We start from the raw sequence: 57671 nt of genomic DNA, 5'->3' as shown, positions 1-57671 counted from the left end.
CCTCACGCCAGTTCCTTCCGGGCCCCAGGCCCACCAGGTGTCGCGCCGTGTTGTCGGTGTCGTCACGGGCGCTCGACTTCCTCGTGACGAGCGCTTGCGAGTGTCCCCAGGAGATTCCGTCATGCAGACCGAGCACCCCTCCACTTCGCTGGCATCCGCTCCGTGGGGCGTGGACCCGCTCGTGGGCGGGGTGCTGCACGGCCGCTTCCAGGTGCTGGAGGCGGTGAGCGAGAGCGACTCCACGCCGCTGTACCGGGCCCTCCAGCTCCCCTTGGAGCGGGAAGTGGCCCTCCGGGTGCTGACGTCGCCGCCCGAGGACCTGGAGGCGCGGCAGCGCTTCTTCCAGGAGGCCCGTGACGCCGCCAGTCTGGGCCACCCCAACACCGTCACCGTGCTCGACGCGGGCAGGACGGACGCGGGCACGCCCTACGTCGCCCTGGAGTGGCTGGAGGGGCGCACGCTGGCCCAGGTGCTCGCCTCCTCGGGGCCGCTGCCGTGGGCACGCGCGGTGGAGCTGGCCCGGGGCCTGGGGCGCTCGCTGCGTCAGGCGCACCAGCGGGGCGTGGTGCACGGGGACGTGACGCCGGCCCACGTCACGCTGGTGACGGATGCGTCCGGGCGCGAGTCCTCGCTCGTGAAGGTGCGCGGGTTCGGTCGGCTGCGGCCCGTCTCCGCGGAGTCGAAGCGGCTGTCGGTGCCGGAAATCACCGTGAGCGGCTCGTTCCACGGCGCGCACGCGTACATGGCACCGGAGCGGGCCCGAGGCGTCGCCGACGCGCGCGGGGACATCTACTCGCTGGGCGTCGTCCTCTTCCAGATGCTGGTGGGGCGCCCGCCCTTCGAGTCGGAGGACCCGCTGGAGCTGGTCTTCGCGCACCACAAGGAGCCGGTGCCGGCCTTCCGCGAGGTGCGGCCGGAGCTGTCCATCCCCCATGCTCTTGAGGCGGTGGTGCGCCGCTGTCTGGAGAAGCAGCCCGAAGAGCGCTTCGCCTCCATGGACGCGGTGCTGGAGGCGCTGCGGGACGTCGGAGGGGAAGAGGAAGCAGCGGAGCCGGTGCGCGCCCCCGTGAGCGCGCACCGGACGCGGACGGCTCAGTTCGTCGGGGCGTTGGCGGGCTTCTTCAAGTATTGGTCCAGGAACGCGCGGGTGCGGGAGTAGGCCTCCGCTTCGTTCTTCTTCTTGGTGAAGCCGTGGCCCTCGTCGGGGAAGAGGACGTACTCGACGGGGACCTTGCTCTTCTGCACGGCCTGGACGATTTCGTCCGACTCCGCCTTCAGCACGCGCGGGTCATTGGCGCCCTGGATGACGAGCAGGGGCTTGCGAATCTTCTCCGCGTGAAACAGCGGGGACACCTCGCGCAGCATCGCCTCCTGCGTCTCCGGGTTGCCGACCTCCTGGTAGAGCGCCTGACGCCGTGACTCCCAGTGGGCCGGCATGCTCTTGAGCGTGCGCAGCCAGTTGGACACGCCGAAGATGTCCACGCCCACGTTGAAGACGTCCGGCTGGAAGGCGAGGGCGGCCAGCGTCATGTAGCCGCCGTAGCTGCCGCCGATGATGCCCACGCGCGAGCCGTCCACGTAGGGGAGGGTGGCCAGGTACTTCTTCGCCTCGACGCAGTCCTGGAGCGGCTCCTTGCCGTGCTTCTGGTCATCCGCGGTGAAGAACGTCTTGCCGTAGCCGGAGCTGCCCCGGTTGTTGATGGCGAGCACCACGTAGCCGTGGTTGACCAGGTACTGAATCATCGGGTTGTAGCCCTTGCGGGACTGGCCACCCGGGCCGCCGTGGACCCACACGAGCGCGGGCGCCTGCTGCTTCGCGGTGGCCTGGTGCGGCTTGAAGAGGATGTTCGGAATCACCATCCCGTCGAAGGACTTGAAGCGCACCACCTCCGCGTCCACCAGGTCCTTGGCGTCGATCTCCGGGTTGAGGTTGTCCGTCAGCCGCGTGACTTTCTTCGTGGCGAGGTCGAAGACGTACAGGTTGCTGGGCGAGCGGTCCCCGTTGTGGTGGAAGGCCATGCGCTTCTCGCTGCGGCCAATGGACACGCCGGTGATGTCGCCCTCGGGGAGCGTGGGCAAGTCGAGCTGCTTGCCGGCCTTCACGTCATGCAGGCGGATGGCGGTGCGGCCGTCCGCGTTGATGCCGGTGACGCGCAGCGCGCCGTTCTTGGAGAAGTACGTGTACATGACGTCCCAGTCCGTCTTCTCCACCTCCTCCATCTTCCCGGTGGCGAGCACGTAGCGCACCGCGCGGGAGAACTCGGTGCCCTCGTCGGTGATGAGGTACAGCGCGGAGGACGTCGGGTCGAAGGTCGCCGAGGACCAGGAGGCGATTCCCTTGTGCGCGGAGAGGTGCTTGCGCTCCTTCGTGGCGAGGTTGAGGAGGTACACGTCGCTGTCGGCCGTGGTGTTGGTCTGGTCCAGGGCGAGCCACTTCTCGTCCGGGGACACGTCGCCCACGTCCAGGCCGCTCTCGTTCTGGTACAGCAGCTTGCGCTCGAAGCTCTTGGCGTCGTAGCGGTAGAGGTCCATGAAGCGCTCGTCGCGCTCGTTGGTGAGGACGTAGAAGGCGGACTCGTCGTGGCTCCAGCCGAAGAAGGACGCGCGGTGCTTGTCGCCCGGCGTGAGGTCCTTCTCCTGTCCGTCCGGCGTGCGCACGTAGAGGTGGTGCAGCTCGTTGCCGCCCTGGTCCTTGGTGAAGAGGATGCGCTCGTCCTTGGGGAAGTAGCCCACGGCGAAGGTGCTGTCCGTGGTGGAGCGGGTGAGCTGGGTGGGCTTGCCGCCCTTCGCCGGCGCGGAGAAGACGTTGTAGATGCCCGTCTGGTTGGACGAGTACAGCACCCGCTGCTCATCCGGGGAGAAGGACGCGCCCCGAATCAGGGTCGTCTTCATGAACTGCTCGATGGCGTAGTGCTTGGACGGGCGCGCCGTCTCACGCGCGGCGCCCGGCTTCTTCTCCGTCGCGGTCGGCTCCGGCTTGGGCGCGGCCAGCGCGAGGGTGGGGACGAGGGCCACGGCGGTGAGCGCTCGTGACAGGGAAGACCAGGTCGGCATGACGGCTCCGGGGGAAGTGGGGTGCGCAGGAGAGACACTCGCGCGGCGGCGCTGGCGCGGTGTCCCGTGCTTTCTACACGAATGGCCCGGGGCGCCATTGCCTGGACGCCTGCCGCCGCGAGTCGGCCTGGGGCTGTCTCCCGTGAGAGCGAGTCCAGGAGGGCTCCAGGGGCGCGCTCGGATGCCTGCCTCCAGGACCGGGCTGGCGAGATTGTCCCGAGGCGGGAAGTGCATACATGGCCCTCCCGGGTTGTGTTGGACGATGCACGACCCCCAGACGATGCCCCGCCCGCCGAGGCCAACGCCTGTCCCCTCCGTCCAGCGCAACCAACTGGTCCTTCCCGTCCCGGAGCGGCCAGCCCACGAAGCGCTCGCGGAAGCCCGGGGGTGGCTCGATGGCATCCACGAGCGGATGATGGCCGCCGAGGACGAGGTGCTGCACCAGGACATGCACTCGCTTCACCTGGGCCTGCTCACCTTGCGGCGCCGCTGGAGCGAGGAGGATTGGAAGTCCTTCTGCATGGACACCGCGCGAAAGCACCCGCTCCGCTCGTTCGTCCACCAGTGTCCCTTCACCCGAAGGGCCTTCGAACGCCCCCGGGGTTATGCGGGAGACGCGGCCCTCATCGACTACCTGTACATGGACCGGGCCGCGGACGAGCTTCACGCCGGCCGTGAGGTCTACCGGTACATGCATCAGCAACCCAGCGCGGTCAGCGTGCGCGAGCGCCGTGAAATGCTGGCGCGCGCCCTCGACGCGACGGCCGAGCGCGTTCCCCAGGGCGCGCGCATCCTCTCCGTCGCGTGTGGCCACCTGCGCGAGGCCGAGTCCTCCGCGGCGGTGCGCGAGCGCCGCGTTCAAGAACTCATCGCGTTCGACCAGGACCCACTGAGCCTCGCGGAGATATCGCACCACCAGCCGCTCGACGTGGTGCGCCCCCACTGCGGCTCGGTGCGCGCGCTGCTCGCCGGCAAGGTGGCCTTCAGCGAGTTGGACTTCGTCTACTCCGCGGGCCTCTACGACTACCTCTCCGCCTCCGTCGCCACGCGGCTCACGGGGCTGCTCTTCGGCATGCTGCGCTCGGGGGGCCGGCTGCTGGTGGCCAACTTCGCGCGCTTTCCTCCAGAGACGGGCTACATGGAGGCCTTCATGGACTGGTGGCTCACCTACCGGGAGGAGGACGACATGCGCGCCCTGCTCGCCGAGGTGCCGCTGGAGTTGATCGACTCCGTGCGGCTGTTTCGCGACAGCCAGGACAACGTCATCTATCTGGAGCTGACCCGCCGCTGAGCCTGGGGCTCGGGGGTGCGCTTTCAGTGCACGGGCGGCCCGGGTGGCTCCAGCTGCGAGGGTGGCCCGGAGCAGGGCAGGGTGACGGTGAAGGTGGAGCCTTCGCCCGGCGTGCTCTCCACGTCGATGGTGCCGCCCAGGGCCTGGACGATTTCCCGCACAATCCACAGGCCCAGGCCGAAGCCGCCGTAGTGGCGCACGGACACCGCGCGCTCGAAGCGCCCGAAGATGCGCGAGAGGTCCTCGTCGGCGATGCCGATGCCGAAGTCCCTGACCCGCAGTCGCGCGTGGCCGCCCCGCTGCTCCAGGGTGATTTCAATCGGCTGGCCGGCGCCGTACTTCATCGCGTTGGACAGGAGGTTTCCCACCACCTGCTCCAGACGCATGACGTCCCAGTAGCCCGCGAGGCGGTGCTCGGGAGCGAGCAGGCGCACCGGACACTCGGCACGAGCGAGCGCCTCGCGGCTGCGCTCCAGCTGGCCGTGGACCAGGGCCACCAGGTCCACCTCGGAGAGCTTGATGTGGAGCTGCCCCTGGGCGAGCCGGGAGATGTCCAGCAAGTCGCTCACCAGCCGCCCCAGGCGCTGCGTCTGGGCGGAGGCGGACTCCAGCTTGGTGGTGAGCTTCTCCGGCGGCAGGTGGCCCCCCGTCGCGCGGGTCTGGGCCTGGAGGCCCTGAATGTGGAGCTGGAGCGAGGTGAGCGGCGTCTTGAGCTCGTGCGCGGCGATGGAGAGGAAGTCATCGCGGCGGCGCACCGCCTCCTGCTCGGCGCGGTACAGGCGGCCCTGCTCCTCGGAGAGCGCGGCGATGCGCGCGAAGTTCTCCGCGTTCTCCAGCGCGGCGCCGGCCAGCACCGTGACGAACTCCGCCAGGTGCTCCTCCAGCTCACCGAACAGCGCGCCCACCTGTCGGTGCGTGGCGACGACGCACGCCACCGTCTTGCCGCGCACCTGGATGGGGGCGCAGAGCAGCGAGCGCACGCCGAGTAGCTCCATGCTCTCGCTCACGCCTCCGGGCAGTCCCTGCCCCAGCGTGGTGATTCGGCCCGTCTCCATCGCGCGGGCGAGGGCGGTGCGGCTGATGCCCACCGCGTCCGCGTCCTCGTCGTGGGGCAAGTCCCGGGGGTCCACCACCGCGCAGTGCTCGGCGCGCAGCAGCTCCAGCATGGACTGTCGCGCGGCCTCGAACACGGCTTCGCGCGACAGGGCGGACGCCAGCCTGCGGCCCGCCTCCAGCACGCGTGGAAAGCGGTCCACCAGGGAGAGGGTGCGGGTGCCTCCCCGCGCGGCGACCTCCGGTGACAGGCCCTCCTCCATCTCCTCCAGCGCCCGGGTGGCCGTGGCGAGGTCCGCCGCCGCGTCGGCCTGACCCAGCGCGCGGCCCAGCTCTCCCCGGGCCTTGAGGCTCTGGGCGTGCTCGTGCCGCATCTGCAGGGCCTCGGCCACTTGCAGTGACTGCTCCAGGAAGCGCCGGGCCGCGCGGGGCTGTCCTCGCAGGGCGGCCACCAGTCCCCGCTCGCGCAGCGCATGGGGGAGGTTGTTGCGGTAGGTGCGCGCCAGCGCGTGGGCGCGCCGTGCCGTGTCGTCGGCGCGCTTGAGCAGGGCCTCGCGGCGCGCGGCAGCCAGGGGCGACGTGCCCTCCGCGAGCAGCCGCAGCGCCGTCGCCAGCAGGGGGGCGATGGGGGCCACGTACTCCTGACGCAGGTGGGCCTCGTCCACCAGACGCGTGGCGCGCTCCAGTACCTCCACCGCGCCCGCGGCGTCGCCCTGACGCATCCGGCGCAGCGCCTCCGCCTGAAGCACGCCCGCGTAGCTCTGCGGGTCCGGCTGGTCGGAGTTGGTCAGCTCACCGTCCAGCAGCGCGCCCGGAAGCCTCCCGCCGGACGCCTTGGCCCACGCCTCCAGGCCCAGGCGCACCGAGTAGCGGTCTCCCAACGCGAGGGCCGCCGCGTGCAGTCGCTGGCTCGTCTCCAGCGATTCGCGCAGCCGGCCCAGCCGATAGAGCGCCATGGCCACCTGGAACGTGGCGTTGTTCACCTCCCACGGGTCGCCCGTGCGCTCCAGCAGCCGAATCGCCTCGTTGCACTTCTCGATGCAGTCGTGGAAGCGCGAGGCCGCGTAGCAGGCCAACCCGTAGAAGTGCAGCGTCTGGCCCTGGCCCCACACGTCACTCTGCTCCTGGCGCATCGCCAGGGACTTCTCCGCGTACGCGAAGGCGCGCTGGAACCAGGGCAGCGTGGTGAGCGCGGGCGAGTGCTCCGAGTACGCCTGCGCCAGCTCCGGCGTCGGTGGGTAGCGCTCCGCGAGGTTCAGGTCCCGCAGGTGCGCCCACAACACCGCCATGCGTCCGCGCCGGTACCAGTAGCCATAGGCGAGCCGGCTGTAGAGGCGCACCGCCTGGAGGTCGCTCTCCCCGCCCGCGAGCGGTCTGCGGGAGAGGAACCTGCGCGGCGCCACCGTATGCGCCGCCTGCGCCAGGATTTCCCAGACGGCGCTCGCGCCGGTGAGCACGCCCCCGGGAGGCACCCACCGGCCCATCAGCTTCAGGCCCTGCTCCAGCGCGAGCGTCGCCTCACCGAAGTCGCCGCGCTTGAAGGCCAGCTCTCCCAGGTGGCCCAGGACACGCGCCTGCTCCTGTTTGTCCCGCGCCAGGGCCTGGGCGCGCTCCAGTTGCTGGCGCGACTCCTCGTAGCGTCCGCGCAGCATGAGGACGTTGCCCAGGCCGGAGGCGACGCGGAAGCGCGTGCCCGCGTCCGCGCCCGCCGCGCCCCGTTCGGCGATGCGATAGTTCAGCTCCGCCATCTCCAGCGCGAAGCGCCTGCGCGCCAGCTCCGCGGCCACCAGCGCGTGGGGCAGCGCCTGTGCGTACTCACCCGCCGCGTCGAAGTGATAGGCCAGCTCGAACGAGTCCTGTGGCAACTGGCTCGCCGCCGAGCGCGCCGCCAGCCGGTGCAGCTCCCGACGCCGCTGCGGCGTCAGCATGTCCAGCAGCACCTCGCGCAGCTTGTCGTGCACGAAGGTGTAGCGCGTGCCTTCTCCCCACAGCATGTGCCGGCGGCGAGGCTCCTCCAGCGCGGCGCCAAGCTCCTCTGGCGAGGTGCCCGACAGCGCCGCCACCCGCGCCAGCTCGAAGGACTTGCCCAACACCGCGCCCACCGACAGGAGCCGCCGCGCCACCAGGGGAAGCAAACGCAAGCGGCGCACGAGGAAGGTGGCGGCCTGCCGCGACGAGCGCGCGTGCGCCATGGCCTCCGGCTGCACCTGCCACCCGGAGGCGCCGGACACGAGCACGCCATCCTCCACGAGCCCGTGCAGCACCGCGCTGGCCATGAAGGGGTTGCCCTCGGACAACCGCGCCACCAACTCTGTCGCCTCTGGTGGCAGCGCGCCGGCCATGGACTCCGCCAGCCGCGTCACCTCCGCGGCGCCGAAGGAGGCCAGCTTCAGGTGCGCGGTGGGCGCGAGTCTGCGCAGCAGGTGCGTGGGGCCGATGTCCTCGCCGCGAAACGCGAGGACGACGAGCACGCGTCCCTTGCCCTGTCGCCGCGCCTGAGACCAGGCCTCCAACGCCCGCAGCGTCAGCTCATCCGCCCACTGGCAATCATCCAGCACCACGACGGTGGGCTCATCCCGCGTGCCCAGCGCCGACAAGAGCGCGGTGAGCGCCCAGATGCTCCGGCTCTCGCCCAGGGACTCCGGCCCCAGGCCTCGCGCGGGCTCGGGAGAGGTCGGGCACAACACGGGCTCCAGTTGCGGCAGCACCGTGCACAGGCTGACCTCCTGTCCCGCGAGCCTCTCGCGCAGGGGCTCGGTGAGGGTCGGCTTCGACTGGAGGACCTGGGCGATGCCCGTGGCCACGCCGGCGAAGAGCTGGAACGGACGGCGCGCGGCCTGGTCCTGCGCCTGGCCCTGCAACACCCACGCATGGTGGCGGGCCGCCCTGGCCGCGAGCTCGTCGAGCAGCCGGCTCTTGCCTCCCCCCGACTCGGCCTCGACGAGGACGAGTCGTCCCGGCTCCGTCAGCGTCTGCTCCAGTTCCCGCTCCAGTGTGGCCACCTCCTCGTGACGGCCCACGAAGGACGGCTCGGCCAGGCTGCGTCGCGCATCCCTGGCGCCCGTGACGAGCGCGGGCTCCACCTGGCCCCGCGCGAGCGCCTCCTCCAGCTCCATCAGGTCCGCGAGCGCGGAGCTGGCCGACTGGTAGCGGTCCGACGGGTCCGTCTGCAACAGGCGGGAGATGACCTCCTCGAGCGCGCGCGGCGCCTCCACGCCCACGGCGCGCAGCCGGGGCCGGGCCGCCAGATGCTGGCGCAGCACCTCGCCCACGGAGTCGCCCGCGAAGACGGGCCCGCCGGAGAGGGCCTCGAACAGGACGACGCCCGCCGAGTACAGGTCCGACGTGGCCTCCACCGGTCGATGCAGCAGGCCGGCCTGCTCCGGCGACAGATAGCGCGCGGTGCCCACCGGCAAATCCCTCAGCGAAGGGTCCAACCGCTCGCTGCGCGCGAGCCCGAAATCAATCAGCGTGGCGCTGGAGAGCGGCTGGCCGGAGACGATGAGGTTGGTGGGCTTCACGTCCCGGTGCAGGACGCCATGGCGGTGGGCTTCGGCCAGCGCGGACAGCAAGTCCCGGCCCAGCGCGAGCGCCTCCGGGACGCTCAGGACACCGTGCGACAGGCGGGCCTCCAGCGTCTCGCCCTGGAGCCAGGGCGTCACCAGATAGAGCCACTCCCCGGAGGTGCCCAGGTGTCGCACCGGGACGATGAAGGGGCTGTCCAGATGGGCGAGGACGGCGGCCTCGTGCTCCAGCCGGTGCCGCGCCGCCGGGACGAGCGCCGTGGACGACGTCACCTTGATGGCGACGCGCTCTCCGGTGCGGAGGTCCACCCCATCCCAGGTGGAGATTCCACGTCCGGCCTTCAGGCGTTGGGCCAGCTCGAACCGGTTGTCCAGTCGGCGGCCGGACTGTGGCTCTCCTGGAACGGCGCCGGCGTATTGGAAGCCTTCAGCCATTCAGTGTCCTCGAGCTCCACCTCCGCAGCGCCCCTGCGATGCGGTTGGCCGCGCGTTCCGTCCTTCCGGCAAGGTTGGGTGTCGGACGGGACGCCGCCAAGGGGAGGGGCCGACGCACGTCCCCTGTGTGCCGACTCAGCCTTCAACAGCCGCGCGCGCTCCGTTTCCCTCCTGCCCCTCGAGCGTGCGGGGAAGCCTGCCCGTCCAGCGGCCGACGAGGCGGGCGCCCCGTCTTCCGACACGTGGGCGGCACATGCTAGGCCGGTGCGTGAACTCCGTGCGCTCTTCGCACCTGCTCAAGGTCCCATCCATGAAGCTCTCGCAGACATTCCTGGCCGTGCTGGCGCTGTCCCTGCTGCTCCCCGTCTCTTCCGCGCGCGCCTCCGACTATCCGCCGGACTACCCCATCTGCAGCGTGTACGACTCCGCGACGACGGGGCCCTTCGAGGTCATCCGCCACACGCGCCGGCTGCCCGGTCGCCTGGCGACGCTCACCGTCGCGTACCGGGGCTATCTGCGCGGCCTGTACCCGGACAATCAAATCTCCATCTACATCCAGCTCAACGGCCGTCAGCAGACGCTGGCCGCCAGCGCGGGCACGAACAACGATGCCTATGTCTTCCTGAACGCGGGGCCGCGCGCCTGCATCAAGTGCATGCAGTACCAGAACCTGCCCCAGTGCGCCGAGCACTTCGCCAACGGAGGCCAGGATGGCGTCTGGGTGTGCCAGCAGCCCTCGGCGGTGGAGAACGACCTCTTCTTCTACGCCTTCAACTCCAACGGGAATCAGAACGCGTGGGACATCTCCCTGGCCGCGACGTCCCATGGCCAGTGGGACAGCAACATGGGCAACAACTATTTCGCGCAGCTGCCGGCACGCTCCAGCTGCTGGTAGATTTCCGTCGCGAGCGGTCCGCATTTTCTGAGCGGCCTGGACATGCCGTCGCTTCAGGGGCTGCCATGGGGACACTTTTTTCGCGCCGTGACGATTGCCGCGGCGCATTCGCGCCCTGTGCTTGACACCCTGGGGGCCCCGGCGGAAAAGCCGAGCACATGAGGCGGCCCCCGCTTTTTCCACCGGGCCGCGGGGAGCCCGGGATTGAAGCTCGCGACGCTCAAGGATGGAACCCGTGATGGGCGGCTCATCGTCGTCAAGCGGGACAACTCGGCCTATGCGCTGGCCACCAATGTCGCCCTGACGCTGCAGGCGGCGCTGGATGACTGGGACACGAAGGAGCCGCTCCTGCGCGCGCTCGCCGCGCAGCTGGAGGCCGGCGCGGTGCAGAGTCGCCCGTTGGAGCAGTCGGCCCTGCATGCGCCGCTGCCGCGCGCCTACGAGTGGATTGATGGCAGCGCCTACATCAACCACGTCCTGCTGGTGCGCAAGGCGCGCAACGCGGAGCCGCCGGCCACGCTGAAGACGGACCCGCTGGTGTACCAGGGCGGCTCCGGCGAGTTCCTGGCGCCCACCGCCGACATCCCCCTGCCGGACGAGGCGTGGGGTCTGGATTTCGAGAGCGAGGTCTGCGTCATCCTCGGCGACACGCCTCGGGGCACCAAGGCCGCGGACGCGGAGAAGCACGTCAAGCTGCTGATGCTGGCCAACGACGTGTCGCTGCGCAACCTCATCCCGGACGAGCTGGCCAAGGGCTTCGGCTTCTTCCAGAGCAAGCCCGCCACGGCCTTCAGTCCGTTCGCGGTGACGCCGGACGAGATTGGCCCGGCCTGGCGCGAGGGCCGCATCCACCTGCGGCTGCGCTCGGTGCTCAACGGCGTGCAGGTGGGTGACACCGACGCGGGCCCGGAGATGCACTTCTCCTTCTTCGAGCTCATCCAGCACCTGTGCAAGACGCGCGGCTACACGGCGGGCACCATCCTGGGCAGCGGCACCGTGTCCAACGTGGACCGCGCCCGGGGCATCTCCTGCCTCGCCGAGCAGCGCATGATTGAGACGATTGAAGAGGGCAAGCCGAAGACGCCCTTCATGAAGCCCGGCGACACCATCGACATCGAGATGACGGGCGAGGACGGGCAGAGCGTCTTCGGTCGCATCTCCCAGAAGGTGGTGAAGACGTCATGAAGGCCCCGAGGCTGCACAACTACTGGCGCTCCTCCGCCTCGTGGCGGGTGCGGCTGGGCCTGCGCCTCAAGGGCGTGGACTTCGAGTACGTGCCGGTGCACCTGCTCCAGGACGGCGGCCAGCAGCACTCGGACGCGTACCGCGCGCTCAACCCCATGCGGACGGTGCCCACGCTGGAGTGGACGGAGGCCGACGGCACCGTGCGCCGGCTGTCCCAGTCGCTGGCCATCCTCGACTACTTGCAGGAGCGCTTCCCGTCGCCGTCGTTCTTCCCGGAGGACGCGTACCTGCGCGCCCGAGCGCGGATGCTGGCCGAGTACGTCAACTCCGGCATCCAGCCCCTGCACAACCTGGGCGTGCTCCAGCGCGTCAAGAACGAGCTCAAGGGCGACGACAAGGCGTGGGGAGCGCACTGGTGCACCCGAGGCCTGGAGGCGCTGGAGCAGATGGTGCAGCCCACCGCCGGGCGTTACTGCGTGGGCGACACGGTGACGCTGGCGGACGTGTGCCTCGTTCCGCAGCTGTACGGCGCGCGCCGGTTCGCGCTGGACATGACGCCGTACCCCACGCTGCTGAGAATCGAAGCGGCCTGTGCGGAGCTTCCCGCGTTCCAGGCGTCCCACCCGGACCGGCAGCCCGACGCGGCGCCGGCCTGAGCTTCGCCCGGCTCCTCCGGGCCCGTGAGCCTGGGGGCACGTCGTCAATGAGTGGCGGAGTAACCGTCCTTCATTGACGACGTGAAACGGACGACGTGAAGCGCGGGCCTACTCGTCGCGCAGGGCGATGATGGGGTCCACGCGGATGGCGTGACGGACGGGAATCAGCGTGGCGAGCAGTGCCACGATGACGAGGAAGAGGGCCATGCCCGCGAAGAGCACGGGCTCGAAGGAGCTCACGCCGTAGAGGAGCCCGGACATGGCCCTCGCCGCGCCGATGGCGCCGACCAGTCCCAGCCCCACGCCGATGAGCGTGGGTTGCAGGCCCTGCCGCAGCACCAGCCACACCACGTCCGACTGCTTGGCGCCCAGCGCCATCCGGACGCCAATCTCGTGCGTGCGCTGGGTGACGCTGTAGGAGATGACGCCGTAGACGCCCACCGCGCTGAGCACGAGCGCCACGCCCGCGAAGACGAGCAGCAGCACCACCGCGAGGCGGGGGGCCAGCAGCGTCTCGCTGACGACCTGGGTCATCGGCTTCACGTTGGTCATCGGCAGCTCCCCGTCCAGCTCGGACAGCAGGCGCCGCACCGCGGGGGTGAGCGCCGTGGGGTCTCCCGCCGTGCGCACGGCCAGGTACATGTCCCGCGTCGTCTCCTGACGCTGCGGCAGGTACACCGCCGCGAAGTCACCCGCGCCGCTGCCGAACGTCGCCACCTGCACGTCGCCCACCACGCCCGTCACCGTGCGCCAGACAGGCTTGCCGTCCACGTCGTTCATGGAGATGCGCCGGCCCACCGCGCTCCCGTCCGGGAAGTGGCGCTGTGCCAGGGCCTGGCTGAGCAGGACGACGGGGGGCGCGTCCGGCCCATCCTGCGGCGTGAAGAAGTTGCCCTCGCGCAGGGGAATGGACATGACGCGGAAGTAGTCCTCCGTCACCACCTGGAAGAAGACGTAGCGCACGTTGCCCTGGGCCAGCGGCGCCTCGCCCTCCACCTGCAGCGTGCCCCGGCTCCAGCTGGGGCCCAGGGGGAGATTGTTCGTCGCGGCCACGCCCTGCACGCCGGGGAGGGTGGCGACCTTCGCCAGCGCCTCGTCCTGGAAGCGCACCACCGACGCGAGGTCCGTGTAGCGCTGCTCATTCATTCCGAACTTCAGGGTGAGCAGCCGCTCACGGTCGAAGCCCGCGGGCGCCTCCATCATCGCGCCGAAGCTGCGCGCGTTGAGCGCCGCGCACACGGTGAGCACCAGGGCGAACGCCAGCTGCGCGGCCACCAGCATCTGCCGCAGCCGCTGCCGGCCCGCGCCACCACCGCGTCCCTCGCGTCTCAGCGCATCCGCGGGCTGCACCTTGGAGGCGCGCAGCGCGGGGGCCAGTCCGAAGGCCAGCGTGGCGACGACGGCCGCCGCCAGCGTGAAGGCGAGCACCCGTCCATCCAGGCCCACCTTGTGCCAGCCGGGCACGAAGCGCCCCACGTCCGCGGGAACACCCGCCCGCATCAGGCCGATGCCCCACAGCGCCAGCAGCAGGCCACCTCCGGCCCCGAGCAGCGCCAGCAGCAGGCTCTCCGTGAGCAACTGCCTGGTGAGCCGGGCCTGCCCCGCGCCGAGCGCGCCACGGATGGCCATCTCCTGGGCCCTGCGCGCCGCCCGGGCCAGCAGCATGCCCGCCACGTTGGCGCACGCGACGCCCAGCACCAGCGCGGTGGCCGCCATCAGCACCCAGAGCATCAATCGAATCGGCCCATCGCCGTACTCCCGCAGGGGAATCGCGGACACCCGATGGCCCGGGTCCAGCTCCGCCATGCGCGGCTCCAGCAGCGCCAGCTGCGAGCGCGCCGACTGCACCGACAGGCCCTCCTTGAGTCGGCCCACGGCCTGGTAGGAGTGCTCGCTCCACATCGTCTGCGCGTTGGCGGGCAGCGCGGTGGGCACCCAGAGCTGCGCGGCCTTGGGGAAGCGGAAGTCGGAGGGCATCACCCCCACCACCATGTAGGGCTCACCATCCAGCGTCACCGAGCGGCCCACCATGCCGGGGTCCGCGCCGAAGCGCCGCTCCCACAGCGCGTGGCTCAGCACCACCACCCGCTCGTGGCCGGGCTCACCTTCATCCGGTTGCAGCGTGCGGCCCTGGGCGGCACCCACGCCCAGCACGCCGAAGAAATCGGACGTGACGCGGTAGCCGACGAGCCGCTCGGGCTCATTCGTCCCGGTGAGGTTCAAGTCCCACGTCTGGAAGGCGGACACGCGCTCCAGGGACTGGGGATTGCGGTGCAGTTCATCCACCACCGCGGCGGAGAGCTGGTTGCGCGCATACCCCGGCGTGGCCTCGACGAGGAAGATGAGCCTGTCGAGCTGCGGGAAGTCGAAGGGCCGCAGCATCAGCGCGTCGAGGAAGCTGAAGATGACCGTGTTGGCGCCGATGCCCAGGGCCAGCGTCAACACCGCCACCAGCGTGAAGGCCCTGTCGCGCACGAGCCCGCGCACCGCGTACCGCATGTCCTGAAGGAAGGTGTCCATGGTCAGTGTCTTGGGCGTGTCGCGCCGTCAGGAGGGAGCTGACGGGCACCGGAGTCCGGCGGGCGGACGCCTTCCGGGGATGCGTGGGTTGCGGAGAACTTGAGGATAACAGTGGTGCACGGTGAAGTCGTCGGAGCCCGTCGCACGTCAGCGCCGCTCGTCGAGGGTGACCTTGCCGTCGAAGAGGCTCACCGTGCGCGTGGCGACTCGCGCGTGCGCCGGGTCGTGCGTCACCATGCAGATGGTGGCTCCGCCCTTGTGCAGCTCGGACAGCAACTGCATCACCGCCTCGCCATTCTTGGAGTCGAGGTTACCGGTGGGCTCGTCCGCCAGGAGGATGAGCGGGTCTCCCGCGACGGCGCGCGCCACGGCGACACGCTGCTGCTGACCGCCGGAGAGCTGCCCCGGCATGTGCCGCGCACGGTGCGCCATGCCGACCTTGTCCAGCGCGCGCTCGACCCGCTGCTTGCGCTCGGCGGCGGGCATGCCCCGGTACGTCAGGGGCAGCTCCACGTTCTCGAACACCGTCAAATCGCCGATGAGGTTGAAGCTCTGGAAGATGAAGCCGATGTGCCGGTTGCGCACCAGCGCGCGGTCCGACGCGGACAAGTCGAGCACGCTCTTGCCGTCGAGCAGGTACGTGCCGCGCGTCGTCGTGTCGAGCAACCCCAGCACGGCGAGCAGCGTGGACTTGCCGGAGCCCGAGGGCCCGACAATCGCCACCCACTCACCCTGGCGGATGTCGAGGTGGATGTTGGAGAGCGCGTGCGTCTCCACCTCCTCCGTCTCGAACACCTTCGTCAGCCCTTCCAGCGTGATGAGGGCCTTGCCCGTGTCCACGCCGGGGGTGCCCGCCAGGAAACCTGCTTCCGGGGCACTGGGGGGCTGCGTACCGCTCGCCGTCGTCGTCATTCCATCCTCCGAAAACTCTCGCGGGTCGCCTCGAGCGACTCCGCCGCCCACGCTCACCGTCGCGCGCCCTGTCGCGGCGCTTCCATCACCAGCACCGAGGGTACTCGATGGGGCTCGGCCAGGCGCAGCAGCGCGTAGCCGGTTCCAGAAAGCCCCACCATGAAGCCAGGTGTCTCCACACCCAGGGGGACGCCGGAGAGCCAGCCATGCTTCCTGGCGCTCGCCAGCAGTGTGGCGCCCCAGCGCCCCAGCTCGTCGTCCGTCGCCACGTCCCCGCCGGCCGCCTCGCGCGAGGCCAGCAGCAGCTCCAGGCTGCCCGGGTCGCCATGGCACAGCGAGTGGTCGCGTCCCAGGCCCAGTGCCCGGGTATCCCGGAGCGCCGCGGCGAGCTCCTCGCGAGCCACGCCGTCCTCCAGGTGTCGCAGGGACGCGAGCCGTCCCAGGCCGATGCCCGTGGAGCCGTGGCACCAGGACGTCTTGAAGCGCGGCGTCTCGGGCCGGCCTCGCAAGTCGAGCCAGTTGTCCTTCTCGGGCACGAAGCACGAGCGCTCGTAGGCCAGCGCCTGTCGTGCCGTCTCCAGAAAGCGCGCCTCGCCGGTGAGCGCATGCAGCTCCACCAGCGCCAGGGCGATGCCCGCGGTGCCATGGGCGAAGCCCGTCAGCGCCGCGTCAGGCTCCAGCCGCGAGTGCCAGCCCACGCCTACCTTCTGCGCGCGGGCGCTCGCCAGCAGGTGCTCACCGCAGCGTCGGGCCACCGCGAGCACATGCTCGGAGGGCGCCGTGCGGTGCAGCGCCGCGAGCGCCAGGATGCATCCGGCCGCGCCATCCAGGATGTCGAAGTTCGCGTCCTGCTCGATGAGCGGCTCCAGCCGCGCCACGCACGTCGCCGCATGGTCCAGCAGGTCCGGCCGCCGCCACAGCGTGCCGAGCTGCGTGTACGTGTAGAGCAGCCCGCCCCACCCGAGGAAGCCTCCCACCGACGCCGGCTGATGGCGGGGCTCGCCGTGCTTGCGCACCATGGTGTGGACGGCGCCCCAGGCCAGCTCCGTGTAGCGGGCCTCGCCCGTCACCTCGCCCAATGTCGCCAGGAAGAGCGCCACGCCGGGCAGTCCACCGTAGAGGTCCAGTCCCAGGGGACTCAGCCTCCACTGCCGGTTCCAGCCCAGCGTCAGGCCGAACCAGGAGCACTCCTCACGGCCGCCCACCGCCAGAATCTCCAGCCGGTCTCCCAGCGCGCGGGCCGCGTCGAGCAGCTGCTCGCGGGTGAGCGGGGTGGTGCCCGGGACGGGCTCATGGCGCGCGAGCCGGAGCGGGTCCGCTTCGATGCCCAGCGTGGCGAAGGAGGCGCGGATGGCCCAGACCTGCTTCTCGAAGTCCTGCTCGCCCAGCCGGTCCACCTGCTTCTTCAGGCGCTCCAGTCCCCGCTCGTCGAAGACGCCGGGAATCTCCTCGCCGGGCTCGCCCCAGACGCTCGTGCTGTCGGGCACCGTGGTGAAGAGCGGCACGTCACCGCGCTCCAGCGACTGGCGCTCCGCCTGGTTGACCTGCGCGAGGAACGGGAAGCGGTCCGTGTCGAGCCACAGCCGCTCGAAGAAGCGGTCCCGGTCCAGCGCGTTGCGCAGGAGGTCCGGGTGGTGGCTCTCCATGAGCATCGTCTTGTAGACGAACGTGGGCCGCAGCAGCGTGCGCACCTCCACGTGGGCGAAGCGCGTCAGCAGGCCCCACTCGCCCAGCAGCGAGTCCCGGTGCTGGCGCAGCAGCGTGTAGACCTCCGAGAAGCCGCGCACGACGCTGTCCTGGTAGTGGAACAGGTCCACGTCCTCGCCGTTGAGCGTGGGGCGGTTGAGGCCTCGACGGAAGGCGCGGGGCTTGCGCGTGTAGTGCAGCTCGTCCGTGCCGGCGCCCTCCATCATCGGGGCGTTGCGGTTGCCCGCGTGGCCCTCCGGGTTGCCCATGCCGCTGATGTCCACGCCCGCCGTGCGCGCGTCCTCCCACGCCCGGCCCGGCAGGAGCCCCACGCGCAGCACGGAGGCGAACACCTCCTGCTCGCGAAGCAACAGGTCCGCCTGCTCCATCAGCCGCAGGGGTGGATGCAGCAGCGACTCCAGGTCGATGAGCACCGGGTGCTCACCGGCGGCGATGACGTTCTCGAAGTGGAAGTCCGTGCCGTCCAGCAGGTACAGCAGCGCCAGGTAGCCGCCGTGGCGCTGGTAGAAGCGGTGGACCTGCGCCTCGTCGGTGCACGTCTCGGCCTCCACGCACTGGACCCAGCCGTAGCCACCGCGCTCGACGCGAGGGGTGAGCGGGAAGGGCGTGGAGACACCGCGCGCGTTCACCCACTCCAGCAGCGCATGGAAGTGGTGGTCTGTCGCCAGCGAGCGAGGCTTGTAGATGACGGTGAGCCCGGAGGAGAACGTGACGCGCGCCACCGAGTGGCCGCCCCGGTGGATGTCTCCCAGCCCCGCCTTCAGCTCGGTGAGCTGCCCCAGCGCCTTGCCGGCATGCAGCACCTGGCGCAGCGCCTCCTGGTCCGCGCTCAGCCGCTGGAGGAACTCCAGGCTCGTGTCGACCCACAGGGTGACACGTGTCACCAGGTTGCGAGCCAACACCGGGTACTCGCGGTACAGCGCGGCGAGGACGTCGGGCTGTCGCAGCCGCTTCACGAAGGACTGGAAGCGCTCCGGCGGCGTCTGGCCATCGAGCAGCTCCGACAGGCGAGCCACGTGCAGCTCCAACACGAGCGTGCGGCTCAGCAAGTCCAGCACGGTGGGAGGCAGCGAGGCGAAGAGCACCGCGCCCACCGTCTCCGGGTCGAAGGGCAGCGGCGCTCCCGAGGCGGCGAGCGCCGAGATTCCGGCCTGGAGTCGCTCGAAGCCCTGACGCAGGAAGGGCTCCGCGGCGACGATGAGCGCCGCGTTCGGGCTGTTCACATACGACGCGGGGTAGGGCAGGCGCGTGGTGGGAGCGGGCCGCGCCAGGGCCTCTTCCACGTCGTGCATCCACGCGGGCGCGACGGGGATGCGGGCGCGCACGGCCTCGATGGGCTCACCGAGCAGCCGTCGCAGCGTGTCCTCGGAGATGCCCGCGGAGGCCAGCCGCTGCGCGAAGAGGGCGTCGTCGGAGAGCGGGGGCTTCTCACGCCAGCGCTTGAGCCGGCGCTCCGCCAGGGCCGCATCCACCGAGCCGCCCGGCGTGTCCGGGTGGGCGCGCAGGGAGGCGATGCGCTCGGTGAGCGTGAGGGCGTGGTACCAGGCGAGGTCGGGCGGCGGCTGGGACATGGTGGAGGTCGAGGAGTGCCGCGTTCGGAGGGGACCACCTGGGTGGCACCGCGCCGGTCGTCAGGTGGCCAGCGGGCGGGAGGGGTTGCGCAACCAGTAGTGCCGGAAGGCGAGATAGGCCTTCACCTGGAGCGGCTGTCCGGGTTGGTGGATGAGCTTCACGTGGTTGATGCGGCGAGCGAAGCCGCTGTGCTGACCGGGCATCCGCTCGCTGGCGCGCACCAGGTTCTCCGGCCACTGTCCGGGATGGGTGAGCGAGCTCTGCACGCCCGCCCAGGTCATCAGCGCATCGCGCTTGAGCGGCGTGCACAGCCCCTGCGCCACCAGCGTGTCCAACCACCGCTGCCAGCGGGCCGGGCTGGGGTCCTGGTCCAGGATGCACTCCAGGCCGAGCTTGGGGTGGATGCCATCACCCACGTCGATGTCGAGCGTGAAGTCGTCCACGAAGGGCCGCGTCTCCTCCAGGAGCGCGTCGAGAACATCGGCCTCGCCCGGCCAACCCGCGTCGCGCAGCGCGGTGCCCAGGCCCTGATGGGGCAGCCCGCGGATGCACAGCCGCAGCGCGTCCGTGTGCCGGGAGAACATCATCCCCACCTGCTCGATGCGGGGCGGGCCCGGCAGCAGCTCCAGACAGCGCAGCATCGCGGGGGGAATGTCCGCGCGCCCGGGGCCGCGCAGCAGCTCCAGGCTGCCGCGCACCGTGTCGAGCAGGTCCTCCGGAGGCTGCTCCGGCCCGAAGAAGACGCCGGGGATGGGAACCTCGCCCTCCAGTTCCTGAAGGTCGAACTCCAGCCACATGTCCCTCACCCGCCGGTGCAGGGGCGAGGTGGGACTGGCCCACGTGCGGCAGTAGTCGCGCACCCGCTGCCAGACGGGGCTGTGCAGGAACGCGTCGGGCGGGTGGTAGTCGGGGTGGTGCCCCGCGAAGGCGGCGCGGGTGCCATCGGCGGCGAGCAGGTTGATGAGGAAGTCGCCCACCGGTGCGTCGTCACCCAGCCTGCACTCGAAGCCGCTGCTCGCGCACGGGGGCAGCTGCCGGGCGATGCCGAGGATGGGCCGCAGCGCTTCGGGCGAGACGAGCGCTGGCGGGACGAACGGCACGGCGAGCCGCAGATAGTCTTCCATGGACAGACGCAGGGGGAGCCTCTCTTCGTTGCGTGTCGGGGATGGAGCTCAGCCGCTGAGCCGCTGGGAGTGAGGGGGGAGCTCGGCGGCCACCTTGCCGGGGGCGTCTTCCGAGAGCTGCTTGCGCACCAGCTCCACGTAGTGGCCCTCACGGCCCATCAGCTCCACGTGGGTGCCGCGCTCGACGAGCTTGCCGCCGTCCAGCACGAGGATGAGGTCCGCGTCGCGCACGGTGCTGAGCCGGTGGGCGATGAGGATGCGCGTGCAGGACAGCGCCCCCAGGTTCTCGTCCAACGTGCTCTCGGTGAGCACGTCGAGCTGGCTGGTGGCCTCGTCCAACAGCAGCAGCGCGGGCTTGCGCACCAGCGCCCGGGCCACCGCGAGCCGCTGCCGCTGTCCACCTGAGAGCCCGGAGCCGCCCGAGCCGGAGATGACCGTCTCGTAGCCCATGGGCATCTTCTCGATGTCGTCATGGATGACGGCCAGCTTCGCGGCCTCCATCACCTGCTCCAATGGGAGGGACGGGTCGCTGAAGGTGATGTTCTCCCGGAGCGAGCCGCTGAAGAGGAACGGCTCCTGGAGCACTGCGCCGAACTGCCCACGCAGCATGACGTAGTCCAGCGACTGCATCGGCTGGCCGTCGTAGAGGATTTCGCCCGTGGAGGGCTCGTGCAGGCCGAGCAGCAGCATGGCCAGCGTCGTCTTGCCGGAGCCGCTGCGTCCCACCAGCGCCACCTTCTGCCCAGGCTGGATGCTCAGCGAAATCCCGTCGAGGACGACGGGCCCCTCGGGCGAGTAGCGGAAGCTGACGTCCTTGAGCTCCACCTGGCCGGACAGCTTGTCGATGGGCTTCACGTCCGGCAGCGACTGCTCCGGCGTGGCCTCCAGGATGTCGATGAGGCGGTTGAGGTGCGCGCCCACCATCTGGAGTTGCTGGCCGGTGGCGGTGAGGGACGCGAGCGGCTGGATGCAGGAGACGGCCAGCGCGTTGAGCGCGAGCATGGTGCCCAGCGACATCTCCCCCGCGAGCACCTGGCGCGCGCCCAGCCACAAGAGCAGCAGCGGGGCCAGCGTGCGCAAGGTCAGCAGCGCCGAGTCCAGCACCGACGACAGGTGGTTGCGGCGCACCGTCACGTTCAGGTGCTTCATGAGCAGGTTGGACCAGTGGTCCAGCACCCGCTGCTCTGCGCCCGAGGCCTTGAGGGTGGCCACGCCAATCAGCGCCTCGGTGAGGTAGTTCTGCGACTCCGACTGCGCCGTCAGGCTCTCCTGGGTGAGTCCATGGATGCGCTGGTTGGTGCTCAGCAGCAGGGCCACTTGGATGGCGCCGATGATGATGGAGACGATGCCGAACAGCGGCGCCTGGAACAGCAGGATGGTGAAGTAGACGAGCACCAACAGGCCGTCGAGCACCACGGACAGCGTGCGACTGGTGAGCGCCTCGCGGATGGCCACGTTGCTGCCCAGCCGCGTGAGCAAATCGCCGGTGGTGCGCTGCTGGAAGAAGCGCAGCGGCAGGGTGAGCAGGTGGCCGAACAGCCCCAGCATCATCCGCGAGTCCAGGCGGGCGTACAGGTAGATGATGACCGCGGAGCGCAGGTAGCTCGTCAGCCCCTGCGCCACCACGAGCACCCCCATCCCCAGCCCGAGCACCGTCATCAAATCCACGGCGCGATACGGCAGGACGCGGTCCACGACGACTTGAGTGAGCAGCGGCAGCGACAGGCCGATGCCCTGCATCATCAGCGAGGCGGCGAAAATCTGTCCCAGGAACGCGCCGAAGCGCGGCACGCCCACCACGTAGGACAGCACCGTGCGCCAGGACGACTCGCCCGAGTGCTTGCGACGCTGGAACTGGAGGCTCGGCTCGAACGACAGGGCCAGGCCCGTGAAGCCCGCGTCGAACTCGGCGGCCGTCAGCCGGCGACGTCCGCGCGCCGGGTCGACGACATCCACGTGGGTCGGCGTCCAGCGCTCCACCACGAGGAAGTGGTTGAACTCCCAGAAGACGATGGCGGGCAGGGGGATGCGGTGGAAGTTGGCCAGCGTGACGGAGTAGCGCCGCGCGATGAGGCCATGCGTCCGTGCGGCGCGGACGATGGCGAGCGCGGAGGCGCCGTCACGGCCGGTGTCCAGGCACTCGCGACAGTCGGCCGCGGCGGTGCGGCGTCCGTAGTACGAGAGCACCATGGCCAGACACGCGCCACCGCACTCCCGTGTGCTGAGCTGGAGGATGACGGGCACGCGCCGACGGCGGAACCACAGCACCAGCGGCCACAGCAGGCGCATCACCCGGTCCAACAGCCGGGGCGACGGCGCGGGGGATGCCGAGGGCGGCGCGGTGGGCTCCGGTGGCTGCGCGGTGGAAGACGAGGGCTGTGTGGCAGAAGCCGAGGGCGGCACGGAGGGCTGTGTGGCAGAAGCCGAGGGCTCCGTGGGCTGCGCGGTGGAAGCCGAGGGCGGCGTGGCAGAAGCCGACGGAGGTGTGGTGGGCTCCGTGGCCGAAGCCGAGGGAGGCGCGGTGGGCTCCGTGGCCGAAGCCGAGGACTGTGCGGTGGACTCCGAGGGCGGCGCGGCGGGCCTGGTCGGAAGGCTCATCGACCGTGGCTCCGCGCGGCGTCACGGTTGAACGCAAGCAGCTCGATGAGTCGCTGCGAGCCCACACGGACGCTCACCGGGAAGGTTCCGCCCAGGAAGTCGGACGGCGACGGGCCCTCGGGCGATGTGCTCAGCCGCGCGACGAGGACGGCGGAGGGAGCCGCGTCGAGCCGCGACGGCACCAGGTCCACGCCGAAGCGCTCCCGCGCGGCCTGGGGGCTCAGCAGTCGCGGCTCCACGGCGAGCACCTCCGCGCGCAGGCGTGCGGCGGGGGACGAGGGCTCCACGACGAGCGGCTGCTGGGGCCGGAGCGCGGGGAGCGACTGGTGCGACAGGAAGACGAGCAGCAGCGGCTCACCCGGCCGGGCCAGGGAACTGACGCGCGTGCCCTCCACGACGATGGCCACGCCGGACTCGAAGCGGGGGACCTGGGCGCTCCATGCAAGGGCACCGCAGCCCAACACCAGCACGAGCGCCAACCACATCAGGGCCTGGGCGCGCGGTGCGACGAACGCGGGGAGCACCAACTGGGAGCGTCCCTGGACGAAGCGCTCCAAGGCGCCCGTGCGGAAGATGGAGGAGGGGGGCGCGCTCATGAATGGCCCTTCGCCAAGGTGGCTCCCGCCAGGGGTGTGGGCACTGGAGGCACTGTGAGAACGCGAGACATCTCAGGCGGCTCCACTGCCTTGTGGGCAGTGAAGCACGGTCCTGATTGAGACTAGCAGCTGCACCAGTCGCAGCTGGCCGCGGCCAGACCGCCCGAGGCAACGCCGAGGACTTCGTCGGTCAGCTCCAGGATGCCGGCCGGGTTGGCGGGGATGAGGTCCCGCTCGGACTCGGACAGGTTGTTGCGGAACTCCTCGTCCTTCCACGCACGGATGATCTCAGACTTGACGGAATCAGACATGGGCTTCTCCTTTACAACGGGAGTACAGCGAGGGACCTGCGGCAACGCACCCGGGAATCGCCTGCCAGCTCGCCTCCCGAGAAAGCCCAGTATGAGTTGACTAACGAACCGCCGGCAAGGCAGGGGTATCATTTTTCACTGATACTTGAATGTATTGCCGGAATTCAGGGAGTTCTCGTCACAAAACTTCATGAACCGGGGGTTGCGTCCGCGTGCGAAGGAGGGGGCGCCTTTCGACGGCGAGCCGCTCCAGCAGGGACGCTGCGCCAGCGCTTCCCGGGGCCTGGGCGAAGGCGTGTTGGAGCCTCCGCGCATGGTGTCTCAAGGAGGCGTTGTCTCGCAGCGCGTCCACCTGCTCCGCGAGACGGGCGACGGAGACATCCTCGGGACGCAGGTGCACGGCGACGCCCGCGGCCAGACAGCGGAGGGTCAAATCAGACTGCTCTCCGCCGCCGCCGCCTGGGATGAGAAACAGGGGCAGTCCATGGGTGAGCGCGCCGAGCACGGCGGCCGTGGTGCTGCTGGAGATGATGCCCTGGGCAAAGGGCAGCACCGCGGCCTGGGGGACATGGGGCCGCACGAAGAAGTTGGCGGGCACGTGTCCCACCTCGCGGTCCAACCGGCCGGTGGAGGCCGCCACCCGGATGGGTTTGTCTCCGAGCGCGTCGCGCAATTCCTCCCAGAAGCCGGGGGAGTTGAACACGCGTCCGGGCTGCGCATAGAGGAGGGGCTCTCCCGAGTCGCGCGCCTCCGCCAGCCATTGCTCCAGCTCCAGGTTCGGCTCGATGAAATCCCAGCCGAGGCTGCCCACCAGGTGCGTGACTTCGGGCAGCACGTCCAGCGGGCCCTCGAGCTCCTCGACAGTCTGGAGCAGGTGCAGGTCTCCCAGCAGCGGTGACTGGCTGGAGGGGACGTCCCGCTTGGGCAGCCAGAACATCTCACGGCCCAAATCGTAGGACTCCATCAGCCGCGCGTAGCGGTCCTTGAGGAACTCGTCATAGGGGAGCGTGCCGGCCAGCCGGTGGACCTGGTAGGCGCGGAACTCGGGGGACATCCGCTCCAGCATGGCGTCGGTGGGCAGGATGCTGGCGGCCAGGCCGATGACCGCCGAGGGAATCTGGTGTCGGGCGCCCGCGAGCACCGCGCCGAAGGCCATGGCCTGTCCCACGAGCACGTCGGCGGAGAACTCGGTGAGGGCGTATTCGATGTGTTTCACCTGCCGGGCCTGCTCCAGCGGGTTGGCGGTGCGCTCGACGACGAAGCTGGGGCCGTCCTCCTTGCCGCGAGGAATGCGTCGCAGGCCCACTCGTTCCAAAAGCGGGCTCATGGTGGGGCCGGTGGCGAAGGCCACCTCGTGGCCGCGCTGGCGCAGCTCCAGTGCCACGGAGATGGCGGGACCGAGGGAGCCGTAGCTGGTGAGGGACGTGAAGAGGAAGCGCATCGCCTGTCCTTCGGGGCGCCCATGGCGCTCAGGTGCACTGCCAGCGACTGTAACAGCTTCTTGTTTCGCTGCTTTCACGGTGGCCTGTCTGTCTCGGGCCATCCTGGGTCATGCTACGGCCGAGCGCCGTGGCGGCGGGTGCGCGACGCGGGGTTCTTCCGGAGTGTGAAGCATGGAGATGTCGGCGGTAGAGAAAGACGCACTCGTGAAGGCGCTCGGCGCCGGCGTCAGACAACCCATCCTGTCTTCACCGTTGGAGCTGCGGCCCTACAGCCACGACTTCGGCGGCATCCAGCAGCGGCATCCGGCCGTGGTGGTGCGTGCCTGGAGCGAGCAGGACCTGGTCCACACGCTGCGGGTGGCGCGCGAGCGCGGTGTCCCCGTCACGGTCCGAGGCTCCGGCCACTCGCTGCGAGCGCAGTCGCTCAGTGACGGCGGCATCGTGGTGGAGAACGTGGGGGGCGAGCCCGACATCCTGGTGAACGAGGATGGCACGGTGGAAGTCACCACGCGCACGCGCTGGGGCGAGCTGGAGGCGGCGCTCAACATGGTGGGCCGCACCGCGCCCGTGCTCACGGACCACATGGCCACGGCGCTGGGCGGCACGCTGTCCGTCGCGGGTTATGGCGCGCGCTCGCTGCAGTACGGCGCGCACCTGGACCAGGTGGAGCGGCTGCGCCTCATCCTGCCGGATGGCTCCGCGCGTTGGTGCTCGCGGACGGAGGACGGTGAGCTGTTCCAGTACGCGCTCGGGGGTTTCGGACAGGTGGGCGTCATCGAGCGCGTCGTCATGCGGACGCATGCGTATCGTCCGGCGGTGCGGGTGCAACTCAACGAGTTCGACTCGCTGGGCGCGCTGGTGGAGTCCCTGGCGTGGACGGCGGACTTCGACGGGGGCTCACCGGACCACTTCTTCGGACAGCAGAAGCGCGGGCAGGTGCAGAGTGTCTTCGGTGCCAGTCACGAGGACGAGGCGAAGGCCGCGTCCACCCCCATCCCCGGGCCGCTGGAGAAGCAGGCGCAGCGGCGCACACACCTGCTCGTCCGCCCCGGCTACTTCATCCAGGCGCGGACGCGGGCCGATGGGCCCCTGGACACGCTGCCTCGCCAGTACTGGAGCGACTACTGCTTCGACTACGAGGGGCTGAAGGCCTTCGTGCAATACCTGGAGGCCGGTCCGCGCGAGCGCATCTGGGACGACAACTGTCTGGTGCGGATGCTGGCGTTGAAGCGGGGCGAGGTGCGCTGGCCGTTCGACATCCGCTCGATTGGGACGACGGCTTCGAGGCTCTACGGCATCGGCGTCTACTACCGCATCGAACCCGGAGAGGACGCGAAGGCGGAGCTGGCCCGACAGGCGCACCGTGACTTCCTGGCGCGCTGTCTGGAATTGGGAGGGCGGCCCTACCTCTATGGCTGCAACGAACTGACGCCGGAGTTGATGCAGCGCTTCTACGGTGATGCGTATGCGCGGCTGAAGGCGCTGCGACGGGAGCTGGACCCGGACGGCTTGCTCAATCCGGGCGGGCTTCCGTAGCGCCTACTCGGGACGGAGCAGGCCCCGGGCCACGAGCACCTTGAGGACCTCGTGGGCCTGCTCGAGCCGGAGGCCGCCCGTCCACATCTCCACCTCGGCCAGGGAGAAGCGCTGTCGCTCGGAGAGGGCGCGTATCAGGGGCAGCGCGTCTCCACCGAGGGCGACCTCCGTGTTCGCGCCATAGACATACACCATGGACATCGTGGTGCCCGGCGTGGCGGGGCGCGCGGCGTAGACGAGGGGATAGGGCTCGGTGCGCACCAGGACGACGTCGGGCTGGAGCGGTGTCTCCGCCGTCTGGCGCGCCGGGGCGGGTTGAGGACTGGTGGTGGTGGCGCGTCGCCACAGGCGCTCCAGCTCCGTGTCATCCGCCGCCAGCTTGCCGAGCAGTGACTGCAGCTCCTCCAGCCGGGTGGAGATGAACCGCCGCACCTCGGGGGGCATGGCGCCGCCCATGGTGGGCGAGGCAAGCGAGGCGGGGACGAGGGCGCGCCACTCCACGCGCCCCTGGAGCACGCGCTCCAGCTCCGGGCCGAGGATGCCGAAGAAGCCCACCGTCTCGCAGGCCATGTTCATCGCGAGGGAGGACTCGGTGTTGGCCTTCGCGTCGTGCCAGCAGCCCGGCGGCAGGTAGAGCAGGTCGCCAGGCTCCAGGAGCACCTCCTCGAACTGGCTCGTATCCGGGGAGGCCACGTCCTTGATGGGCTTGCCGTCGCTCTGTCGGACTCGGCCGTCCTGCTCGACGATGGCGTTGCGCAGCGGGTAGTTCGCGGCGGGCAGGCGCGAGTACCGCCACTGCTTGCGGCCCTCAATCTGGATGACCATCGCGTGGCGCGCGTCGTAGTGCGTGTCCAGGCCCTCGCCCGGCGGGGACAGGTAGCAGTTGAAGCGGACGGGGCTCGTGAGCTGGAGCTGGCGCTTGATGTCGGCCGCGAAGCGCGCGAGCCCCGCGTCCCCCGCGCCGATGTCGTTGACGCAGACGGTGGTGCGCGAGGTGAGCGCCTCGCGGACCTGCTGTGGCTCAATCTGGATGGCGGCGTACTGGTCGTGACGGTTGCGCCAGAAGGCGTGGATGCCGAACGACGCGGGCGCTCGCTTGTCGAAGCCCGCGTGGAGGATGGCCCGGTCGAACCGCTCGCGGTCGAACAGCCCCTTGAACTTCCCGGGCGTGCCCCGGACGAAGAGCGCCTTCTTCTCCCAGTACTCGGCGAGGAACTCCTCCGGAGTGATGGGATGCAGCAGCTCCGCGAGTTCACGGCCGGTACCACCGAGCATCGGAAGACCCCTTGCACGAGTTGGCGATGTCTCAACGCTAGTCGCGAGACATGGCGCACGTCGAGGCACCCTCCGTTTCGCCCGGACGGGCCGGCTCAGGGTGCTGGCGCGAAGCTCGTGTGGATGGCCAGGGCTCGGGACAGCGTGAGCGTCACGGGCGTCTTCGCGGCGATTTCGAGCAGGCGGGCACGCTGCTCCTCGCTCACGGCGGGGCCCGCCGAGAGCACGCGCTCCACGCGCTCGGTGCCGTTCTCCCGGAAGAGCTTGAGCTTCACGGTGAGGGGGCCAAGGTCCCAGCCCTTGCGCGCGGCATACATCTTCAAGGTGATGGCGGTGCACGCGCCCAGCGAGCCCATCAGCAGTTGATAGGGTGCGGGGCCCTGGTCCGCGCCACCGAGGGCCGCGGGCTCGTCCGCCTGGAAGTGGTGCTTGCCGGTGCGAATCGACTGCGTGTAGCCGGTCTGGCTCTCGACGACGGCCGCCGCGAGCAGCGTGGTGTCTGGGGTGGTCATACCGGGCATGAATCCAGGACGGGGCCCGCGTGACAAGGCCCGTGCGCGGGTGGGAAGTCGCCCGGTTGTTTCAACGGCGCATCCCTCTTCCTGGGGTAGCTTTTCGTGACGATGCCTTCCCTGGAGCCCGCGAGCCCCGCGCCGTCCACCCCGCCAGACCGAGCCACGGTGCTGCGGGAGCTGGCGTTGCTGTTCCTCCGGTTGGGCACCACGGCCTTCGGTGGCCCGGCCGCGCACATCGCGCTCATGGAGGACGAGGTGGTGCGCCGTCGGCGCTGGCTCACGCGCGAGGAGTTCGTGGACCTGCTCGGCGCGGCCAACCTCATCCCCGGTCCCAACTCCACGGAGCTGGCCATCCACATCGGCCACCGGCGCGGCGGCTGGGCAGGACTGGTGGTCGCCGGGGTCTGCTTCATCCTCCCGGCGTTCCTCATCGTCACCGGCTTCGCCTGGGCCTATGCGCGCTTCGGCACCCTGCCGGACGTGGGCGCGCTCTTGGCCGGCGTGAAGGCCGTCATCATCGCCGTGGTGCTGCAAGCGCTGTGGGGGCTGTCGCGCACCGTGGTGAAGACGAAGCTCGCCGCCGCCGTGGCCCTGGGCGCTGTCTCGGCGGCGTTCCTGGGCGTCAACGAGCTGGTGCTCCTGTTGCTGTCGGGGCTCGGGGTCCTCGCGTGGCGCGCGGTGGAGCGCGGACGGGAGCAGGGGACTTCGTCGAACTCCGTGGTGTCGCCGTGGGCGCTGATGCTTCCCCTGGGCGCCGCCACCTCGGCCGTGCCCTTCACGCAGCAGGGCCTGTTCCTCTTCTTCCTGAAGGTGGGCTCGGTGCTGTACGGCAGCGGCTACGTGCTGCTGGCCTTCCTGCGCGCCGACCTGGTGGAGCGGCTGGGCTGGCTGTCGGAGGCGCAGCTGTTGGACGCGGTGGCGGTGGGGCAGGTGACGCCTGGGCCTGTCTTCACCACGGCCACGTTCATCGGCTACGTGCTCGGGGGAATGACGGGGGCGGTGGTGGCCACGGTGGGCATCTTCCTGCCCGCGTTCTTCTTCGTCGCGCTCAGCGGGCCGCTGGTGCCTCGACTGCGTTCCTCCTGGGCGGCGGGAGCGTTCCTGGATGGCGTCAACGTGGCGTCGCTGGCGCTGATGGCCGTGGTGACGTGGCAGCTTGGCCGGGCGGCGCTGGTGGACGCGTGGACGGTGGGGCTCGCCGTTGTCTCCGCCGTGTTGCTCCTCCGCTTCCGCGTCAACTCCGCCTGGCTGGTGCTGGGCGGAGGCGCGGTGGGGTGGCTGGTGAAGAGCCTCAGCGTGGGGTGAGCGTCGCCTCGCAGCGGGCCACTTCGTCTCCGGACAGGTCGCTGCGCCGGTCGATGCACGTCAGGCGCAGCGTCTCGCCCTCGAGCGTGTTCTCGCAGTGGCGGTTGGCTGCGACGGTCGTCGTGGAGCCCGCGTCCGCGCGCACGACTCCGCCATCCGGGCCCAGGTGCACGGTGTGGTTGCGGTCATGCAGCGACCATTCGCCCTCGGGAATGTTCAGGGAGTCTTGGGTCGAATTGCCGAAGGCGGGGAAGCCCAGCGCCTCCGCGCCCTGCGTGGTGATTTCGCACGAGTCCTCGTCCGAGAGGACTCGGAAGGTGCCATTGGTGCCGCAGGTGTTGCCGCTGACGTCGAAGGCGACGTTGAGCGCGCCGTGCTCGCAGCGTTGCGCCGAGTCGGCGACGAGCAGCAGCCCGGTGGTGGCCAGGGCAGCGACGGTGGCGAGGTTTCTCAGCAAGGGCTTCATGGCAAGGCTCCGGGGGGAGTGAGGGACGTGGCCGATGTCCGGGAGAGCAGCGTGGCGCGGCCGTACAGCATCGCCACCGCGATGAAGGGCAGGGTGAGCAGGTCCGTGGGGTCGGCCACCGCGCGGAAGCCGGTAAGTCCGAACGGAGCGCCAAGGGGACGCAGCCACTGACAGAAGAGGTCCGCGAGGGGCTGCGACACCTTGAGCGCGGTGAACAGCACGGCGGTCAGCGCCGCTCCCACGAACAGACGGACACCGCGTGGCCAGCGTGTCGCGAGGGAGAGCAGCGCGGACACGTAGAGCGGCAGGAAGAAGCAGATGGCCACGTCCGACAGCTTGCCGGTGAGTGTGTTGTGGAAGGTGGGCTTGAGCCAACGGTCATTCACCGCCATCAACGCCACGGCCGCCAGGGGCAGCGGGGAGAGGAACTCCGGCATGCGAGGCAGCACCTTCACCGAAGCCCCTCCGGACGAACCAGGGCGCGCAGGAGGATGGCGTCGGTGAGCAGCTCCACCGGGGCCCGGTCATCCGTGAGGGGCTCCCCCGAGGCCACCGCACGCAGCTCTCCGACGACACGTGTCGCCAGCGGGCGCAGCGAGAGCGGGAGCCGCTCCGTCCTCGCGGCCAGTCGCTCCGCCATGCCCTCCTCGCCCGCGAAGAAGAGCGTGTTGCTGTGGTTGCGCGCATCCGCCGCGAGCACTCGGGGGAACACGGACGCCAGCGTGCCTCCCACCGCGTCCACCACCCCACGCTCCTCGCGGAAGCGGCCCACGTTGAAACACGCCACGCCCCCGGGAACGAGGTGCTCCGCCACGCTCCGTGCGAACTCGCGCGTCGTCAGATGGAAGGGCACATACGGAAAGCGGAACGCATCGACGATGATGACGTCGTAGCGCCGCGAGTCCGACTCCAGGAACGCGCGCGCATCCCCGACGTGCACCTCCACCTCGGCCCCCAGTCCGAAGTGCGTCCGAGCCAGCCGCACCACCGCCGCGTCCAACTCCACGCCCACCACCCGAGCCCCCAGATACGTCTCGCGCAGCCCACGCGCGCTGGTGCCCGCCCCCAGCCCCAACAGCAACACGCGAGGCGCCCGAGGCTCCGTGCGCCCCATCGCCGGCGTCAGCAGGTAGTGCGCGAAGACCTCTTCCCGCACCGGCTGCCCAGGCAACCACGTGCTCTGCACCGCGAAGCCCTCGTCGAACACCAGGCTCCGAGTCCCCTCGGGAGACTCCAGCACCTGCACGAAGGCATGGGGCGACTCGGCCACCTCCAGCGCGCGCGGATGTCGCGGCAGCGCATGGATTCCGAACGCCAGCGCCACCACCGGCACGCCCACCGCGACCACCCGCCACCGCCACCCGAGTCCGTGCGCCGCCGTCAGACCGAGCAGCCCCGCGAAGCACGCCATCGCACGCGCGGTGCCCAGCCACGGCAATACGACGAAGGCCGCCAGCAACGTCCCGGCGATGCTCCCCAGCGTGGACGCCGAGGACAGCCGCCCCGCATGCGCCCCCGCCGACGCCACGCCGCCCAGCCCCACCCTCAACAGGAACGGCCCCACCGCGCCCAGCGCCAGCAGCGGCGGCACCGCCACCAGCACCACCAATCCCACGCGCCCCATGGCCTCCAGCGGACGCCCCGTCATCACCGCCGTCGTGGCCCCCGGCAAGAGGGCCCTCGCCAGGAAGGGCAGGGCGGCCAGCAGCAGCGCCGCGACACACAGCGCCATGCGCAGCGGCTCCAACCGCTCCGCGCGGTCCGCCAATCGCCCGCCCAGGTGCGCCCCCAGCGCCAGCCCTCCCAGCACCAGGGAGATGAGCGCCGCCCACACCGGCGTGCTGCTCCCGAAGTAGGGGGCCACCAGTCGCGAGGCGGCCATCTCCGACGCCATCACCGTGGCGCCGGAGAGGAAGGACAACCACGTCAGCGAAGAGGGCTTCATGAGCGGGGGCCCGGAAGAGCAAGGCCCGTTCCATACTCAACAGCCCGTAACTCCACGCCCGTGGGGGCTGAACCCCAAGGTGCGGGCGACAAGGCTGTCAGTGACTCACGGCTCCACTGACAGCGGTGTCACGCTCACGCCTTGAAGGGCAGGGGGGCCACCTTCACGGTGTCGGGGCCACCGGCCAGCGTCAGCTCGGTGCCGGGCTCCAGCGAGTCCCGGTGCACGTAGCCCAGGGCCACGCGCTGTCCCTGGGCCGGCGAGCGCACCACGCTGGTGAGCCAGCCCACCTTCTTCTCGCCCCGGCGCAGCTCCGTGCCCGGCGCGGCGTCGAGCTCGCCCAGCAGCAGGCCCGTCAGCTTGCGGTTCATGTGCCCGCGGAAGGTGGCCCGGGCGATGACCTCCTGCCCGATGTAGCAACCCTTGTTGTAGGAGATGGCCCCGGTGAGGTTGGCCTCCATGGGGATGGTGGTGTCCACCATGTCCTGCCCGTAGCGGGGGACCCCGGCCTCCACGCGCAACAGCTCCAGGCCCTCGAAGCCCAGGGGCTTCAGGCCCAGCTCGGCGCCTGCCTGGCTCAAGGCCCGCCACACGGCCTCCAGGCCCGCGCGCGGCACCCACACATCGACGCCATGGGGCTCCACCGAGGTGTTGCCCACCAGGATGACGTCCTGCCCGGCGAGCGACATCGCCCGGGTGGCCTGGTGCGCCAGGGGAGCGAACCCATCGCCCAGCACCCCCGCCGTCCGGGGGCCGAGCAGCCGGAGGATGCCGTACTCGCCCGTCGCGTCGTGCAGCTCGGCGTCCTCGGAGATGAGGTATTTCTCCAGGAACTCCCGGACCTTGGCGCCGTGGCCCGGCTCCACATCCATCAAGAGGTCCGCCTCCCGCTTGAGGATGCGGGCATCCGCCACCATGGCCCCCTTCACATTCACCAGGGCGGCGTACGTGGCGGCTCCGACGGGGAGGTTGTTCACCTCCTGGGTCACCATTCCATGTAGGAAGGAGGCCCTGTCCTCCCCCGTTATCCGGAGGATTTCACGGTAGGAGGCGTCGTGGAGGGCCACGGCCTCCCGGGCGGCTCGGTAGCCGTCCTCGCCGTTGCCATACCCGGCCACGACTTCCCGGCCGCGCACATCGATGAAGCGGGCCCCCGCTTCTTCGTGAAGAAAATGCAGAGACAGCGGTTCCATGTCCGTCGCTATATAGAGGCGAAGGAGCGAATGCCACGATGGATGTGAAGCACCTGTCGTCCTTCCAGGACTTCTCCCCGGAGAAGCTCCGGAAGCTCAACGTCTTCCAGTCCGAGCGCTTCTTCCTCGACGTCTACTGTCTGGCGCCTGGCCAGGCCCAGAAGCCGCATCACCACGCCACCTCCGACAAGGTCTACGTCGTCCTGGAAGGCCGTTGCCGCTTCCGCGTCGGCGCCGAGGAGGAGGTCCACGGTGTGGGCGCGGCGGTTTTCGCCCCCTCGGGTTCCGAGCACGGTGTCGCCAACGATGGCCCCGACTCCGCCCGACTGCTTGTCTTGATGACCCCGCCCCCGGAGCACGCATGAGTCCGAAGTCCTCTCCCCAGAAAGCCGCCACCCCCGTCCCCTTCCGCGTCGGGGTGGTGTTGCTGGTGCTGGGCGTGGCCGCGAGCGTCCTGTCCGTCTTCCAGTGGAGCCAGTTGCTCACGCTGCGCGCCGGTGGTTCCACCGTGTGCGGCGTGTCCGACACGGTGAACTGCGAGACGGTGTGGAACTCGCCGTTCGCCACCCGCATGCATGAGCTGTTCGGCATCCCCGTCGCGGGCCTGGGGTTGGTGTGGGGCCTGACGGTGGTGGCATTGTCGGCGCTGTATCTGGCGCGTGCGCGCTCGGGGAAGCCGGTGGGTCCGGCGGCCCAGGGACTGCGGCTGACGGCCATCGCGGGCGTGGTGTCGGTGCTCGTCTTCGCCTTCGCGAGCTTCCAGACGGGCGTGGTGTGCCCCACGTGCCTGGGTACGTACGCGCTGGTGGCGGCCATCGCCGGGGTCGCCTGGAAGGGGCTGCCGGCCGGTGCGGGCGAGTGGGTCCCCGGACTGCAGTGGACGGTGGGCATCACCGTCGTCGTGTTCATGGCCGTGTTGCTGCCGGGCCGCTCGCTGTCCACGCCGCAGCCCAAGGTGGGAGAGCTGCTGCCCGTGGCCTCGTCGTCCACGACGGAGGCGGCCACGCCCGCGTCGCTGGAGGCGTACCTGCGCGGGCTGCCGATGGCGCAGCAGCAGTTCATCTCCAACGCGCTGGCGCAGTACCGGCATGGCGTGCCGCAGGCCGCCGCCGCGCCCGCGCGTCACCGTTATGGGCCCGCGAACGCGCCGGTGAAGATTGTCGAGTGGACGGACAGCAAGTGCCCCCACTGCAAGTCGCTGGTGGAGGAGCTGGCGGTGCTGAAGAAGCGCGTGCCGGAGGGCAAGCTGTCGTTGGAGGCGCGGCAGTTCCCGCTGGATGGCTCGTGCAATCCGGCGATGCCCAAGCGCGGGCCGGATGCGCCCACCGTGCGGTGCGTGGCGGCGAAGGCGCAGATCTGCCTGGAGGGCGCGCCGGACTTCTGGACGCTGCGGGAGAAGCTCTTCGCGGCGCAGGCGGTGCTGGACACGGAGCGGGTGCTGGAGATTGCCTCCTCCGGTTCGGTGTCGCGGATGCAGTTGGATGCGTGCATCTCCAGCGCGGCGACGGCGGCGAAGATTCAGGAGGACACGTCGTATGCGCTGCGCTACCAGTTCACGGGCACGCCGTTGGTGGTGGTGAACGGGCGGCAGGCGATGCCGTCCGCGCCGTTCCTGTACGCGCTGGTGATGGCGGATGGGAATCCGAGCGCGCCCGCGTTCGACGTGCTGCCTCCGCCGCGCGCGATGCCGCAGGACGACCACGCGGGCCACAACCACTGAGCGACGGCGGGCGTCTCGTCATGGGCAAGCGTGACAAGAAGGAGGAGCCGGCCGCGCCGGTAGGGCCGTTCCACAATCCCTTCGCCGCGCTGGCGGCGAAGCGGGAGGCGCTGCCGGTGGGGCCCGCAACGCCCGCCGCGGCACCGGTGCGCAAGCCGGAGCCTAAGGGCCCGGCGCGCGCGGTGGTGCGGATGGAGCGCAAGGGGCGGGGTGGCAAGGAAGTCACCGTGGTGGAGCACCTGGAGCTGCCCGTGCCCCAGCGTGAGGTGTGGCTCAAGGCGCTGAAGAACTCGCTGGGGTGTGGAGGCGTGGTGGAGGACGACACGCTGGTGCTCCAGGGAGACCAGCGTGAGCGACTGCCCGCGCTCTTGGAGGCGCGTGGGGTACGCAAGGTGACGGTGGGCTGAGGCGGTCCCTTCTCGGGCGGCTTGAGCGAGGCGCTGCATGAGGTGAGTCGCGGCGAACGGTCCACTGGAGACCGTTCGTGCGGGCGTCCCGCTTCATTTCCCATCCATCCGAGGACCCGGGACTAAATTGTCGTCCGATGCCCCTCGTCTTCCTTCCCGACGCCGAGAAGCTCTTCCTCTGGGGGCGGGAACCGCTGCCCTCCGCCTGCTCCGACCTGCGCGACGCGGGTGAGAGCGCCTCCGCCGTGCTCGTCACCCCCGAGGGACTCCGGGAGTGCGAGGGCCGCGGGCTGCCGCTCGCCGCCACCGTCGAGCGGCTCGCGGTGGTGCCCGCCTCCGAGGTCGAGTCCTTCCCCGGCTCACTCGCCCTCTGGACGCTCGCCAGCAAGCTGGCGCTGGAGTTGCTCGCGCGCGAGCGCGTGGTGCCCACCCTCCTGAGAAGGAGCGAGCGCATCGAGGCGCGCTGGGCCGCGGCCCTCTCCGCCTCCGAGGACTCCAGCCGCGTCGTCGCTCTCGCCCGGAGCATGCCCGCCGCCGCCCACGCCGTCCCCGTGCACCCCGAACGAGGCTCCGCCGTCTGGGCCCCGGAGGCGCTGCTGCGCGCCTTCCTCGACGCCACCGTCGATGCCTTCGTTCGCGCCGCGCGCGGCGGGCCCTCCTTGTCTCCCCGCTCCTCCTCTCGTCGACCGGCGTCCTGGGACGAGCGCTGGCGCGCGGCGCTCTCGGGCGCGCGCCGTGACTTCGCCCCCGAGGGCTTCGCCGAACGCTCCGTCGTCGACGAGCTGACGCGCTGGAGCGAGCCCGCGCTCGGCGCCAGGGACAGACTGCGCGCCTGCTTCCGGCTGGAGCCCCCGAAGGAGGACCGCGAGCCCTTCGTGCTGAGCTTCCACCTCCAGGCGCCCGATGACCCGAGCCTGCTCGTGTCCGCCACCGACGTCTGGAAGACCCGCGGGCACCGCCTGGAGAAGCTCGGCCGCGCCTTCCGCGACCCGCAGGAGTCACTGCTCGAGGCGCTCAGCCGCGCGTCCCGGCTCTTCGCGCCCATCGCCCTCGTGCTGGAGAGCCCCCGCCCCGAGGCCCTCCTGCTCGAACCCGACGACGCCTGGGCGTTCCTCTCCGAGGGCGCGCGCGGGCTCGCCGACGCGGGCTTCGGCGTCATCGTCCCCGGGGAACTCACCACCTCGGGCCGGCGCCGCCTGCGGCTTCGAATGCGCGTGGGCGCGAACGCGAAGGTTGCCGGCGTCATCGATGGTGCCGCGGGCCTCGGGCTCGACGCGCTCCTGCGCGTGGACTGGGATGCCGTTCTGGGCGACACGCCGCTCACCCCGCGCGAGCTCGAGTTGCTCGCCCAGCGCAAGGCGCCTCTCGTGCGCTTCCGGGGCGAGTGGGTCGCCGTGGATCCCCACGAACTCGACGCCATCCAGCGCCACCTGGCCGAGGGGCCTGGCCACCTGTCGGCCAGCGAGGCGGTGCGCGTGGCCCTGCTCGGAGAGACGCGCCACGGCTCGCTCCCCGTCACCGTCCTCGCCACCGGCGTGCTCGAGGAGCGCCTGGGGCGGCTGCGGTCGGGCGGGGCCACGGCCCAGGCGGCTCCCAGCGCCCTGAACGCCACGCTGCGGCCCTATCAGTCACGAGGGCTGCACTGGTTGGACACGCTGGCCTCGCTGGGGCTCGGCGCCTGCCTCGCGGATGACATGGGTCTGGGCAAGACGGTGCAGATGCTGGCCTTCCTGCTGCGACGGCTGGAGCGCGCGCCCCGCGATTCCCGGCCCACGCTGCTGGTGGCGCCCACGTCCGTGGTGGGCAACTGGGAGCGCGAGGTGGCCCGCTTCGCGCCCTCCCTGCGCCTGACGCCCCACTATGGCTCCGAGCGCGCCCGCCGGGCGCGTGACGTGCCCCGGGGACCTGGCACGCTCGTGCTCACGACCTATGGCCTGCTGCGCCGCGACGCCGAGCTGCTCGCGAAGGTGGACTGGGCCACGGTGGTGCTCGACGAGGCGCAGAACATCAAGAACTCGGCCTCGGCCACCGCCCGCGCGGCCCGGGCGCTGCCCGCAAGCGAGCGCTTCGCCCTCACGGGCACGCCGGTGGAGAACCGCCTCGCGGAGCTGTGGTCCATCCTGGAGTTCGCCAACCCCGGACTGCTCGGGCCCCTGGAGACCTTCCGGCGCGAACTGGCGCTGCCCATCGAACGCCATGGCAGTCAGGAGGCCGCCACCCGGCTCAGGCGCATCATCGGCCCGTTCGTCCTGCGCCGCCTCAAGAGCGACCCGACCATCATCGCGGACCTGCCCGCCAAGAACGAGATGAAGGTCGTCTGCACGCTCACCCGCGAGCAGGCCTCGCTCTACAAGGCGGTGGTGGACGAGGAGCTGCGCCGCATCGAGGAGTCCGACGGCATCGAGCGTCGGGGCCGGGTGCTCGCGCTGCTGCTGTTCACCAAGCAGATAGCGAACCACCCCGCGCAGTACCTCGGCGAGTCGGGGCCCCTGCCGGGGCGCTCGGGGAAGCTGGCGCGCGTGACGGAGATGCTCGAGGAGTCCCTGTCCGCGGGGGACAAGGCGCTCGTCTTCACCCAGTTCCGGGAGATGGGGGACAAGCTGGTGGCGCACCTGTCGGAGAGCCTGGGGCACGAGGTGCTGTACCTGCACGGCGGAACGTCCCGCAAGGCGCGCGACGAGGCGGTGCGGCGCTTCCAGGAGGAGCCCCATGGCCCGCGCATCTTCGTGCTGTCCGTCAAGGCGGGCGGCACGGGCCTCAACCTGACGGCCGCGAGCCATGTGTTCCATTACGACCGCTGGTGGAACCCCGCCGTCGAGGACCAGGCCACGGACCGCGCGTATCGCATCGGCCAGAAGCGCGCGGTGCAGGTCCACAAGCTGGTGTGCGCGGGCACCGTCGAGGAGAAGATTGACCGGCTGCTCGAGCAGAAGCGCCAGCTCGCCGAGAGCGTCGTGGGCGCGGGCGAGAACTGGGTGACGGAGCTGGACACGGCCGCGCTGCGCGAGCTGTTCTCGCTGTCCGCGGGTGCCGTCGCGGACGAGGGCGAGGGCGAGGTGGAGGCCCCGCGGCGGAGCGCGCCCCGACGAGGGGCGCGTCGGCGGGAGGTGGGGTCATGAGTCGCTGGAGCGACTGGGGCTGGAAGTCGGCGCCGAAGAAGCCGCCGCCCGAGCACGGCATCAAGATGAAGAAGGCCGGCTCCACGTGGTGGGGCCAGCGCTGGCTGGAGGCGCTGGAGCGCGTGCTGGGGGGGGACTCGGGGCGGCTGGCCCGGGGGCGGACGTATGCGCGGGCAGGGCGGACGCATGACCTGGTCATCCGTGGCGGTGAAGTCACCGCGAAGGTGACGGGCTCACGGCCTCGGCCCTATGCCATCTCGCTGAAGCTCGGGCAGTTCAGCGACGCCGTCTGGGAGAAGGCCATCGCCGGGATGGCCGGCCAGGCACGGTACGCCGCGGAGCTGCTCGCGGGGACGATGCCCCAGGAGATCGACGCGGTGTTCCTCGCGGCGAAGGTGAGCCTGTTCCCCCAGAGCCGGAAGGACCTGACGACGAGCTGCTCGTGTCCGGACTGGGGAGACCCGTGCAAGCACGTGGCCGCCACGCACTATGTGCTCGGAGAGGCGTTGGACGGCGACCCGTTCCTCCTGTTCGAGCTGCGCGGCAGGACGAAGGAGCAGGTGCTCGGCGGTCTGCGCGCCGCGCGCGTGGGCGAGACGCGTCCGGCCGCGACCTCGCCGTCGACTCCGGCGAAGCGGAGGCGGGGGACGCGGGCGGTGGCGGAGCCCGTGTCGGAGGCGCCGGGTGTGAAGCCTGGGAAGCTGACCCCGGCTGACTACGACGTGCCGCGCGCGCCGCTGCCGGCGCTGAGCTTCTCGTTCGATGCGCCTGTGGTGCATGGGGCGGTGCTGCGGCAGTTGGGAGCGCCGGCGTCGTGGGGGGCGGGAGAGGCGCCCGGGGAGGTGCTCGCGCCGCAGGTCCGCGCGGCGGCGGAGGTGGCGCGGCGCATCGCGCTCCAGGAGACAGGGGAGGCGGGGGAGGCGGCGGGCGCGAAGAGGAAGGGGCGGCGCTCGAAGCAGGGAGGTCGCTGAGGCGAGGGGGCGGGGAGAAATGTGTGAGGGGGCGCGAGGGATGCGCGCGGCGTTGGCGTCTCCCCGGTGGAGATGCGTGATGACCCCTGCTCCCCGAGTGTCGGACGTGCCTGGGCCCCCTCCTGGGAGGGTGGGCCCGTGGCGTCGCGCCGCCGTTGGCGGGGCTGGCACCTCTGTGCCCTCGTCAGGGGTCTTGGCGAGGACTTCCCCGTAGGACGGTCCCGCCGAGGCGGGGCCATCGAGGCTGAACATGTCAGTGATTGACCTCGTCTACCCCGCGCGAGGCGGTGGGGTTCCGTTGGACCATGGGTATGCGTTGTTCTCGGCGCTGTCGCACCGGCTGCCGGGGCTGCATGAGCGCCAGGACGTCGGCATCTTCAATCTGCGAGGGACTCGGGCGCGCGGGAAGAGTCTGCTCGTGGGGCACGGGACGTTGCGGGTGCGGTGTCCCACGGAGGCGCTGCCGGTGTGGCTGCCTTTGGGGGGCGCCGCGATTGAAGTGGGGGGAGGGGAGGTGGCGCTGGGGATGCCACGGGTGTTCCCGTTGGAGGCGCCGGTGTCCTTGTCCGCGCGGATGGTGACGTTCAAGAACGCGGTGGATGACGCGAGCTTCCGCGGCGCGGTGAAGCGGGCCCTGGCGGAGCTGGAGTGCGAGGCCACGGTGCATGTGGGGCGGCGGCGCGTGGTGGGTATCGCGGGGAAGAAGGTGATTGGTTACGGGCTGATGTTGAGCAACCTGTCGCCGCGTGCGTCGGTGCGCTTGCAGGAGCGGGGGATGGGCGGGAGGCGGCACATGGGATGTGGGCTGTTCCTGCCCACGCGCCTGCGCGTCGGCGTGGGGACCTGGCCGCGTGAGCAGCAGGGGGTGGCGGGCGCGGTGTAGGGGTTTGAGATGGGAGCAGGCGGGCCTGGGCGCGGAGACGCCTGGGCTTTGTTTGTTTCTGGGGGTCGGTGGGGTGCGGGCTCGTCGGGAGCGGGGTGTGAGGGATTGGACTTTCAAGCACCTCGGCGTGGCGGAGGTGGGGATGGGGGAAATGGGCGGAAAGCCCTGGCGTGACGCGGGGTTGGGGCTCTTTGACAGGTGAATAGGTGCTTGAACGGGGAAAAAGCTTGGCGATTCAGGAGGTTGGATGATGTGGAATGGCTCGCGGGTGGAGATGGCGCCGAGAAGGGTGGGGGTGCTTGAAAAGGGGGAAGTCAAGATGCTGGAACTGCTTGGGATTCTGGGGCGGCTCCGCCGCTCGCCGTGATGCCGGAAGGCGTTGAGCACTCGGTGGTCCCGGAGGACATGGCGTCGGTCAGGCGGCACCGCCGCTCGCCGTGATGCCGGAAGGCGTTGAGCACCCCGAAGCACCCGAAGTGCGACTGCCACCTGAAGAACCGCCGCTCGCCGTGATGCCGGAAGGCGTTGAGCACTTCAGCGCGTTCATGCACGGGTTCTTGGAGAGGTCCCGCCGCTCGCCGTGATGCCGGAAGGCGTTGAGCACTTGGTGATGCGCTCGGCGGTGAGCGGCTTGGGGCCGCCGCTCGCCGTGATGCCGGAAGGCGTTGAGCACTGCTCGTCGCACTCCGTCGCGTGGGCGCAGTCGCACCGCCGCTCGCCGTGATGCCGGAAGGCGTTGAGCACAGGAGGCACGCCACCACGAACACGGCGGCGAGCCAGCCGCCGCTCGCCGTGATGCCGGAAGGCGTTGAGCACTTTCCGCCCTGGGCCTGCATTGCGATTCGTCGAACCGCCGCTCGCCGTGATGCCGGAAGGCGTTGAGCACTCGATGTCCTCGACCCGGGGGGCCAGGGGGAAGAACCGCCGCTCGCCGTGATGCCGGAAGGCGTTGAGCACCTGGACTCGCGCTCCGTGTCGACGCCCTGGATCCGCCGCTCGCCGTGATGCCGGAAGGCGTTGAGCACGCGTGCGTGACTCGTGCGTCGGACATGAGCCCGGAGGCTCCGCCGCTCGCCGTGATGCCGGAAGGCGTTGATCACAGTGCTGCCTCGTCCACGAGGCGCTCGCGCATGTCCGCCGCTCGCCGTGATGCCGGAAGGCGTTGAGCACGTCGGGACCCACGAAGGACGGCCATCGGAGCACAGGGCCGCCGCTCGCCGTGATGCCGGAAGGCGTTGAGCACATCAAGGTCACTGGAATCAGCGTCCCCGCTTGGACAGCCATCACTCGCCGTGATGCCGGACAAGGACACGGCCCTTTCTGAGTCCAGCGGCAGTTGCTGCCATCCCTTCAAGAGGATGCGCTTCTCCCGGAGCTGGACCGGGCCGCCTCGCGCAGGGCACCCAACGCCGAGTCCGGCTGGGTGAAGGCGAGGACGATGAGCTGGTCCAGGGCGGACGCGCCAAGCGAGGCCAGCCGCTCCTCTGCCTCCGGTGGCAACGTCACCTCCCGGAGGCGCGCGAAGGTGATGAGCGTCCGAGCCTTTTCTCGGGCGCGCTGTTCTTCCCAAAAGGGTGAATCCATCATGATGTTCCTCAACGATGGGGTGAGCTGAGCGCTGCCGAAGCGGCGTGATGTCAGGGTACCCAGGACGACGAGCAAATCCAGCCGCTCGTGGGTGGAAAGGTCGGTGGCTTGTCGGATACGTGCCTCCGCCCAGGTCGCTCGCTCGGGCCCCGCCCGGGCATCAAGAACGGAGAGCGGTAGGAGCGGCGTGGCGGCTTGGAGGGCTGGCTGCGAGAAGTCCACCTCCCACAAACGGACCACCAGGAAATCCAGGGTGAGCCTCGGTTGTCCCTGACAGCGGATGACGTAGGGAGGACGGACACCTTCCGCCTCGGGGACCACGAGGATGACCACGGGTAACACCGGGAGGTTTTCGCGCAGATGGACGCGCACGGTGTAGTCGAGGAGTCTCCGGGCGAAGTCCGGGTCTGCTTGAGCCTGCAGTTCGATTTCCACTGCGAAGCGCTCCGAGGTCGTCTCCACCACGAGCACCGCATCCGCGCGTCGCTCGGACTGCGGAAGGCTGGTGTCCGAGGCACGCACGAAGCGCGGTGCACCCTCGCCGAAGAGGAGGAACAGCAGTTGCTCCGGATGGCGCTGAACGAGCCCACGGAGCACCAGGTCGAAGATGGGTCTCATGATGGACCTGAGAGGTAGTACACGGGTCTGACATCCATCAGGTAGGGCGGGCGCGTTCGTGAGCCCGTTGATACCCCGGTGCGGAACAGCGCTCACGGCACTTGCGCGGAGGCTCGGGCAACCCGTGCTGGCTTCCGTTCATCGCCGCAGGCCGTGGCGACAGGCCACCCCGGAAAAAACGCACGGAGCCGCGAGGGGTGCGCGCGGCGTTGGCGTCTTCCTCGGTGGACATGTGCACCGACGCCCATCCCCGCGCTTCATCCACCGCCTCCGGGCGACCTCCCCGGAGGTCTCCCGCTGTCACGTTAGCCGACGCCTGGGGTCCGTTCGCGCGCTGTGAGCCGCGCGCCCTCGCTCGGCCCACCGGCGAAGTCTCCCAGCGTCTTCACCCCCATCCCCGTCCCGCCCTGGCGGGTCGCGGAGGAGCCGAGGTGTCTCCATGCAGCCCCTGAACCTGCCCCCGCCACCCAAGGACCCGAGCCCGAGGCTCAGCCTGCCCGGTGGGCCTCGACGCGAGACCTTCACCGTGGACCTGAAGACCGTCACGCCCATCCTCGGAGGCGCGCCAGTCCCACGTCAGCTCTCCGAGGTGGACCTCATCCGCGTGCCCACGCTGCGTGGGCACCTGCGCTTCTGGTGGCGCGCGTTGTATGGCCATGCCTACGGCGAGGCCCAGCGGCTCGACCTCGCCCGGCGCGAGCGCGAGCTGTGGGGCGGCATGAGCCTGGGCAAGGAAAAGCCCCGCCGCTCCCAGGTGGACCTGTGCGTGCGCGCCGTCACCGCCTCCGGGAAGGATGACCGCCCCATCTCGCTGGGCGAGGAGCAGTCCTATGCGCTCTGGACCGCTCGCGACACGGGGGAGCTCCCCACCGCGCCCCGCTGGAAGCCCGGCCTGTGCTTCACCCTGGAAGTCTCCGCTCCAGGGGGTGCGCTGTCGGAAGAGGTCCGTCACGCCTTCCGCGCGTGGGTGCTCTTCGGTGGGTATGGCTCGCGAACCCGTCGTGGTTGCGGCACGGTGACGCTCGCCACCGAGGAGCAGTGCAAGCAATGGCTGCCGAAGAGCGCCGCCCGCGCCGAGCTGCGCCGGCTCTTCGGACACCTGCCCCTCTTCCAACCCGAGCTCGCGGGCACTCCGAGCGACCTGCCCCTGCTTCGCGGCGCGTGGCTCCTGCGGTGGCCCAGAGAGGAGTCCTTCGACGGCAACAAGGCGTGGCTGGATGCGCTGGGCTGGCTGCGCGCATTCCGTCAGGGCACCACCGGCGCGCAGGGCGAGCGTCCTCGCAACCCGAGCCCCACCGGAGACAATCGCGCGGGCCGCTCCAACTGGCCGGAGGCGGACAAGATTCGTCACCACGCGCGGGCCGCGCAGGGGCTCCGGGCCTACCCCGAGGAGCACGCGCCGCGCTCGGCATACTCGAAATCCCCCGCGTGGCCGCGCGCGGGCTTCGGGCTGCCCATCGTCGTCCACTTCCAGCAGAAGCGGCGGGACTCGAACAATGACTACCAGCCCTTGGAGCCCAAGAACGTGCAGCTCCAGTGGGTCCGCGACCGGGAGCGCGAGCCGAAGGACCGGCTGGCCTCGCCGCTCATCGTCAAGGCGATGCCGCTGGCCAACGGTCGCTTCGAGCCCATCGCGCTGTGGCTGGAGCGCGGCTACCCTCAGGGCGGCAAGGTCGTCCTGGTGCAGTCGAAACGCGCCATCGACGCGACGCGCGCGGACTTCGACCTGCTCCGCGCGAACGACGACCAGCCCCTCTTCAAGCCGCTGTGCGCCGCGACGTCGCTGCGCGAGGCGTTCTTCACCTGGCTGCGTGACACGAAGAAAGCTCGGGAGGCGTAGACCATGACGACTCAATCACACGTGCTCGTGCTCAAGGTCGGGCCGGTGCAGGGCTTCATCGCCCAGGCCCGTCGCACGCGCGACCTCTGGTTTGGCAGCTACCTGCTCTCCTGCTTGAGCCGCGCCATGGCGTGCGCGCTCCGCGACGCTGGCGCCGAGCTCATCTTCCCCCACCCGGGGCAGCTTGAGGCGGCGGCCTCGAAGCCCGGCGCGCGGCCGAAGAGCGCCACGAAGACCGACGAGGCCCTGGCGGATGCCGAGGCGGTGAAGGGCTTCCCCAACAAGGTCCTCGCGGTGGTGAAGGGCGACGCGGCCAAGGTGGCCCGCAACGCGCGCGAGGCGGCTCGAGTCACCCTCCGGAACGAGTGGGCGCGCGTGCGCAAGAACAGCGGGCCGCTGCTCGCGGAGGGCGCGGACGCGTGGGCGGACGAGCAGCTCGACACCTTCCTGGAGTTCCACGCGGCCTGGGCACCCATGGCCGAAGGCGGGTACCAGGAGGCCCTCGATGAAGCCGAGGCCGCGCTGGAGGCTCGCCGGGGCCTGCGGGAGTTCAAGGCCTGGACCCAGGTTCCTCCCGCCGGTACGCACAAGTCGAGCCTCGACGGTGGACGCGCGTCCGTGCTGCGCGGCAAGCGTCCTCGGACTGGAGACTGGAAGCGGCTGCGCATCGGCGAGCGCGAGGAGCTGGATGCGCTCGGGTTGCTCAAACGCGCGGGCGGCCAGCCGGACCAGTTCGTCCCGGTGACGAGCATCGGGCTGGCGGCCTGGCTGGCGACGGCGAGCCAGACGCAGGGCGCGAGGCTCTCCGCGCTGCGTGGCGCCTGCGCGGACCATCGGGGGTTCACGTCCGTCCACCGGACGGACCTGTCGTGGGTGAACGCCTTTCCGTTCGACGGCCAGCTCCTGCTCCCCGACCGCTGGCGTCCGTACTTCGAGGAGTGGCGCGAGGGCGAGGACCGCGACGCGGCGAAGCAGGAGGCCGAGCGGTTCGCGGACGCTCACATCCGACCGCTGCTCGACGCCATGCCCGTGGCCCCCTTTCCCTACGTGGCCTGCCTGGTCGCCGACGGGGACCGGATGGGCGAACTGCTCCGGCGTCTGGCTGCGCAGGGGGGCGTCGAGGCGCATCGTCGAGTCTCCCATGCGCTCGCGAGCTTCACGGACGAGGCGCGTGACATCGTCCAGTCGCGGTACCGAGGGATGCTCGTCTACGCGGGGGGCGATGATGTCCTCGCCTTCGTGTGCCCGGCGGACGCGCTCGCGTGTGCCCGGGCGCTGGCGACCGCGTTCTCGAAGCACCTGGCGCCTGTCGTCACGGGCACGGATGCGCTGGTGCCCACGCTGTCGGTGGGGCTGGGCATCGGCCATGTGATGGAGAGCCTCGGGCAACTGCTGGACCTGGGTCGTCGGGCGGAGAAGGCCGCGAAGAAGTCGGGGCGCGCCGCGCTCGCGGTCCTCGTGGCGAAGCATGCGGGGCGCGAGCGGCTGTGGACCTCGCGCTGGACCCCGAAGGGTGACACCCCCGAGCCGCTGGCCCGATTGCATCAAGACATGGCGCTGCTGGGCGGAGACCGGCTACCCCTGGGCAAGGTGCACGAGGTGGAGGCGATGGTGCGTCGCTTCCCAGAGAACGTCGAGGGCGCGTCGTCTCGGGACCAGGCGCGGGTGTTGGTGGCCGAGGTGGCTCGAATCCTGGCGCGCGCCGAGGGGCGGGCCGAAGACCCGGCCGACACGAAGCCGGGGAAGTCCAAGGGCCTGTCCGTGGAAGAGGTGGGGCTGGGAGGGCTCGACGCGGAGGCGGTGGACGGTGGCTCGAAGGTCCACGCGCGGCTGCTCGAGTGGGTGAACCGGATGCTGGTGGCGGGGACGCTCGAGCGGTCGCGCCGGAACCTGGTGCTCAGAGAGGAAGGTGGAGCATGAGTGACGAGTGCTTCGCGCTGCTGCCGCGCGACGGGCTGTCCGTGAAGGACGGCCGTGGCTGGTACACGAGCGAAGTGGGACGCGGGTACTCGCATCCGTGGCCGTTGCCCACGACAGTGCGAGGTGCCCTGCGCGCCGCGTGGGGACAGGACCTCATGGCGGGTCAGCCGGGCGTGCGGCTGACGCCCGAGGCGTGGGAGACGCGCTCCGCGAGCCTCGCGCTGACGGGGTTCGTCGCCCTGCGGCGCAACCTGGGGGAGGCGTCCTTCTCCACGCGCCACCGGATGTGGCCGGCTCCCGCCGACGCGGTGGTGGTGGACGGCGCGGAGGACAATCCCGCGCGGGTCGAGCGCCTGCGTCCCTGGATGCCTGAGTCCGAGGGCGTCACCAGCTCGCTCGGCCCCGATGAGGACCCGGCCCGGGAGGCGCTGTGGCATCCCCGTCCCGACCATGAAGGGAGGATGGGCAAGCCCTCGGCGGAGGTGCCGGCCTTCTGGTCCGAGGCGCGGATGCTCGCGTGGCTGATGCGCGAGGACGTCCCGACTCCGACGACGCCCGGACCCGGTCATCGCACGGACGTGCATGTGGCCATCGCGCCGGGGACGCAGACCGCGGAGGACACGATGCTGCACTCGCGCCAGGTCGTGGAGTTGCTGCGACTGGAGAAGAGAGAGGGCGCGGAGGCGCCGGTCGCGGTGGAGTGGGCGCTGGGAGTGCGGTGCAGGCAGCCCGAGGGCGAGGTGGTGCGGGGCTTCCCCTCGGGAGTGCTGGGGCTGGGAGGCCGCAGGCGGTTGACGGAGGTGGAGCGCTCGACGGCGGAGCTGTTCGCCTGTCCCGACGACTTCCGTCCCGAGCCGTCGCGGGGCTTGCGGTTGGTGCTGGCGACGCCCGCGTGCTTCGAGCGTGGGTGGCTGCCGGATCGCTTCTGGTGTCCGCAGGGCGGCGCGCCCGAGTACGTGGGTACGTTGCCTGGCGTGGAGGGGACGGTGGTGCTGCGCGCGGCGCTGGTGACTCGGGCGCAGGACGTGTCCGCGTGGGACATGGTGAAGCGCGAGCCCCGGGCGACGCGGCGGTGGGTGCCGGCGGGGTCTGTCTATTTCTTCCAGAGGTGTGACGGTGGCTTGTTCACCACCGAGGAACTGCGCGCGTTGTGGCTGGCCTCGTGGGGCGGCGGTCGCGACGAGGCGCTCGGGCAGGTGTTGCCCGGCGTCTGGGAAATGCCCCCGGAGTGTGGAGAGTGAGCATGGAAAGCCGAGCCTATCTGCTGCAAGCGCTGTCCCCCCTGCACGTGGGCACGGGGCAGAGCGTGGGAGTCATCGACCTGCCGCTGATGCGGATGCGCTCCACGGGCATCCCCATCATCCCCGGCTCATCGCTCAAGGGCGTGCTGCGCGACGCGAGCGCGAGTGACACTGTCCGGACCGACGCGGTCTTTGGTCCCCGGCGCAAGAAGAACGGGCCCGAGGGAGACGAGCCGAGTGAGTACGCGGGAGCGCTGGTGGTGGGGGACGCGCGACTGCTCGCGCTGCCGGTGCGCAGCTTCGTGGGCACGTTCGCGCTGGTGACGTCGCCCTTGCTGCTGACCCTGGCGCGCCGGGACTGGGGTGGCCGTCGTGGCGGCGGCGAGGCGCCTCCGCCGGTGGCCTCACTGCCGAAACACAGCGCGCGGGTGGCCTCCTTGAAGTCCTGTGTCTGTCTTCACCAGCAGGCGGACGGGGCGCGGGTCTACCTGGAGGACCTGGACCTGAAGGTGGACGCGAAGGACGACGCGGCGCTCGGGGCCTGGGCGGAGGCGCTCCAGCGCGCGCTGCCCGGAGATGAGCGGGAGATGCTCACGCGGCGCCTGGTGCTGGTGGACGATGAGACGATGAGCTTCCTCTGGGAGACGGCGATGCAGGTGGACACCCGCGTGAGCATCGACCCGGAGACGGGCACGGCCGCGAAGGGGCAGCTCTGGACGGAGGAGAGCCTGCCGGCCGAGACGCTGCTGATGGGAGTGATGGCCGCCTCGCGGGCCTGGCATCCGGAGCGCAAGCTGGAGGCGGGCGAGGTGCTGGACGCGGCGCTCGGCGGGCAGGGGACGATGCTCCAGTTGGGGGGCAAGGCGACGGTGGGGCGCGGCTGGTGCCGGCTGTTGTCGTGGAAGGCCGGTGACGGGGAGGCTCAGCGATGAGCGGCGTGACGCGAGAGCAGCAGCGGGCCACGGATGCCTACGCCCGCGTGACGGCGGCCCCCCAAGGGCTCCGGGCGGACTACAAGCCGCGCGTGCACGGCCTGGGAGCGTCGGTGCTGCGTGACGGTCTTGCCGCGGCGCTCACGTTCCTGGAGCGGGAGCAGGACGAGAAGGAGGAGAAGCCGCTCGAGACGAACGCCGCGATGCTGCTGCTCCATGACCTGTCCGTGGTGCTGGTGAAGGCGAGGCTGCCGGGGCTTCCCTCGAAGCTGACGGGAGACACGCTGCCCGGTGCGGTGCGGGGACTGGGGCTGGAGGAGTACATGCTGGCCACGCGAGAGATGTTGCGGTTGGTGGTGTGGTTCCGTCGCGCCGTGCAGGCCACGTTCAAGGAGGCTCCCGATGCGTGACGACTTGCGAGGGCTTCCCCGTTCAACGGACAAGGGTCCGAGTCACGCGGGGCTGTCCCATGAGCGGTATGCGCCCCAGAAGGACGACGAGGCGAAGGAGGAGAACTCGCCGTGGCGGCGCTGGCTGAGCTGGATGGACGCGGCGCGGGAGCCTGAGGACTACGCTGTGGCCTACCGCCGTTGGCGTGAGTCGCTGGCCCAATGGCACACCGCCTCCGTGACGATGCGGGCGACGAGCCGGCTGTTGGCGGGACATGGGAATGCCTCACCCACGGGAGTGGGGCTGACGCTGCACCACACCTGGGGCGTGCCGGTGATTCCAGGCTCCTCGCTCAAGGGTGTGCTCGCGGCCGTCCTCCGCGCGAGCTTCGAGCCCGCCGAGGTGGCGGAGGCGTGTCGTCGGCTGTTCGGCGTGCCCGGGGACGAGCGGCTCGGCCAGGCCGCGAGCGTGGGGCAGGTCATCTTCCATGACGCGCCGTGGGTGTCGAGCCGTGGCAAGGCGGATGCAGAGTCGAGGATGCTGGCGCGCGATGTACTCACGGTGCACCAGCGGAGCTGGTACGGAGACGCGAAGTCCTGGCCCAACGACTACGAGTCGCCCAACCCCGTGGCCTTCCTGTCCGTGCGCCCCGAGGGACGGTTCCTCGTGGCGCTGAGCGTGGCCCCGGGGGCCGATGCCGAGACGCTCTTGTTGTTGCGCTGGGCCGCCGACCGGTTGTGCGAGGCCCTGCGCGACTGGGGCGTGGGTGGCAAGACGGCTGCGGGCTATGGGCGGCTGGCGCCCGAGGGGAGCGTGGTTGTTCAGCCGCCGCGCGCGGTGTCACGACCCTCGCTGGAGCGGGACGCGTTCAAGGTGTGGGTGGAGGCGCAGCGCGTGGCTAAGACGGAGCAGCGCAAGGTGCTCGGAGCGTTCGAGACGGAGTGGCTCGACAGGCTGGCGACACTGGCGCACGAGGCGCGTGCGGAGTGTGCCCAGACTCTTCGGGCGTTTGTGAAGAGTCCCAAGCTTCAGGAGCGTCGTGAGGACTTGCTAAAGCGCCTGACGGGGAGCGCGTGAGCAGGACCTTCGAGGAGCGTCATCGCGGGAGAGATGCTCTTCGGGGGATTGGGCCGTGACCTGTTTCGGTAACGGGTGGACTTGAGGGGGCGCGCCGCCATGCTGTCAGGTGTGGTGTTGCTGGTGATAGGACTGCGCGGCGGGTGCGTGGAGCAGTGGGGGCGGGCTATCGGTTCCCAGGAGGACTGTTCGGAGGAACTAGCTCCGGCTCGCGCCCTGTGAGGTGTTGGACTTTCATGTACTGGTGCGTAGCGGAGGCATGGGAGGGATTCGGGGCGAAATGCAGAGTCCCGGTGCGGTTTTGAGGATCTTTGACAGATGAATAGATGCATGAATAGGGCGGCTCCACCGCTCGCCGTGACGCCGGAAGGCGTTGAGCACACGTTCGTGAATGCGCCCATGTCGTCCTGAATCCGCCGATGTACGCCGTGATGCCAGAATGCGTTGAGCACGACTCACGAAGACCTCCGCACGCTCCTGGTCGCTCGCCGCTCGCCGTGATGCCGGAAGGCGTTGAGCACACTGCTCATATGCGTGTGCTGATGGGACTCGCCCCGTCGCCGCGCGCTGTGTTGCCGGAAAAGGGTTGAGCACCAACACGGTAGTACGCGTTCGCGCGTCAGTTCCTCCGCCGCTCGCCGTGATGCAGGAAGGCGATAAGCACAGAAGAACCATAAATCCCCTGCCCACGGTTGGTCGCCGCTCGCCGTGATGCCGGAAGGTGTTGAGCACCCTTCGCCTCGTCGATTGCGATGGTGCGGATGCTCCGCGGCTCGCCGTGATGCCGGAAGGCGTTGAGCACTAGCCCGTCAGGACCATGGCCCCCTCCATGATGGGGGCTGCCGCTCGCCGTGATGCCTTAAGGCGTTGAGCACGCTTGAGTCCTCCTTCTCGGATGCGGTCGTGCAGCCGCCGCTCGCCGCGCTGCCGGAAGGCGTTGCGCACCCTGCCGTAGCGGTCCAGCGCAACGGCTGTCTTCCTCCGCCGCTCGCCGTGATGACGGAAGGCGTTGAGCACCGCATAGCCACGATGTGAATCCAGGAGTCGCGGACCCGTCGCGCGGCGTGATGCCGCAAGGCGTTGAGCACGCGTAGGCGACGGCGTAGGCAGCATAGGCGGCGTCCGCCGCTCGCCGTGATGCCGGAAGGCGTTGAGCACATAAGCTCTTCCGACCATTCCTTGGGATGAAAGGCCGCCGCGTGCCGTGATGCCGGAAGGCGGTGAGCACTTGATGGTGACAGTCACCGTGTTGTTGGTGCCGCCACCGCCGCTCGCCGTGATGCCGAAGGCGTTGAGCACCGGTTTCGGGGCTCCTCTTCCAACAGCGGGATTCCGCCGCTCGCCGTGATGCCGGAAGGCGTTGAGCACGCAATCTGCTGCGCCTCGGACACCCACTCGGAGGTCCGCCGCTCGCCGTGATGCCGGAAGGCGTTGAGCACCGCCACTCGACCTGCCTGATGGTCTTGCCGAGGGCGTCGCCGCTTGCCGTGATGCCGGAAGGCGTTGAGCACCCTCTCGTACGCCAGCGCGGCGAGGATGGAGCGAGCCGTCGCTCGCCGTGATGCCGGAAGGCGTTGAGCGCCGCCGTGCTGCGCGGTGTACACCTACTTCGTGGGTCACCGCTCGCTGTGATGCCGGAAGGCGTTGAGTACCCATTCGGCGGATACTTCGTGTAATACTTGCGGATACCGCCGCTCGCCGTGATGCCGGAAGGCGTTGAGCACGCCAACTCCTCCTTCGGCTCCACGTGGTACAGCTCCGCCGCTCGCCGTGATGCCGGAAGGCGTTGAGCACCGCTCCAGCAGCGCGGCGCCGGGGTGGGGCTGCGGCCGCTCGCCGTGATGCCGGGAGGCGTTGAGCACAGCCGCATCGCGTTTTCGGCCTCGGCGTTGGCCGCCGCCGCTCGCCGTGATGCTGGAAGGCGTTGAGCACAACATGTCCGAGCAGCGAGCGAGGACGATGGCCCCCGCCGCTCGCCGTGATGCCGGAAGGCGTCGAGCACCTTGATGTAGATGGACGCGAAATCGGCTTCGACGGTCCGCCGCTCGCCGTGATGCCGGAAGGCGTTGAGCACAGGTGCTTGATGGGGTTGGGCACCCCGAGCATGTCGACCGCCGCTCGCCGTGATGTCGGAAGGCGTTGAACACCGTGAGCCGGCCCTTCAAGTCCTCCAGGGCCCCCCGCTGCCTCTCGCCGTGATGCCGGAAGGCGTTGAGCACTCGGATTCGCGCACTAGCGCGGGGTCCATGGCCGAGACCGCCGCTCGCCGTGATGCCGGAAGGCGTTGAGCACCTCTCCAGTTCCTGCGACAGCGTGGCGATGGTGTCGCCCGCCGCTCGCCGTGATGCCGGAGGGCGTTGAGCACCTATTCACGCCTGCTCTCATGATGTCTCCGCACCCGCCGCTCGCCGTGATGCCGGAAGGCGTTGAGCATCCCCACTGGATGTACAGGTCGGTGTCCGACTTGGACACCGTCGCTCGCCGTGGTGCCGGAAGGCGTTGAGCACATGGCGCGCCCTCGCTCGATGCGAGAGGCGTACTGCCCGCCGCTCGCCGTGATGCCGGAAGGCGTTGAGCACCGGTCACCGATCTGCGCGTTCTGCCGAACGTAGTCCGCCGCTCGCCGTGATGCCGGAAGGCGTTGATCACAACCGGTCCGCATCATCCATCACCAGTAGGCCCGACCGCCGCTCGCCGTGATGCCGGAAGGCGTTGAGCACTGGTCGGTGATGAACCAGTAGTTGCAGGGGTTGCCCGCCGCTCGCCGTGATGCCGGAAGGCGTTGAGCACTGTACAAGAACGTCGTCACCTGGCGCCCGGTGTACCGCCGCTCGCCGTGATGCCGGAAGGCGTTGAGCACCCGTCGCTCTCGCGGCGGTAGCGCAGGTCGACGTACCGCCGCTCGCCGTGATGCCGGAAGGCGTTGAGCACTTGAATGTCTTCGTGATCCCTTCACCGTGCTCTGCCGCCGCTCGCCGGGATGCCGGAAGGCGTCGAGCACCCTCCTCGGAGCGAAGCACTCCAGTCGTGTCCAGCCGCCGCTCGCCGTGATGCCGGAAGGCGTTGAGTACAACGTGTATGGGAAGTACTGGTACGTCTTGTGGTCTGCCGCTCGCCGTGATGCCGGAAGGCGTTGAGCACTTCATCTCTCGGTTGATGCCGAAGTTGTAGACGGGGCCGTCGTTCCCCGCGATGCAGGAGGATGGAGGCCCCTGCAAGCGGCCTGCAGCAGAAGCACCGTCGCTCGCGTGATGCCGGTGGCGTTGACCACCCGTCCACGGGCTGCTCCACTCCTGCCTCCGCTCGCCGAGATGCCGGAAGGCGTCGAGCACTCAGAGCTCCTCAGTGGTGGCGCCTTCGATGCGAAGGGGCCGCCGTACGCCGTGATGCCGGAAGGCGTTGAGCCCCCTTCGCGGCGTCGTAGGCGGCGCGGAGATTATCCGCCGCTCGCCGTGATGCCGGAAGGCGTTGAGCACTACTTGGTGTTGAGGAAGTACATCGTGTTGGTGCTGCCGCCGCTCGCCGTGATGCCGGAAGGCGTTGAGCACGACAGGAAGGAGACGCTGATGTCGGCCCGTCGCTCGCCGTGATGCCGGAAGGCGTTGAGCACGAGTGGTCCGCCAACGTCATGGCGCGCTCGAGCCGCCGCTCGCCGTGATGCCGGAAGGCGTTGAGCACTCAACGAACTCGAGGAGCACTCGCTCCTGACCCGTCCCCCAGACACGAAAAAGCCCGGGCACCTCCAGAGAGGCGACCCGGGCTCCAGTGACGGCATGCGCCGTCGAACCGACTACAGCGCTGCGATGAGCGCGTCCGTGAACTCGCGCGTCGTCGCGCTGCCACCGAGGTCGCCGGTGCGGATCTTCCCCTCACCGTAGACCTTGTGGAGGGCATTCTCCATGCGCCGGGCCTCTTCGCCCATGTCCAGGTAGTCCAGCATCATCACCGCCGACATCATCAGCGCGGTGGGGTTCGCGATGCCCTTGCCCGCGATGTCCGGCGCCGTGCCGTGGACCGCCTCGAAGACCGCCGTGCGCTCGCCGATGTTCGCGCCCGGCACCATGCCCAGGCCGCCCACCAGACCCGCGCACAAGTCGCTGACGATATCGCCGTAGAGGTTCTCCAACACCATCACGTCGAAGCGCGTCGGGTCCTTCACCAGCTGCATGCAGAGGTTGTCGACGATGACCTCCTCGTACTGAATCTCCGGATACTCACGGCCCACCTTGCGGCAGCAGTCCAGGAACAGACCGTCCGACAGCTTCATGATGTTCGCCTTGTGGACGCCGGTCACCTTCTTGCGACCGTGCTTCCGGGCGTACTCGAAGCCGAAGCGCGCAATGCGCGTGGACGCCTTCTCGGTGATGATCTTCAGCGACTCCACCACGCCCGGGACGATGATGTGCTCCAGGCCGGCGTAGAGGCTCTCCGTGTTCTCGCGCACCACGATGAGGTCCACGTCCTCGTAGCGCGTCTTCACGTTCTTCACGCTCTTCACGGGCCGCAGCGACGAGTACAGGTCCAGCCGCTTGCGCAGACCCACGTTCGCGGAGGGCAGACCGCCACCCACCACCGTGCCCGTGGGGCCCTTCAACGCGACGCCGCTGCGCAGCACCGCTTCCACCGTCTCGTGGGGCAGGTTGGTGCCGTACTTGGCCACCACTTCCGCGCCCGCGTCCTTGTGCTCGAACTCGAGCGGAACCTTGAGCGCCTCGAGGACGCGAATGGTGGCCGCCATCACCTCGGGGCCGATGCCGTCTCCATTGATGACCGTGACAGTGCGCGTGTTCGCCATGGGTGCGGATTCACAGCACAAATCCCCCTGACTCGAAAGGACGAAAACTTCCGACCTACAGGGCCAGGCATGGGGTCCATGAGTCAGGGCCCCCCTCCAGGGCCCTCAAGTGGCGCCCCGGGTGAAACAGGCCCTCAGTGCTCGGACGCCGAGTCTGGCCGCCGAGCGGGCCTCCGGGTGGGCCGGTGCCGCTTGCGGATGGCGTAGGGCCGGTAGAACGACTCCCACAGCGCGGCGCGTCGCCCCCGGGGCCGGGTGCGCAGTTCCCCCAGCGGGGCCCGGATGAAGAACGAGGAGATGAACAGGTACGTCGCCGTAATCGTGATGAACACCAGGATCAACATCACGATGGGCCCTGGAATCCACGCCACGTGGGCCCGGGTGACGAACTCCAGGAAGTCCACCGGGGGCTTCGGGTGGCTGTAGACCTTGAAGAACCACGTCACCAACAGGACCATCAGGATGGGCCCATAGGTGCGGTTGAGCCGCGTGGAGATGGCAGACAGCAACGAGAGCTGAATCTGCGGGCGGGACATCTCCACCGCCAATTCACGCAGGGCGTCCGGGTCCACCGGCTCGCGGCGCAGCATGGGGGCCCACCAGCCGTCCTCCAGGAGGCGCACGCGGCGGTTCCACAAGTCGTAGTAGCGGTACCTGCGCGCCTCGACGAGCAGGAACGACACCACCATCCAGATTCCAACGAGGAAGGTGACGTGCGAGCTCTGCGGCGTCGCGAAGCCGAAGGAGATGACCGCCGCCGTCGTCGTCAGCGCCCAGTTCGTCGTCGTGTCCAGGCGCGTGCGCCAAGTGTCGGAGCGGCTCAGCTCGCCCCGGAAGAGCTGCGCCATGGCCTGCTGCGACAGCCAGGGCGACTCCAGCAGGTCGTTCTTGATGGGCTCGTTGAGGGGCATCCGTTCCCGGAAGGTGGGCCGGGGCGCGAGCCGATGCAACGGCTCGCCCGGCTGATCGCCCCCGACGAACCTGCCCGCGCGGACACCCCGCCTCCCTGGTGAGCGTCCAGGCAGCCGGGCTCGCACGGTGGCATCGTGCCCCGGGAGCGGGCGTCCAGACGGGGGCCCGGGTGGCCATGGCGGGCGGGCGTGCGCACCTTGGCGACTTGAACGTGGCTCGACTCAATCCCATCGAAGCCCTGTCGGAGCTGCTCCAGGGAGAGCAGGAGCGCGTGGCGCGCCTGTGGGCCAAGCGCCTGCGCGCGGAAGTCTACGAGGTGGAGATTCCGGGCCGGGACTTGCGGGCCCCGCTGCGCAGGCTGGTGGGCGAGATGGCGCGCCTGCTCAAGGACCGGGGCGAGGATGCGGTGCGCCTGTGGCCGGAGGTCGCCCGCTCCCATGGCGCGGACCGGTACACGCAGAACTTCGAGCCCGAGGACCTGACACGCGAGTTCAAGTCCCTGGAGTCGGTGCTGCTGCACGTCTACGCGCGCCACCACGGCGGACTGATTGAGCCGGAGGTCGCCGGCCTCATCTCGGAGCTGGTGTGGGAAGGGGACGCGGCGGCGCAGGCATCCTACGCGCGCATCCTGAAGACGGAGGAGGTGCGCTTCCGCGAGGCGGCGGTGATGGAGTCGGTGCTCAACCACGTCGACGTGGGCATCCTCCTGGCTGAAGTGGACGGCACCGTGTCCTTCGCCACGCCGCCGGTGAGCCGGCTGATGGGCGTGCCCATGCGCGCGGTGGTGGGCGGGCGCGCGGTGAACACCGTGTCCCCGGTGCTCACGCAGGTGAACGCCCGGCACCTGACGGGCGAGCCCTTCAAGGTCGCCGACATGCCCTTCGTGCGCGCGCTCAAGGAGCAGGGCCCGGTGCGCGGGGTAATGATGGTGGTGGAGCGCCCCGGCGGTGGCGAGGTGACGCTGGAGATGAGCGCCACGCCCGTCTGGGAGGAGGAAGGCGAACTGGCCGGCGCCATCCAGACCTTCACTGACCGCACCGAGTCCGCGAACAAGACCAAGGCGCTGGAGAGCGCCTACAGCGAGCTGCGCCGGCTCCAGGGGCGGCTGCTCCAGCGCACCCGCCAGCAGGCGCTGGGCCAGCTCGCGGGCGGCGCGGCGCACGCGCTCAACAACTTCCTCAACGTGCTGCGCCTGCGCATCACCCTGCTCCAGCGCGAGTACAAGCCCGAGCACCTGGAGGCGCTCGACAAGACGGTGCAGCAGATTGGCGAGCTGGTGGCGCGGCTTCAGGAGTTCAACGTCCAGCGCACCGAGGAGCGGCCCGTCGACGTGAAGGTGGACCAGACGGTGCGCGAGTCGCTGGAGCTGGCGCGCGGCGAGCTGGAGCAGCGCGAGCACCCCGTCTACGTGGAGCTGGAGCTGCACGACCCGGGCGCGGTGCGCGCGGACGCGGCCTTCTTCCGCGAGCTGGTGGTGAACCTGCTCCTGGCGGCTCGCGACAGGATGGAGGAGGGCGGCCACCTCAAGCTGTCGACGCGCACGGAAGGCCGCGATTGGCTCACCCTTCGCATCCAGGACGAGGGCCCGACGTACGCGGCCGAGGAACTCACGCACCTGTTCGACCCGCTGCGCAGGGACCCGGGGGCGCCGCAGCTCTCGCTGTACCTCGCGGTGGCGCGTGCGCAGGTGCAGCGCTGGGGCGGCGAGCTGACGGCGGAGAACGCGACGACAGGGAAGGGCGCGGCCTTCGTGGTGCGGCTGCCGCGCGTCCACGAGCAGTCGGCCACCTACGAGCCCGCGCGCACCCCGCCGAGCGGGACGAAGGCCGTGGCTCCGGCGGCGCCTCGACGCTTCCAGCAGACGCGCCGCGTGCTGGTGGTGGACGACGACCTGGACAACGCGCGGATGATGGCGGAAGTCCTGGGGGAAGAGGGCTACGAGGTGCAGGTGGCCCATGACCCCCGCGTGGCGCTGGACATGTGGGACCGGCGCCGCTTCGACGCGGCCCTGCTGGACGCGGTGATGCCGGAGATGAGCGGCTGGGAGCTGGCGCGCGCGGTGCGGGAGAGGTCGCCCCACGCGCTGCTCGCCATCGTCACCGGCATGGACGTGCGCGGGCAGAACCGCGCCAACCTCGCGCTGGTGGAC

General features: G+C 70.2%; 41 protein-coding genes and 2 CRISPR repeat arrays (1 of these 43 only partly in view). Of the genes, 21 read left to right on the top strand and 20 right to left on the bottom strand.

Translation table 11 applies throughout. From position 1 onward, the window contains the following. Nucleotides 1-121: 121 nt before the first annotated feature. On the top strand, nt 122-1159 hold the full coding sequence (locus LZ199_RS28905; RefSeq protein WP_253997003.1) for a serine/threonine-protein kinase: 1038 nt from the start codon (nt 122-124) through the stop codon (nt 1157-1159). On the opposite strand, the gene LZ199_RS28900 is transcribed toward LZ199_RS28905, so the two are convergent. Next, nucleotides 1093-3054 (bottom strand): S9 family peptidase, encoded by a 1962-nt coding sequence (locus LZ199_RS28900; RefSeq protein ID WP_253997002.1) that lies wholly within the window; start codon nt 3052-3054, stop codon nt 1093-1095. The two genes, LZ199_RS28905 and LZ199_RS28900, sit on opposite strands and share 67 nt — an antisense overlap. A 262-nt stretch (nt 3055-3316) precedes the next feature. On the opposite strand from LZ199_RS28900, the gene LZ199_RS28895 reads away from it, so the two are divergent. Further along, nucleotides 3317-4345: a class I SAM-dependent methyltransferase gene (locus tag LZ199_RS28895; protein ID WP_253997001.1), complete on the top strand. Its 1029-nt coding sequence runs from the start codon at nt 3317-3319 to the stop codon at nt 4343-4345. A gap of 23 nt (nt 4346-4368) precedes the next feature. Here LZ199_RS28895 and LZ199_RS28890 read toward each other — a convergent pair whose 3' ends face one another. Next, entirely contained in the window at nt 4369-9357 is a 4989-nt protein-coding gene (locus LZ199_RS28890) for a protein kinase domain-containing protein (protein WP_253997000.1), read from the bottom strand. A 310-nt stretch (nt 9358-9667) separates the two neighbouring features. Here LZ199_RS28890 and LZ199_RS28885 point away from each other — a divergent pair, with 310 nt between their 5' ends. From LZ199_RS28885 to maiA, 3 genes are all read left to right on the top strand, one after another. Then, complete coding sequence (locus LZ199_RS28885; RefSeq protein WP_253996999.1) at nt 9668-10252, top strand: hypothetical protein; 585 nt, start codon at nt 9668-9670, stop codon at nt 10250-10252. A gap of 204 nt (nt 10253-10456) precedes the next feature. Beyond that, on the top strand, nt 10457-11437 hold the full coding sequence (locus tag LZ199_RS28880; RefSeq protein WP_253996998.1) for a fumarylacetoacetate hydrolase family protein: 981 nt from the start codon (nt 10457-10459) through the stop codon (nt 11435-11437). Then, entirely contained in the window at nt 11434-12093 is a 660-nt protein-coding gene (gene maiA, locus LZ199_RS28875; RefSeq protein ID WP_253996997.1) for a maleylacetoacetate isomerase, read from the top strand. The genes LZ199_RS28880 and maiA overlap by 4 nt, the downstream gene beginning before the upstream one ends. A 108-nt stretch (nt 12094-12201) precedes the next feature. On the opposite strand, the gene LZ199_RS28870 is transcribed toward maiA, so the two are convergent. From LZ199_RS28870 to LZ199_RS28850, 5 genes are all read right to left on the bottom strand, one after another. Continuing rightward, entirely contained in the window at nt 12202-14613 is a 2412-nt protein-coding gene (locus LZ199_RS28870; RefSeq protein ID WP_253996996.1) for an ABC transporter permease, read from the bottom strand. A 147-nt stretch (nt 14614-14760) separates the two neighbouring features. Then, complete coding sequence (locus LZ199_RS28865; protein ID WP_253996995.1) at nt 14761-15525, bottom strand: ABC transporter ATP-binding protein; 765 nt, start codon at nt 15523-15525, stop codon at nt 14761-14763. Between the two features lie 53 nt (nt 15526-15578). Then, the gene (locus LZ199_RS28860; RefSeq protein ID WP_253996994.1) at nt 15579-18803 is read right to left on the bottom strand and encodes a type 2 lanthipeptide synthetase LanM family protein; all 3225 of its coding nucleotides are present in this window, start codon (nt 18801-18803) and stop codon (nt 15579-15581) included. Nucleotides 18804-18863: 60 nt separating this feature from the next. Continuing rightward, nucleotides 18864-19928 (bottom strand): hypothetical protein, encoded by a 1065-nt coding sequence (locus tag LZ199_RS28855; RefSeq protein WP_253996993.1) that lies wholly within the window; start codon nt 19926-19928, stop codon nt 18864-18866. A 48-nt stretch (nt 19929-19976) separates the two neighbouring features. Next, the gene (locus LZ199_RS28850; RefSeq protein ID WP_253996992.1) at nt 19977-22217 is read right to left on the bottom strand and encodes a peptidase domain-containing ABC transporter; all 2241 of its coding nucleotides are present in this window, start codon (nt 22215-22217) and stop codon (nt 19977-19979) included. Between LZ199_RS28850 and LZ199_RS28845 the strand changes: the two genes are divergently transcribed. Next, on the top strand, nt 22162-22557 hold the full coding sequence (locus tag LZ199_RS28845) for a hypothetical protein (protein ID WP_253996991.1): 396 nt from the start codon (nt 22162-22164) through the stop codon (nt 22555-22557). The two genes, LZ199_RS28850 and LZ199_RS28845, sit on opposite strands and share 56 nt — an antisense overlap. Here the strand turns inward: LZ199_RS28845 and LZ199_RS28840 are convergent. The 3 genes from LZ199_RS28840 to LZ199_RS28830 form a co-directional block, all read right to left on the bottom strand. After that, nucleotides 22523-23122, bottom strand: a complete 600-nt coding sequence (locus tag LZ199_RS28840) for a hypothetical protein (protein WP_253996990.1) — start codon at nt 23120-23122, stop codon at nt 22523-22525. The genes LZ199_RS28845 and LZ199_RS28840 overlap by 35 nt on opposite strands. A gap of 122 nt (nt 23123-23244) precedes the next feature. Continuing rightward, nucleotides 23245-23433 carry a mersacidin/lichenicidin family type 2 lantibiotic gene (locus LZ199_RS28835; protein ID WP_163869062.1) on the bottom strand — a complete coding sequence of 63 codons (189 nt, stop codon included), beginning with the start codon at nt 23431-23433 and terminating at the stop codon, nt 23245-23247. Nucleotides 23434-23611: 178 nt separating this feature from the next. After that, entirely contained in the window at nt 23612-24874 is a 1263-nt protein-coding gene (locus LZ199_RS28830; RefSeq protein ID WP_253996989.1) for a glycosyltransferase, read from the bottom strand. Between the two features lie 172 nt (nt 24875-25046). Here LZ199_RS28830 and LZ199_RS28825 point away from each other — a divergent pair, with 172 nt between their 5' ends. Beyond that, complete coding sequence (locus LZ199_RS28825; protein WP_253996988.1) at nt 25047-26411, top strand: FAD-binding oxidoreductase; 1365 nt, start codon at nt 25047-25049, stop codon at nt 26409-26411. 3 nt (nt 26412-26414) lie between these two features. Here LZ199_RS28825 and LZ199_RS28820 read toward each other — a convergent pair whose 3' ends face one another. After that, nucleotides 26415-27686 carry a JmjC domain-containing protein gene (locus LZ199_RS28820; protein ID WP_253996987.1) on the bottom strand — a complete coding sequence of 424 codons (1272 nt, stop codon included), beginning with the start codon at nt 27684-27686 and terminating at the stop codon, nt 26415-26417. A 95-nt stretch (nt 27687-27781) separates the two neighbouring features. Continuing rightward, nucleotides 27782-28198, bottom strand: a complete 417-nt coding sequence (locus tag LZ199_RS28815) for an OsmC family protein (RefSeq protein WP_253996986.1) — start codon at nt 28196-28198, stop codon at nt 27782-27784. 111 nt (nt 28199-28309) lie between these two features. Here LZ199_RS28815 and chrA point away from each other — a divergent pair, with 111 nt between their 5' ends. After that, nucleotides 28310-29506: a chromate efflux transporter gene (gene chrA / locus LZ199_RS28810; RefSeq protein WP_253997121.1), complete on the top strand. Its 1197-nt coding sequence runs from the start codon at nt 28310-28312 to the stop codon at nt 29504-29506. On the opposite strand, the gene LZ199_RS28805 is transcribed toward chrA, so the two are convergent. The 4 genes from LZ199_RS28805 to ygfZ all read right to left on the bottom strand — a co-directional run bounded on the left by LZ199_RS28805 (nt 29493) and on the right by ygfZ (nt 33110). Beyond that, nucleotides 29493-29972 carry a hypothetical protein gene (locus LZ199_RS28805; protein WP_253996985.1) on the bottom strand — a complete coding sequence of 160 codons (480 nt, stop codon included), beginning with the start codon at nt 29970-29972 and terminating at the stop codon, nt 29493-29495. The genes chrA and LZ199_RS28805 overlap by 14 nt on opposite strands. After that, nucleotides 29969-30427: a hypothetical protein gene (locus tag LZ199_RS28800; protein ID WP_253996984.1), complete on the bottom strand. Its 459-nt coding sequence runs from the start codon at nt 30425-30427 to the stop codon at nt 29969-29971. Before LZ199_RS28800 ends, LZ199_RS28805 begins: the two co-directional genes overlap by 4 nt. Then, complete coding sequence (locus LZ199_RS28795; protein ID WP_253996983.1) at nt 30424-31917, bottom strand: spermidine synthase; 1494 nt, start codon at nt 31915-31917, stop codon at nt 30424-30426. The genes LZ199_RS28800 and LZ199_RS28795 overlap by 4 nt, the downstream gene beginning before the upstream one ends. Before the next feature lie 134 nt (nt 31918-32051). After that, a complete protein-coding gene (gene ygfZ / locus LZ199_RS28790; protein ID WP_253996982.1) occupies nt 32052-33110 on the bottom strand; it encodes a CAF17-like 4Fe-4S cluster assembly/insertion protein YgfZ in 1059 nt (352 codons plus the stop codon). A gap of 38 nt (nt 33111-33148) precedes the next feature. Between ygfZ and LZ199_RS28785 the strand changes: the two genes are divergently transcribed. From LZ199_RS28785 to cas6, 6 genes are all read left to right on the top strand, one after another. Further along, nucleotides 33149-33475: a cupin domain-containing protein gene (locus tag LZ199_RS28785; RefSeq protein ID WP_253996981.1), complete on the top strand. Its 327-nt coding sequence runs from the start codon at nt 33149-33151 to the stop codon at nt 33473-33475. Then, a complete protein-coding gene (locus tag LZ199_RS28780; protein WP_253996980.1) occupies nt 33472-34830 on the top strand; it encodes a vitamin K epoxide reductase/DsbA family protein in 1359 nt (452 codons plus the stop codon). Before LZ199_RS28785 ends, LZ199_RS28780 begins: the two co-directional genes overlap by 4 nt. A 20-nt stretch (nt 34831-34850) precedes the next feature. Further along, entirely contained in the window at nt 34851-35237 is a 387-nt protein-coding gene (locus tag LZ199_RS28775) for a translation initiation factor (protein ID WP_253996979.1), read from the top strand. A 137-nt stretch (nt 35238-35374) separates the two neighbouring features. Then, on the top strand, nt 35375-38356 hold the full coding sequence (locus tag LZ199_RS28770; RefSeq protein ID WP_253996978.1) for a DEAD/DEAH box helicase: 2982 nt from the start codon (nt 35375-35377) through the stop codon (nt 38354-38356). Continuing rightward, nucleotides 38353-39327 carry an SWIM zinc finger family protein gene (locus tag LZ199_RS28765; RefSeq protein WP_253996977.1) on the top strand — a complete coding sequence of 325 codons (975 nt, stop codon included), beginning with the start codon at nt 38353-38355 and terminating at the stop codon, nt 39325-39327. The genes LZ199_RS28770 and LZ199_RS28765 overlap by 4 nt, the downstream gene beginning before the upstream one ends. 250 nt (nt 39328-39577) lie before the next feature. Further along, nucleotides 39578-40210: a type I-MYXAN CRISPR-associated protein Cas6/Cmx6 gene (cas6, locus tag LZ199_RS28760; RefSeq protein WP_253996976.1), complete on the top strand. Its 633-nt coding sequence runs from the start codon at nt 39578-39580 to the stop codon at nt 40208-40210. A 351-nt stretch (nt 40211-40561) separates the two neighbouring features. Then, nucleotides 40562-41453: direct repeats of the CRISPR family, unit length 36 nt; unit sequence CCGCCGCTCGCCGTGATGCCGGAAGGCGTTGAGCAC. A gap of 107 nt (nt 41454-41560) precedes the next feature. Here cas6 and LZ199_RS28755 read toward each other — a convergent pair. Beyond that, nucleotides 41561-42415: an RpnC/YadD family protein gene (locus tag LZ199_RS28755; RefSeq protein WP_253996975.1), complete on the bottom strand. Its 855-nt coding sequence runs from the start codon at nt 42413-42415 to the stop codon at nt 41561-41563. 439 nt (nt 42416-42854) lie between these two features. Here LZ199_RS28755 and LZ199_RS28750 point away from each other — a divergent pair, with 439 nt between their 5' ends. Genes LZ199_RS28750 through cmr6 form a run of 6 tightly spaced genes read left to right on the top strand, consistent with a single transcriptional unit; the run spans nt 42855 to nt 49815 of the window. Next, on the top strand, nt 42855-44255 hold the full coding sequence (locus LZ199_RS28750) for an RAMP superfamily CRISPR-associated protein (RefSeq protein ID WP_253996974.1): 1401 nt from the start codon (nt 42855-42857) through the stop codon (nt 44253-44255). 3 nt (nt 44256-44258) lie between these two features. Further along, complete coding sequence (gene cas10, locus LZ199_RS28745; protein ID WP_253996973.1) at nt 44259-46175, top strand: type III-B CRISPR-associated protein Cas10/Cmr2; 1917 nt, start codon at nt 44259-44261, stop codon at nt 46173-46175. After that, nucleotides 46172-47416: a type III-B CRISPR module-associated protein Cmr3 gene (locus LZ199_RS28740; RefSeq protein WP_253996972.1), complete on the top strand. Its 1245-nt coding sequence runs from the start codon at nt 46172-46174 to the stop codon at nt 47414-47416. The genes cas10 and LZ199_RS28740 overlap by 4 nt, the downstream gene beginning before the upstream one ends. A 2-nt stretch (nt 47417-47418) precedes the next feature. Then, nucleotides 47419-48348, top strand: coding sequence for a type III-B CRISPR module RAMP protein Cmr4 (gene cmr4 / locus LZ199_RS28735; RefSeq protein ID WP_253996971.1), 930 nt, complete (start codon nt 47419-47421; stop codon nt 48346-48348). Further along, entirely contained in the window at nt 48345-48758 is a 414-nt protein-coding gene (locus tag LZ199_RS28730) for a type III-B CRISPR module-associated protein Cmr5 (protein WP_253996970.1), read from the top strand. Before cmr4 ends, LZ199_RS28730 begins: the two co-directional genes overlap by 4 nt. Then, complete coding sequence (gene cmr6 / locus LZ199_RS28725) at nt 48751-49815, top strand: type III-B CRISPR module RAMP protein Cmr6 (protein ID WP_253996969.1); 1065 nt, start codon at nt 48751-48753, stop codon at nt 49813-49815. Before LZ199_RS28730 ends, cmr6 begins: the two co-directional genes overlap by 8 nt. A gap of 801 nt (nt 49816-50616) precedes the next feature. Here cmr6 and LZ199_RS28720 read toward each other — a convergent pair. The 3 genes from LZ199_RS28720 to LZ199_RS28710 all read right to left on the bottom strand — a co-directional run bounded on the left by LZ199_RS28720 (nt 50617) and on the right by LZ199_RS28710 (nt 55521). Further along, complete coding sequence (locus LZ199_RS28720; protein WP_253996968.1) at nt 50617-51114, bottom strand: hypothetical protein; 498 nt, start codon at nt 51112-51114, stop codon at nt 50617-50619. 1996 nt (nt 51115-53110) lie between these two features. Beyond that, nucleotides 53111-53493: direct repeats of the CRISPR family, unit length 36 nt; unit sequence CCGCCGCTCGCCGTGATGCCGGAAGGCGTTGAGCAC. A gap of 112 nt (nt 53494-53605) precedes the next feature. Further along, nucleotides 53606-54610: an isocitrate dehydrogenase (NAD(+)) gene (locus LZ199_RS28715; RefSeq protein ID WP_253996967.1), complete on the bottom strand. Its 1005-nt coding sequence runs from the start codon at nt 54608-54610 to the stop codon at nt 53606-53608. Between the two features lie 134 nt (nt 54611-54744). Continuing rightward, nucleotides 54745-55521 (bottom strand): DUF2270 domain-containing protein, encoded by a 777-nt coding sequence (locus tag LZ199_RS28710; RefSeq protein ID WP_253996966.1) that lies wholly within the window; start codon nt 55519-55521, stop codon nt 54745-54747. Nucleotides 55522-55697: 176 nt separating this feature from the next. Here LZ199_RS28710 and LZ199_RS28705 point away from each other — a divergent pair, with 176 nt between their 5' ends. Further along, on the top strand, nt 55698-57671 hold the 5' portion of the coding sequence (locus tag LZ199_RS28705; protein WP_253996965.1) for a response regulator. The gene runs 150 nt beyond the window's last position; 1974 of the gene's 2124 nt are visible here — the first part of the coding sequence; the start codon lies at nt 55698-55700; its stop codon lies beyond the right edge, outside the window.

Source organism: Myxococcus qinghaiensis, from assembly GCF_024198215.1.
GTDB lineage: Bacteria > Myxococcota > Myxococcia > Myxococcales > Myxococcaceae > Myxococcus > Myxococcus qinghaiensis.
This window is presented reverse-complemented; position numbering and strand designations above follow the sequence as displayed.

What these genes read in the sequence shown, in the direction of transcription:
- cmr6 (WP_253996969.1), top strand. Translation starts at nt 48,751, where the DNA reads ATGCGTGACGACTTGCGAGGGCTTCCCCGTTCAACGGACAAGGGTCCG.
- LZ199_RS28755 (WP_253996975.1), bottom strand. Translation starts at nt 42,415, where the DNA reads ATGAGACCCATCTTCGACCTGGTGCTCCGTGGGCTCGTTCAGCGCCAT.
- LZ199_RS28780 (WP_253996980.1), top strand. Translation starts at nt 33,472, where the DNA reads ATGAGTCCGAAGTCCTCTCCCCAGAAAGCCGCCACCCCCGTCCCCTTC.
- chrA (WP_253997121.1), top strand. Translation starts at nt 28,310, where the DNA reads ATGCCTTCCCTGGAGCCCGCGAGCCCCGCGCCGTCCACCCCGCCAGAC.
- LZ199_RS28830 (WP_253996989.1), bottom strand. Translation starts at nt 24,874, where the DNA reads ATGCGCTTCCTCTTCACGTCCCTCACCAGCTACGGCTCCCTCGGTCCC.
- maiA (WP_253996997.1), top strand. Translation starts at nt 11,434, where the DNA reads ATGAAGGCCCCGAGGCTGCACAACTACTGGCGCTCCTCCGCCTCGTGG.
- LZ199_RS28770 (WP_253996978.1), top strand. Translation starts at nt 35,375, where the DNA reads ATGCCCCTCGTCTTCCTTCCCGACGCCGAGAAGCTCTTCCTCTGGGGG.
- LZ199_RS28870 (WP_253996996.1), bottom strand. Translation starts at nt 14,613, where the DNA reads ATGGACACCTTCCTTCAGGACATGCGGTACGCGGTGCGCGGGCTCGTG.
- LZ199_RS28840 (WP_253996990.1), bottom strand. Translation starts at nt 23,122, where the DNA reads ATGAGCGCGCCCCCCTCCTCCATCTTCCGCACGGGCGCCTTGGAGCGC.
- LZ199_RS28855 (WP_253996993.1), bottom strand. Translation starts at nt 19,928, where the DNA reads ATGGAAGACTATCTGCGGCTCGCCGTGCCGTTCGTCCCGCCAGCGCTC.
- LZ199_RS28715 (WP_253996967.1), bottom strand. Translation starts at nt 54,610, where the DNA reads ATGGCGAACACGCGCACTGTCACGGTCATCAATGGAGACGGCATCGGC.
- LZ199_RS28820 (WP_253996987.1), bottom strand. Translation starts at nt 27,686, where the DNA reads ATGCTCGGTGGTACCGGCCGTGAACTCGCGGAGCTGCTGCATCCCATC.
- cmr4 (WP_253996971.1), top strand. Translation starts at nt 47,419, where the DNA reads ATGGAAAGCCGAGCCTATCTGCTGCAAGCGCTGTCCCCCCTGCACGTG.
- LZ199_RS28805 (WP_253996985.1), bottom strand. Translation starts at nt 29,972, where the DNA reads ATGAAGCCCTTGCTGAGAAACCTCGCCACCGTCGCTGCCCTGGCCACC.
- cas10 (WP_253996973.1), top strand. Translation starts at nt 44,259, where the DNA reads ATGACGACTCAATCACACGTGCTCGTGCTCAAGGTCGGGCCGGTGCAG.
- LZ199_RS28765 (WP_253996977.1), top strand. Translation starts at nt 38,353, where the DNA reads ATGAGTCGCTGGAGCGACTGGGGCTGGAAGTCGGCGCCGAAGAAGCCG.
- LZ199_RS28815 (WP_253996986.1), bottom strand. Translation starts at nt 28,198, where the DNA reads ATGACCACCCCAGACACCACGCTGCTCGCGGCGGCCGTCGTCGAGAGC.
- LZ199_RS28865 (WP_253996995.1), bottom strand. Translation starts at nt 15,525, where the DNA reads ATGACGACGACGGCGAGCGGTACGCAGCCCCCCAGTGCCCCGGAAGCA.
- LZ199_RS28835 (WP_163869062.1), bottom strand. Translation starts at nt 23,433, where the DNA reads ATGTCTGATTCCGTCAAGTCTGAGATCATCCGTGCGTGGAAGGACGAG.
- LZ199_RS28710 (WP_253996966.1), bottom strand. Translation starts at nt 55,521, where the DNA reads ATGCCCCTCAACGAGCCCATCAAGAACGACCTGCTGGAGTCGCCCTGG.
- LZ199_RS28740 (WP_253996972.1), top strand. Translation starts at nt 46,172, where the DNA reads ATGAGTGACGAGTGCTTCGCGCTGCTGCCGCGCGACGGGCTGTCCGTG.
- LZ199_RS28890 (WP_253997000.1), bottom strand. Translation starts at nt 9,357, where the DNA reads ATGGCTGAAGGCTTCCAATACGCCGGCGCCGTTCCAGGAGAGCCACAG.
- LZ199_RS28785 (WP_253996981.1), top strand. Translation starts at nt 33,149, where the DNA reads ATGGATGTGAAGCACCTGTCGTCCTTCCAGGACTTCTCCCCGGAGAAG.
- LZ199_RS28900 (WP_253997002.1), bottom strand. Translation starts at nt 3,054, where the DNA reads ATGCCGACCTGGTCTTCCCTGTCACGAGCGCTCACCGCCGTGGCCCTC.
- LZ199_RS28905 (WP_253997003.1), top strand. Translation starts at nt 122, where the DNA reads ATGCAGACCGAGCACCCCTCCACTTCGCTGGCATCCGCTCCGTGGGGC.
- ygfZ (WP_253996982.1), bottom strand. Translation starts at nt 33,110, where the DNA reads ATGGAACCGCTGTCTCTGCATTTTCTTCACGAAGAAGCGGGGGCCCGC.
- LZ199_RS28845 (WP_253996991.1), top strand. Translation starts at nt 22,162, where the DNA reads ATGACGGGCACGCGCCGACGGCGGAACCACAGCACCAGCGGCCACAGC.
- LZ199_RS28895 (WP_253997001.1), top strand. Translation starts at nt 3,317, where the DNA reads ATGCACGACCCCCAGACGATGCCCCGCCCGCCGAGGCCAACGCCTGTC.
- LZ199_RS28795 (WP_253996983.1), bottom strand. Translation starts at nt 31,917, where the DNA reads ATGAAGCCCTCTTCGCTGACGTGGTTGTCCTTCCTCTCCGGCGCCACG.
- LZ199_RS28750 (WP_253996974.1), top strand. Translation starts at nt 42,855, where the DNA reads ATGCAGCCCCTGAACCTGCCCCCGCCACCCAAGGACCCGAGCCCGAGG.
- LZ199_RS28850 (WP_253996992.1), bottom strand. Translation starts at nt 22,217, where the DNA reads ATGCGCCTGCTGTGGCCGCTGGTGCTGTGGTTCCGCCGTCGGCGCGTG.
- cas6 (WP_253996976.1), top strand. Translation starts at nt 39,578, where the DNA reads ATGTCAGTGATTGACCTCGTCTACCCCGCGCGAGGCGGTGGGGTTCCG.
- LZ199_RS28825 (WP_253996988.1), top strand. Translation starts at nt 25,047, where the DNA reads ATGGAGATGTCGGCGGTAGAGAAAGACGCACTCGTGAAGGCGCTCGGC.
- LZ199_RS28885 (WP_253996999.1), top strand. Translation starts at nt 9,668, where the DNA reads ATGAAGCTCTCGCAGACATTCCTGGCCGTGCTGGCGCTGTCCCTGCTG.
- LZ199_RS28775 (WP_253996979.1), top strand. Translation starts at nt 34,851, where the DNA reads ATGGGCAAGCGTGACAAGAAGGAGGAGCCGGCCGCGCCGGTAGGGCCG.
- LZ199_RS28860 (WP_253996994.1), bottom strand. Translation starts at nt 18,803, where the DNA reads ATGTCCCAGCCGCCGCCCGACCTCGCCTGGTACCACGCCCTCACGCTC.
- LZ199_RS28730 (WP_253996970.1), top strand. Translation starts at nt 48,345, where the DNA reads ATGAGCGGCGTGACGCGAGAGCAGCAGCGGGCCACGGATGCCTACGCC.